The following is a 57,671-nucleotide window of genomic DNA, read 5'->3' on the forward strand; positions in this document are numbered from 1 at the left end:
AAGATAAAACTAAAGGGCATGAGTCCGGTTCAATACCGAACACATACCCTGCAGATTGCTTAAAACTTCGTGTCTAACTTTTTGGGTTCACTTCAACGAAGCAGGCTTTTGTGTATGTGCCTATAAAGTTTCCAATACGACTTTATCCAAAGATAAACGACTAGTAGGACGGGCAGGCTGGGCTGCTTTCCCGATCGTGATTAGCATTACAGGAACATAGCGATCTGGAATATTAAATTCTTTTACCAATGACTGGCTGTTAAACCCACCCATGGCACAAGTATCAAACCCTTTTGCTTTTGCTGCCAGCATTAACTGCATAGCGGAGAGGCTAGCATTTAGAAAAGCTGCATCACGAGCGTATTGTTTGTTTTGATAAGCACCGTCAATTTGTCCAAGCGTCCGATCATAAACCGCTTGTGTTATCTCTCCTTGCTTGAGGTCCTCGTCATAAACGAGGCGAGCTCCTTGGTTTGCCTCAACATCCCCTAAGATCGCGATCACAACAGATGATTCGGTCACCTGAATCTGATTATAGGCGATCGGAAGTAAACGTTGTTTAGCTTCTTCACTTTGAAACGCTAGGTAACGCCAATGCTGAATGTTCCAAGCGGATGGAGCACTTGCTGCAAGGATTAACAGCTCATCCAATTCTTCTTTTGGCATTTCGTATGTATCATATCGTTTTACACTACCACGAGATAGCATAACTTCTTTTACTGCTTGAAAGTTCGCATTCATTCATATTCCTCCTTAGTACCGTTGTTCTAGTCGTCGTCATATACCTAGAACTATGCTTTACAATCTTTACTTAGTATATAAAAATAAGTACCTAATAACAAGCGTATCTTTCCATATAGAAAGCAAAAAACAAGCTACAGGAACTCTCGCTCCTATAGCTTGTCTACAATCATTTCGCTTTCCTATTTCGTGGAACCTTTGCCAATCAATGAATGTCTGCGAGAGTATCCGAAGTAAACAACAAGTCCAATTACAAACCAGATACCAAATGCGATCCACGTAATCATTTTTAACTGTAAGATGAGGTATCCACAGAATAATATACCTAAGATTGGAACCAATGGCACAAATGGTGTTTTAAATTTACGTGGTAGGTTTGGCTCCGTTTTACGAAGAATTAGAACTCCGATACAAACAAGCATGAAGGCGAAAAGTGTACCAATATTCACCATTTCAGCCAAGTGTTCTAATTTAAATAGTCCACCAATTAGCGCGGCGATAATCCCAACTAACCAAGTTGCTTTATAAGGAGTCGAGTGTTTTTCATCTACATCAGAGAAGAATTTCGGTAATAGTCCATCACGAGACATAGCGTAGAAAATACGAGTTTGTCCATATAACATAACAAGAATAACGGTTGTAAGACCCAAAATAGCTCCTACATCGATAAAACCTGCAACCCAATTCTGTCCTACCTGATCCATTACAAAGGAAGCCGGATGAGCAATGTCTTTAAACTGAGCAAACGGAACCGCTCCGGTCATAATTGCTGAAACAATTACATATAGAAGAGTACAAATCCCAAGTGACCATAAAATCCCACGTGGTAAGTCGCGTTGTGGATTTTTCGTTTCTTCCGCTGCAGACGCTACCGCATCAAAGCCAATGTAGGCAAAGAATACCGTGGCTGCTGCGAGTGAAATCCCACTAAAACCAAATGGTGCATACGGTGACCAGTTACTTGGTTGTACATAGAACACACCAACCAAGATAAAGAGAAGAACAACCCCTACTTTTACAAGCACCATAATATTGTTTAATTTTTTTGAGGCTTGAATCCCAGTAGCTAATAAAAAGGTAATAAATAAAACAATTAGGACAGCAGGTAAGTTAAATAGTGTACCTGCTTGAGCATCATACGCTGCTGTTAATGCTTTTGGTAGATGAAGACCAAATCCAGATAGTAAGTTTTGAAAGTAGCCTGACCACCCTACGGCAACAGAACTAACGGCGAACAAATATTCTAACACTAAATCCCAACCGATCACCCAAGCAATCAGCTCACCTAGTGTGGCATAGCTATAGGTGTAAACTGATCCAGATGCTGGAACCAGTGCTGCAAACTCAGCATAACAAAGTGCTGCAAACGCACAAGCCAAACCAGCTAGTAAGAAAGAAATGGTAAGTGCTGGACCTGCTTGCAAGGCACCTGTACCGGTTAATACAAAAATCCCTGTACCGATAATGGCCCCGATTCCCAGCAAAGCCAAATCCCATGCAGTTAGGTTACGTTGTAACTTTGACTTTGTTTGCGCATCTTGCACAAAACTTTGAATACTTTTTTTACGGAAAAGCCCCGTAGATGATTTCAAGATAAATCCCCCTATTCCCTATAGAGCTAAAACACAACAATTTAAACAATTTAAACGATTAATATTCTATGAAATATTAATATGTGCTAGCTTTACGCCATTTTACATAAATGCTTTTATGTAGTCAAGTGATAATTAGGTGTAAGTTTAATAGGCAATTTATACTAATAGGTATAATCTCCAAACAAAAAGCCGCTTATTCAGCGACTTCTACTTCTACCTCTACTTTTCGGCGAAATGAACCAGGATAGTCTATGACGAGTCCATGTTCATCAATCCAAAACTCTTTGGTAAATCCTTTATATAGATTTTCAAAGCTATATTTCACTAGCGGGCCATTCCGTTTTAAATGCGTATAGCGTTGACATCCTCGTTCGAGAGACAAGCTTGGTACGTCAATATAAACAACAGGCATGGCGTTAGTGGGCCGAATGGGAAAGTGAAGTCGACGAATGGGTAGGATGTTGGTAAAGGGAGAGATGGAAAGGTCGATATCAATACATCCTTCTAGTTCTGCTATCGGATCTCCATCACGATAGCTCCAGTTCCCCTCTCCATCTGAAAGTAGGTGGAGAAACCTGGGCTGTTCTTCATGTGAAACTAGAAGAGAAACTTCTCGCGTCCTCCATTCTTTATCACAAATTAAGTGATATGAGATACAAATAGGATGAACTCCACTAGTTGCTGTGATAACAGAGTTCGCAATAATCTGTGTATCTTTGATATCAAAAGATAGGTGCTCTAGTGTTGATTCATCCCAAGAACGCCAAATTGCATCCATGTGCATGGCAGTCTCCTCATTTCGTTCATAACTCCTTTCTCTATACCCGTTTTTATATGATCCTAATCCGATAATTTATCAAAAAAACAGACCCACTCGATCGTTTTAGAAAAAAAGAGACGGCATAGAAACCGTCTCTTTTTTAATATCGAATTCAATTTTCCAAACGCTTCAAAAGTTGTTCTTGTTCATCCTCATAACCAGGTTTACCAAGCAAAGCAAACATATTGTTCTTATAAGCCTCTACCCCTGGCTGGTCAAACGGGTTCACTCCTAGTAGATAACCGCTAACTCCACAAGCTTTTTCAAAGAAGTAGATCAGATGCCCGACTGTTCGTGGGGTTAGTTCATCTATTCTCAAGACGAGGTTTGGAACACCCCCATCTGTATGAGCAAGCAAGGTTCCTTCAAATGCCTTTGCATTCACAAAGTCTAGGTCTTTCCCTGCTAGATAGTTTAACCCATCTAGATCGTCCTCTGCTTTCTCAATCACGATCTTTTGCGAAGAATGATTCACAAAGAGAACGGTTTCGAAAATCGTACGGAGCCCTTCTTGGATATATTGACCCATCGAATGAAGATCGGAAGTAAAGTTAACCGATGCTGGAAACAATCCTTTCTGGTCCTTCCCTTCACTTTCTCCAAACAACTGCTTCCACCATTCAGAGAAATATTGAAGCGCCGGATCGTAGTTTACCAATATTTCGGTCGTTTTTCCTTTGCGATACAAGGCATTTCTGGCAGCAACATATTGGTAGCATGGATTGGAAGCTAGATCCGGATTTGCGTATTGCTTCTCTGCTTCTTGTGCGCCTTCCATTAATTCTCGGATCGGAATTCCTGATACGGCAATCGGCAAAAGTCCAACTGCTGTAAGAACAGAATAACGTCCCCCCACATCATCAGGGATCACAAATGTTTCATAGCCCTCTGCCGTAGCAAGGGTCTTAAGCGCGCCTCTCTCCCGATCGGTAGTCGCAAAAATCCGTTTCCTTGCTTCTTCTAGCCCATATCGCTTTTCTAGATAATCACGGAATATACGGAAGGCGATAGCTGGCTCTGTCGTGGTTCCCGATTTGGAAATCACATTCACACTTACATCTTTTCCTTCTATCAATTGAAGGAGGTTTGCAACATAGTGAGAACTTATATGATGACCTACAAAGTAAACTTCTGGCGTTTTCCGCCTCTCTTTGGTTTGCATGTTGTAAAAAGAGTGGGACAACATCTCAATTACTGCACGCGCACCCAGGTAGGAACCACCAATTCCAATTACAATTAATACATCCGAATTCGCTTGGATTCGCTCTGCGGCGGCCTGAATTCGGGCAAACTCTTCTCGGTCATATTTAGATGGTAGCTCCACCCATCCTAAAAAATCAGAACCTGCGCCCGTTCCGTTATGTAATTGCTCATGTGCTAATTGAATCGCTGGAGCAAGTTGTGCTACTTCATGATCTCCTAAGAATGGCCTAGCTGTTTGGAATTGAAACTGAATATTACTCATAAATGCCCCCCGTATGATTTTCTCTTTGTGTTATATTGTCCATCTCAAAACATATAAACCCTGAAAGGGAGAGATTTCTTATGTCCTTCGTTCATAAAACCCAAATTTTCTTCATCGGACTATGTTGTAGTCTACTCCTAACGAGTTGTGCACAAGCCAATATCCATATGAATATAAATTGGGACTTATCCGGTACATATAAGTTTCAAATCGTCAATGATCCCAGGCTAAGTAAAATAACAAACTGGCTGTCTGATCATTATAAGCAAAAAGGCTATCTGATCACTCCCATCAAAACAATTGAAGCGGTCGGGTTCTCTGCGGAGAAAAAAGTAAAAAACATCCTAGATACTCCCATCCAGCAAGATTTTCCTGACTTCTCACAATTAATGAATTCATGGACCACGATCCTACAAAGCGATCTTCCTAGCTTACAATCACTAGACTCTACACCAAGTGAAAAAACCAAACCAAACAAGCACTTAACATGGAATTCGGATTTATTTACCACTCAGATCCGATATCGAAACACTGAGCTTGATTTAACCCGTCTACCTGTTAATAAAATATATGCTACCTATCAGCATTATTTTGGAAAAAAGAATGAAACTCCACCTTCTTTACAGTTTCAGATCACTCTGCCTATCGCGCCAGATAATAGCAATGCAAATCAGGCTAGCAATGATGGGAAGACCTTATGTTGGGATTTAAAATTTGGACAAAAAAATCCTATCTTCATGACAGTTGAAATCCCAAATCCTATTACAGTTGGCATCTTATCCTTGTTAGCCCTTCTATTCCTTGGTGTTATCCTCTTCACGACTATAAGAAAGCGAAAAGGGGCTGGGAAATAAAAAAGCCCCTCATCCAGTATACATCCTAGACGAGAGACTTTCGTGCCCATTCGGTTATCTTATGCTATGCACTCATCACAAAATCTATGCAAGATGAACAGGTTTCAGCAATTCCCAATCCCCGTCAAAGGAATAAGCGGCAGGTCCTGTCATATAGACATGATCATCTTCTACTCGCCATTCGATGAGCAGATCCCCACCTTTTAGATGAACAGTAGCCTTACGGTCAAGCCTTCCTTTACGAGCTGACGCTACCACCGTAGCACAAGCACCCGAACCGCAAGCATACGTCTCTCCCACTCCTCTCTCCCAGACCCGCATCTTGACAGAGTTAGCATCTTGGATCGAGATAAACTCTACATTGGTACGGTTGGGAAAGTTGGGATGACTTTCGATTAGCGGACCGTACTGATGAAGAGAAAACTCCGCCAAGTCCTCCACTTCAATCACAGCATGTGGATTCCCCATGGATACAGCACTGTATACAAATTCACGATCTTGCACCACCAATTGCTCTTCTTGGGCAATGGTTTGGGTTGAGATCACAGGAACTTGGCTCGCTTCCAAAATCGGCTGACCCATATCCACACGAACTTGGGTCACTTTCCCTTCTCTAACTGTAAGCCAAACTGGCTGGATGGCTCTTTTTGTTTCGATCGTAAGTTCTGCTTTTCCACTTGATATCCGCTCATAAAAATACTTTGCAACACAGCGAATCGCATTTCCGCATTGCTCTGATTCGCTACCATCTCCATTAAAAATGCGCATCTGACAATCGGCTACCTCAGACGGCAAGATGTATACCAAACCATCTGCCCCGATTCCTGTATGCCGATTGCAAACCGCGACAGCAAGTTGAGCTATATTTCCCGGCACACCTTCGCGATCTACTACGACCACGAAATCATTACCAAGACCATGCATTTTCGTAAAACGCATAAGGAAATCCCCTTTTATGAGAAAGATTAACTCACTCAACATATCAAAAAATATTTATCCTGAAAAGAGGATATAAAAAAATGAACAGACAGATGAACTCGATTGGTTCACATGTCTGTTCGTTATCCGGAATTAATTCATTCTTAACTTAAATACCTTGCGGACTGTGAGGGCCACCGAATCTAACAAACCCGCACAGAGTACAGGTAGTGAAGCCGTAACGGTAACGAGAATCCAGTCTCGAAGTCCAATAGGTACCGTATGGAAGATTGGTTGTAGGGGTGAATAGTAAATGACCGCTAACAACAAGAGTACCGACGAAGCTACTGCCAAGAGCAATGCCTTGTTATTAAATGGGTTTCTCTGAAAAATCGTTCCTTCTGAGCGACAGTCGAATACATAGATTAATTGGGCCATAACCAATGTAGCAAAAGCGACTGTTTGTGAGACGACGAGATTCTCAGGATATTGCATAAAAGTTACCCAAAAAGCGAGTAGCGAGCATGAACCGATTAGTAATCCGCGTGTGATAATCTTCCAACCTACTCCCCTAGCAAAAACACTTTCACGGCTGTTTCGAGGAACACGAGCCATCGTATTTTCCTCAGCAGGGTCTACACCCAGTGCCATCGCAGGTAAGCCATCTGTCACCAGGTTCACCCATAAAATCTGGATCGGTAACAGCGGTAAGGGAAGTCCTGCTAACATCGCAAAAAACATCACTAAAATCTCACCCACATTACTAGCTAACAAGTAGCTAATAAACTTACGAATGTTATCGTAGATATGCCTACCTTCTTCAATGGCAGAAACAATCGTTGCAAAGTTATCATCAGCTAATATGAGCGAGGAAGCTTCCTTACTCACATCCGTGCCAGCCACTCCCATGGCAATGCCGATATTGGCTGCTTTTATCGCTGGGGCATCGTTTACACCATCACCCGTCATCGCCACTACGTGACCAGCTTGTTGCAGAGCTTTTACAATCCGCAATTTGTGTTCAGGAGAGACTCGCGCATACACATCAATCTCGTTGACCCTATTTTGTAGTTGTTCATCACTCATCTCGCTTAGTTGTTGCCCGCTAATTGTTAACCCGGATGTTGATTTAATCCCCAATTCATACGCAATCGCCTCCGCTGTCGCTTGATGATCACCTGTAATCATAATCGTTTTAATGCCCGCATTTCGGCATATTTCAATCGCATCTTTTACTTCCGGGCGAGGTGGATCAATCATTCCAGCTAGTCCGACAAAGACCAATTTCTCCTCAAGAGCCATTTGAGAACTTTGTTGTTCCCCTTTTCCCACTTCTCGGTAAGCAAATGCTAGGTTACGCAGTGCCATACTTGCTAGGTTTTCATTTTGCTCTTGGATTTGCTGGCGAAGCTGGTCTGAAAGATGGGTAACCTTCCCTTGAACGAGAGCATACGTACAGCTTTCGAGTAACACATCGGGTGCTCCTTTTGCATAGAGGAAACATTGGCCCGATGGGCTGGTTAAAAGGACCGACATCCTTTTTCGTTTCGAATCAAACGGGAACTCTCTCATTCGTTTCCATGAATTTGTTAAAACATCTTGATATAAGCCTGCTTTTCCACCGGCAACTAGAAGAGCTCCCTCAGTTGGATCACCATCTATTTGCCAAGTATCCACCTGATCTGGCCCCGTACGCTCTAACACAGCGTTATTGCACAGTACCGATATTTCTAACAATCGGGTAATACCTAAGTCTTTTTGAGGGGAGATCACTTGATTTTGGATGCGAAAGAAGTCTTTATGAGCCGAAACATTGGGATCTACTTCCACTTCTTTTCCCAACGTCCATAGCCTGGTAACCGTCATCTTATTTTGAGTCAATGTGCCTGTTTTATCTGAGCAAATCACCGTTGCACAACCTAACGTCTCCACAGAAGGTAACTTGCGTACGATTGCTCTTCGCTTAATCATGCGCTGAACTCCCAACGCCAGAGCGACTGTTACAATCGCTGGTAACCCTTCTGGAATCGCGGCAACCGCCAAGCTCACACCGGCCAAAAACATTTTGTACATCTCTTGCCCGTGCCAAATCCCAGTTCCAACTACCACAGCGGTCAAAAAGATGGAAGCCACGATTAACACTTTCCCTAATTGTTCCAACCGTCGTTGCAAGGGTGTTTCTGTGGATTCTGTTGCTTGAATCAGATGCGCTATTTTCCCCATCTCAGTCTGCATACCTGTACCCACTACCAGACCCATGCCCGTTCCTTGAATCACTAGGGTCCCCATATATCCCATGTTTTTTCGATCACCTAATGGCACATCGGCACGGGGTAAGCGACTTGATATTTTTTCAACAGGTAGCGATTCTCCTGTCAACGCTGACTCTTCTACACGTAGCGAGATCGCCTTACAGAAGCGAACATCGGCTGGAATCCGATCTCCACTTTCGAGAAAAATAAGATCACCTGGAACTAATTCCTCAGCTGGAATTCGGACCCATTTCCCTTCTCGCATTACGCGAGCAGTAGGTGAAGAAAGCTTTTTAAGCGCTGCTAGCGATTTCTCCGCTTTTATCTCTTGAATAAATCCTAGAACCGCATTTAACGCCACAATCGCAATAATCGCGATCGCATCTGTATACTCACCCAGTAGCCCTGAGATCAAGGTGGCTGCCAGCAGGACCAGCACCATAAAATCTTTAAATTGATCTACAAAGACAGATAATAAGGAGGCTTTTTCACTTTCACTAATCTGGTTCGGCCCTATTTGTTTGAATCTTTTTTTAGCTTCATTTAGGGTAAGTCCCTTTTCTGAATCAACTCTCAGCTCTTGTGCGACTCGTTCTGGATCAAGATCAATCCACTGGTTTGTGTCCGACACACATCGTTCCCCCTTTGTCCCATTTTGCTCTATACATGCTATTCAGGGACAAGTCAGTTCATTCGGACGAGTTATGATTGATTTCATACATTCAAATAAATATTTGACTGATAAAAAATGAAAGAATATAATAACATTCAAACAGATACTTGAATATAAAGGATTGAGTATACATGAAACCATCCTCTCTCGAATCAACAGAACAATGCGAAGTAGTCTGTGTTGATGAGCCGAAAGTGGCACGAATTCAACAAGATTTGCAAGCGGAAGATTTTGAAGGCACTGCACAGCTGTTTAAAGCCTTGGCCGATCCAACGCGACTAAAAATCGCTTACGCCATCCATCAAGAAGGGGAATTATGTGTTTGTGATGTAGCCGAAATCATTTCATCCTCTATGGCGACCGCTTCCCACCATCTGCGACTGCTTAAAAAAATGGGGCTTGCGAAGATTCGAAAAGAAGGAAAACTCGTATACTACTCCTTAGACGATGACCATGTAAGCCAATTAATACAACTAGCTTTTGTCCATCAAAAAGAGGTGAGATAGAATGTCTCAACATGATATGACTCAAACAAAACAGGATGAAACTGTATATCGATTAGATAATCTAACTTGTGGCTCTTGTGCGGCCAAATTCGAAAAAAATGTAAAATCCCTTCCAAATGTACAGGATTGTCGGGTCAATTTTGGTGCTTCGAAAATGACAGTCTGCGGGAAAGCAACGATTTCTGAACTAGAAGAAGCAGGTGCTTTCGATCAAATTAAAGTTCGAGAAGACCAGCAATGGATTGCGGAAACGAAAAAGGTACCTTTTTGGAAGAATCGAGAAAATATTCAACTCCTTTTATCTGCGGTGTTGTTACTTCTAGGAGCTATCTCCTCTTCTACTTCTGGAGAAAAGGCGGTCCTAACGATTGCTCTCTATATTGGCTCCATCGTAATAGGTGGCTGGAGTCTTTTCTTAAGTGGATTGAGAAACCTAGTTCGCCTAGAATTTGATATGAAGGTTTTAATGACGATTGCGATACTCGGAGCCGCGGCGATCGGCGAGTGGAGTGAAGGCGCAACGGTTGTCATCCTCTTTGCCATAAGCGAATCATTGGAACGGTATTCGATGGAACGCGCGCGAAAATCGATTCGTTCTTTGATGGAAATCGCACCTAAGCAAGCAACCATTCGGCGGGATGGAAAGGAAATCACTCTCTCAGTCGATGAAATTCAGGTGGGCGACCTTATGCTTGTAAAACCTGGGCAAAAAATCCCGATGGATGGAAAGATAAATCTTGGTTCTTCCTACATCAATCAGGCACCGATCACGGGTGAGTCTATTCCAGTTAGCAAAGATGTAGGGGACGATGTCTTCGCCGGAACGATTAACCAAGAAGGCTATTTGGAAATCCAAGTAACCAAACGAGTAAAAGACACGACGCTTTCTAAAATTGTGCACCTTGTAGAAGAAGCGCAAGCAGAGCGGGCTCCTGCCCAAGCGTTTGTAGATCGTTTTGCTCGGTACTATACACCGGCGATCATGCTACTTGCCTTGCTGATCGCCGTCCTCCCCCCACTCTTTATCGGCGGGTGGTCCGAATGGATTTATCGGGCTTTAGCACTACTGGTCGTAGGTTGTCCTTGTGCTCTCGTGATTTCGACTCCTGTTGCCATCGTCACTGCAATTGGAAATGCGGCTCGTCATGGTGTGCTTATCAAAGGCGGAATCCATTTAGAAACAGCAGGATCGATTGACACCATCGCCTTTGATAAAACAGGAACTCTGACCAAAGGAACTCCAACTGTTACCCACTTTGAAATGTTATCTGAAGTAGAATCAAAAGAATCACTTCTCGATATTGCTTATGCTTTAGAAAGAAACTCCCAGCACCCTATTGCAGCCGCGATTTCACGCTATGCACAGGAACAAGGGAGTCAAACGGAAAAACAAGTAACTGCGTTCACGTCCGTCACAGGCAAAGGAGTCGAGGGTAAGATAGATGAAACACTCTATCGCTTAGGAAAACCTTCTTATATAGCAGAATCGCCCACAAACTCCCTTCCAGAATCGATTCAACAAGCAGTCGAAAGGCAGCAAGCAAAAGGGCAAACCGTTATGTTGCTAACAAATGAACAGCAAGTACTAGCATTGTTTGCTGTTCAAGATGAGATTCGCTCAAACAGTGCAGATGTGATTCAACAATTGCACCGTGTTGGGATGAAACAAACGGTTATGTTAACAGGCGACAATCAAGCAACGGCACAGGTTATTGGTGAGCAACTAGGCATCAGTCAAATCCAATCGGAGCTTTTACCAGAAGATAAGCTTGCTCAGATTCAAGCGTTGCGGAATCAAGGGGCTAAGGTTGCGATGGTAGGAGACGGGATTAATGATGCGCCTGCGCTTGCAACTGCTAATCTGGGAATTGCGATGGGGGGAGCTGGTACGGATACAGCCCTCGAGACAGCAGACATCGCTCTCATGGGAGATGATTTGCAGAAGATCCCGTTTACGATTCGGTTAAGTCGTAAAGCTCTTCGGGTGATTAAGCAGAATATCACGTTTGCATTTGGCTTAAAGTTGTTAGCTTTGTTGTTGATTATTCCGGGGTATTTGACTTTATGGATGGCTGTGTTTACGGATTTGGGTGGGACTTTGATTGTGACAGCTAATGCGTTGAGGCTTTTGAGGGTTAGAGAAAAGTAAGACGCATAGTTAAAGTAAAACCAAAATGATGGGCTTATTGAAAAAAGAAAGCCCGGGGCATGTATCTGTCTACAGCTCAAATAGTGAGCCAGCGAGGATGTCAAGAACAAGTCCGCTCCGCCCTTCTCCGCTTCGGGCAAGTGGCAAAACTCGCAAAGAACACTCAGACATTGCCACAAAACGCCCTTGCTTCGAAGGACTGCGCTAAGCAGGCTCACTAACATCACTATAGCCAGATACATTGCCCCTAGCCTATTCCATTTACTCGTTATTCAGCAGGCTTAACGTTATATAGAGCACTACAAAGATCAAAAGAAGCTAGTTGTAAAAAGCTAGCTTCTCCTTCTTTTATTAATAGAAGCCGCAATATTCGTGATAAAATAAGAAAACGCAGACTGCACAAGAATCGAGGTACATAGATGGAAGCATCTTCATTCTTTGAAAGAACGGATCGTCTGATTTTAAGGAGATTTAGTACAGGTGACATAGAACCTTTTCATCTCTATCGTTCGAATCCGGAAGTGGCTACTTTTCAGTCGTGGGAAGATTATCAATATCATGAGGCGCAAGTGTTTGTAAATCAACAGATCCAAAATCATCCTAATCAACCGGGGAGTTGGTTTCAGTTTGCTGTTGCTTTATCTGGTACAAACCAACTAATCGGCGATTGTGCTCTCCACACACCTTTAGTGGAACCTCGGATCGTAGAGATTGGATTTACTCTTTCTCCAGAGTATCAAGGGAATGGATACGCGACTGAGGCTGTTGGTGCGTTATTACGATATGTATTTCATTCACTAGGAAAACATAAGGTAATCGCCTTCTCCGATGTTCGAAATAGCAAATCGATTGCTGTTTTAGAACGAGTAGGTATGAGACGTGAAGGTCATTTATTACAAAACTATATGTCAAAAGGACAATGGATTGATGAGTATCAGTATTCGATATTGAAGTCTGAGTGGGAGAGATAAGAAAAAGATGAATTGAAGTTACTCATAAAAAAGAATGGATTCGATCACGACAGATCGATAACCCATTCTTTTCATAATCCTCTAATATTTTTTAGATGCTTATATCTTCGCAAAAGAAAAATTATTCCATCGGTGGATCGTTTACAAAATTAGTCATAATTTTTCCCCCTTCTTTGCGAACTAATGTTAGAACATCGACGAGAGTATCTGTGTAATTTGTGTATTCCGTTGATCTCAAGTGTTTGGATACACTAGACAATAGTAATAGGATGTCACATGCAGACTCATCAAGTGTGGATTTTTGTGCAATTTTCCATGCTTGCTCCAAAACAGGATAAGCTTTTTCATACTGCTCTCTTCGATAATACAGGTCTCCTAGTGCTGTCAGAGCTTTACATAGTCTGTACTCATCGTCATCCCCTATTTTAACAGCATGTTTTAAATTTGTCTCTGCCATCTTCCATTCCCCTTGACGTGAATAAACCTTTCCAAGCTGGGTATATGTTGTAATAGCTAACGATTTACGAGAGATTTTGGACTCTAATTCGTTTGCCTTTTGATAATAAAGCTTAGCAACCTGTAGCTTACCTATGCCTGCATTGGCTTCTCCTAAAGACGAAAGCAACTCAAAAATTCGATCTATATTTGAGTCAAGCTTCGCAAAGGTAAGTCCTTCCTTCGCTATCGGAATTGCTTTTTCATACAAGCCCATCTTGTTTAATAATTCCACTCGTATCTGAATCAGGTTTAGTAGTCCATTAGAAAACCAGACATAATTCCCTCTGTTTTCCCAAGTTTCCTCTACTAGTTGAAGTGCTTCTGCATTTCGATCCAATTTCTCCAGTACAGAGGCTTTCATAATCGTTAGCATATAGGCTAGATGACTTCGCTCTCCATCTGATTGAAACGATTTAAGCCCAATTTCAATAGCTTTGAGTGAGCTATGAAGCTCATTTTGTAGATGCAACATCCTACTCATACCGTAGTAACACGATGCTATTATATTCTGTTGCAACATATTTGGAGCAGAATATGCCTCCTTAGGTAATATTCAACTGAATCTTGATATTTTTCACTAGCTTCAGCTTGTTTAGCCTTCGCATAATAACGTAATACCGTTAATTCTGGATTACGTCCATGTAGATGAACTATTTTGGATTCATACTGCCGAAACATCTCCATCGCTTGGTCGGGATGAATGCGCATCTCTAAGTCAACTAGTTGAAAAAAATCATCTAAATCCACCATTTCCTCCAATACTTGTTGAGATTGATATTTTGAAATGTCTATTCCATAAAATCTACAGATCTTTTCAATGGTCTCGTACTTTACTCTCTTATAGCCCTTTTCGATCAGGTATAAATTAGATGCTGAACAACCTGTCAAGTCATCTACCTCTTCTTGTGTGAACCCCCTCTCCTTTCTTGCCTTTTCAATGGCTTGTCCCAATTCTTCGGTCACATAAAAAAATAACTCCAAAATTTTTCACTCCTTTCTGATTCATTTTGCCGATTTCCAATGGATTTTATAGTTAGAAGAGTATGGATGAACTGGAATGAAGCACTCGGAAAGTTATTCTAGATTTTTTTATATGTAATCGGCATTTAAATAAAAATATTCCAAATTTTATACTCTTTGATTGTACCATAGTAAGATAAAGTTGCAAAAACAAACTTATTGGAATCAACGGATAAGTACTTTTATTCAATCCATAAAATTTTCTGAACAAAAAGTTGTAAAGGTAGGGATTAGCCATGTTAGAGTTTCGAGTTACAGGCTCAAAAGAACAAATTCGATCCTTTATGTACGAGTTTTATCGCAATCCAAGCATTAAAGTACTGGAGCAAGAAACTGGATACAAAATCAAAGATGGGGAAGTTCAACCGAGTGTAAAGTGTTCCATCCATCACCTTCCCGAACGACGAATGAATCTGATCCAGATTATTACCACTGGTGGAGAGAAAATTGAATTTAAATTATTTGATATGGTACAAGCCAGAATTAGTGAAGGCGTAAAAGTATTTGCAGGAAGATCCGTTGACATATTCAGTGTAATTAAAGAAGAAAAAGAAGCCTTCGAGTTGTGGAAGAGGCTAAAAAAAACCTTTGATGAACAAAGTTAGCATCTACAAGTGAAAGGAGGGATTCACATATAGGGACAAATCAAACTAACTACTGCAGGATATCTTTGGAGAGAAGACAAATTTATACATGAGAGAAGGCGTTCTCGTTGAAAAAATCAAATAAAATGATTATTTCATTTGCGTGTACGGTTGCTCTGCTTCTACCGTTTGTACCAGCTCATGCACAAACTGACACCACTCCTACAAGAAAGCCACCAAGTGGTAATTTTTGTGGACCGGATGATAAGAATCCTAACGGAAATCAAGGGAGAGACATTAAATATTTTAAACCAGAAAAGGAAATCTCTTCTCCTCCATCCCGTTTCTTGACTCCCAATCTATTTGACAAGTACACATTCCAACGTGAAGCCCGTGCATGTTGGGTTCCGACTACTATTGAATCCTATTACAATTCTTTAAGCGTACCTGTAAACTACAAGTTTACAAGTAAAGCCACTAGGTCAACCACCTTTGATGTAGGCGTAAGCGCTAATTTCCATGAAGCATTCTCTGCATCTATGGGATACTCTGCTCAAAATACAGTAGAAAAAAGCTCTGAATTTTCCGTATCTGTCAAGCCTCATACTGGTGTGAAGCTTGAAGCATCTCCATCCGTTATGGTCATCACAGGAAAATGGTCTTACTTAACAGGTAGCCAGCAAGTTCAAGCCTATTATCCAACTCATATTACATGGCTAACATCTCGTAAGTGATGTCGAATGTCAGTTTAAATCAATGATGCCCCTCTCTCAGAGGGGACTTTTATTATGGAGAGTGGTCGAAATGAAAAAGGTGCAATATTTGTTACTCATTTTATTGTTGTGGAGTAGTGGTGGATGTAACCCCGAAGCAAAAGTAGATACTCAACAGAAAAACATATTCCAAGTTACAAAGAACGAAAGTAGTTATGAATCGTTCTGGAAAGTAGGGAATGAAAACAAATTTATTATGAATCTAGCAATAAACCATTCAGCTGACATGAACATACAAAAAGAAGACTTTAAGTCCATTGAACTTCTACCGGCAACCAATATCGTAAAAGTTGAAGGTTTCAACATGGAAAAAAATACTCCGTTACCCGATCTGCAACAAAAAGGTTTCTTCATCTATGCAATTACCCAAGCAACAGGCAAGCACACGTTTCATAAGATAGTTTTCCATTCAAAAGACGGGAACAAAAAAGAATTGGACATTGGGAATCTTACGATCAATGTACACGACGGCATCTATTCAGGAATACAGCCTTTAACTAAAGGGGCAGGTGTTTTCTCCAAAACCAGACCCTTGATCCTAAATGCTAGTAATGAGAATGATTACCCAGTAAAAGTAACAGGTGTTTTAATTAACAACCCCAACATAAAATTTACGGATAGCGATATCAAGGTGACACTCAATGGAAAAGAGCAACTTTTTTCGAAAGGTGGCTATATACTCAAGCCTAAAGAACAATTGCCCATCCAGATTAATTGGGAAGTCGTGCCTCCTCCTAATCAGATACTCAATATCGATGTAAGGCCACTCATCGTTAGCGAATACAAAGGAAAAGTGGAATATGCAGATATCCCTAACATGGTTTTTCGGAACGACTTTTCAGAGGATAAACCATAAAAAAGAATTCACACCTTCCTAGCCATCACCCTATTCATAGCATGCTTATGAGGAACACCTGACGAATCGCAATCAATGATGTCCTCGGAACTATCCTCTATCAACCAATCATGATAGTGCGATAATAGTTCTCCCGACTTCCAATCATGTGCATTAGGTTCGTTTTCGGGTGGAGGTGGAATGAAGGGCTTTTGTACGAATACGTTGAAGAAATGCATTCCGTCTGGGTTGGTATAGTCTTTATAGTTTTGAAATAGCTCTTTCCGATATTCAGGATTTACGTAATGGAGCACTCCACTTGAGAAGAAGATATCGAAGTGGGTGTTTAGTCGAAAGTCTAGTAGATCGGCTTTAAACACATTTACTTCTACTCCCACGTGATCGGCTAGTCTCTTCGTTTTTTCAATTCCGGCATCTGATATATCAAATGCAGTTACATCGTAGCCATTTCTAGCAAAAAAGACTGCATTTCTCCCCTCCCCACATCCGATATCTAATAGTTTCATCTTTCGAATAGGTGGTATATATTCGAGAACCTTATAGCAATCTGAATGGGGCTGGAATCCCCAGTAGTAATCCTGCGTAGCGTATGCTTTTTCGTATATGGTAATTTGTTTATCATGGGAAACGTAGCCTAATAATTTATCTATGCTTACTTCCAGTATCTTCGATATCTCAGGAAGTAATGTAATATCTGGCATTGCTTGTTCATTCTCCCATTTGGAGATCGCCTGATGGGTAATTCCTAATGAATGAGCAAGCTTTTCTTGTGTAAACCCTTTTTCTTTTCGATAGCGATAAATGTTTTTGGCAACCTGACTCATCATGATCGATCAACTCCTATATCGCTATTCTAATTTGATTGGGTAGAAGCAAACAATAACTTATCAATTGACTTTTTTCTTTCTGCAACAGGTAGTTGAATTCAGGTACAATAAGGAATACCACTATAAACTGAAAACTAGGCGTATTGATTAACCAAATGGCTAATCAATAGTCTTGATCTAGATAAAAGGACTGAACCTACTTATGTCATTTGATGGAATCGTAACTCGTGCGGTTACACATGAACTTACAACCAAGTTGATTGGGGGACGGATTAGCAAGGTCTACCAACCAAGTGATACGGAACTCTTGCTATATATTCGTTCGCAAGGGCAAAACCATAAACTATACATATCTGCCCACCCTGCTTATCCTCGTTTTCAATTTACCGAATCCCCTGCGGATCATCCAAAGGAACCGCCTATGTTTTGTATGCTTCTTCGCAAACATATTGAAGGCTCCTTGATTCAAGCTGTCCGTCAGGTGGGTATGGAGCGGATTGTGCAGATTGATATTCGAGGAGTAAACGAATTAGGAGATGAAGTGTTACGAAGGCTTTCGATTGAAATATTAGGTCGGACCAGCAACGTGATCCTACTCGACCTTGAGACAAATCGAATCATGGATGCACTTCGCCGCGTTCCTTATTCGGTAAGTAAAGTACGTCCGGTCTTACCTGGCAGGGATTATGAGTACCCACCTGCTCAAGAGAAGTTAGATCCATTTGAAGTGGATGAAACGACATTTCTCTCTGGATTTGACTATCTGGCGGGACGGCTCGATAAGCAGTTAGTCAATCGGTTTCTGGGGTTTGGTCCTTTACTTGCTAAAGAGATTCTCTTTCGGGCAGGAATTGGAGATCGAAAAAATCTATGGAATGCGTTTCATCAGCTGATCGAGGAATTCCGTACCCATCAGTATCAACCAACCCGTGTGGAAGTAGAGGGAAAGCATTATTTCTACGCGACGGAACTCACTCATCTGGCCGGGGAGCATCTTCCTTTTGAGTCAATGAGTGAATGCCTAGAATCCTTCTATTATGGAAAAGCAGATCGAGATCGGGTTCGTGGGCAGACGTTAGATCTCATTAAGCGGTTAACGAATGAACGGGAGAAAAACGAGAAAAAAATCGAGATATTACGCAAGGAAGTTGCTGAATCGGATTTAGTGGAAGAAGAACGTATCAAAGGAGAGCTACTAACAACATACATGCATGAAATCCAACGCGGAGACTCGTTTGTCCGTCTTGCTAACTACTATGATCCGGAAGAAAAACAGATCGAGATTCAGTTAGACCCTCTACTCTCTCCTTCTGAAAACGCACAACGTTATTATAAACGTTACAACAAACGGAAAGCGTCCAAGAAGTACAATCTAGAGCAGATCGCCATCGCGGGGGACGAGAATCAGTATCTGGAATCGGTGCTTGTGTTGCTAGAAAATAGCTCTTTAAAAGAAGTAGAGCAAATTCGAGAAGAATTGGAAGAAGAAGGCTGGGTACGTACACAACGTCGCCCGAACCGAAAGAAGAAAGAGAAGCCGAATCCAATCAGCATGTACGCGAAAGATGGAACGCTCATTTTAGTCGGCAAAAATAATAAGCAAAATGATTATCTCACTCATCAGCTTGCCCACAACTCGGATACGTGGCTTCATACCAAAGATATCCCTGGCTCACATGTCGTCATTCGTAGTAAAGAAATCAGTGAAGAAACGCTTTTAGAGGCTGCTACTCTAGCGGCTTATTACAGCAAAGCTCGTGAGTCGAGTCAGGTTCCAGTCGATTATGTCACAATCAAGCATGTGAAAAAGCCAGCAGGTGCTCGTCCCGGATTTGTGATTTATGAAAATCAACAAACTTTATATGTAACACCAGATGAAAACACCATTCGCGAGATGTTAAAGCGGACAAAACCTAAAGCACATTAATCCTGTACAGATAGGGTGTCTGAGGATGAAAGCTATATTGTTAACTGGGTTTGAACCATTTGGAGAGGAAGAAATCAATCCTTCTCTTGAGATTGCGAAAGCACTTGATGGGAGGGAAACGGACAAGTATAAGATCTATGCTCGTGAACTTCCTTGTGTTTTCGGAGAAGCAGTCGACCAATTAAGGCTAGCGATTCAAGAAGTAAAGCCTGATCTCATACTTTGTGTGGGACAGGCTGGAGGGCGACCTGACTTATCCATCGAACGGATCGCGATTAATGTAGATGATGCGAGAATTCCTGATAATAAAGGGAATCAGCCGATTGATGAACCGATTATCGTGGAAGGTCCTGTAGCGTACTGGTCCAGTCTACCAATTAAAGCAATTGTGAAGCATTTACGTGATGCTGGATTACCTGCCTCCGTCTCGCAAACAGCCGGCACCTATGTCTGCAACCACGTTTTCTACGGACTCATGCATGAAATTAGGCACAGTAGCATTCGTGGCGGGTTTATTCATATCCCCTTCCTACCCGAACAGATCCAAACGCGTACCCATATGGCATCATTGTCCTTGGATGAAATGGTACGCGGGATTGAAATAGCGATTCAAGTATCAGTGGATGTTGAACAAGATCTGCTTCTAGAAGGTGGACAAACACAGTGAACTACATCGCCATTGAAATGGCGAGCTTCTCGTTTCATTGAATCGACCAACGTCGTATTCTCCACGAAGGCACGTTCCGTGCCTCAGATTCGTTTAGGCTATAGCTCTTTTGAGAATGTTTCGTGCAGCATTGATATCGCGATCCTCTACATAGCCACAAGAACATTGGTGGGTTCTATCCTTTAGTGTTTTTTTCACGATCTGACCACATTCTGAGCAAGCTTGTGATGTATTGTGTGGATTCACTTGAATCACGTGCTTACCAGCATACCCTGCTTTGTAAGTAGTGAACTGTACAAGTTGATTCCAGCCAGCATCTACAATACTTTTTGCTAGATTGTGGTTCTGAACCATCCCTTGGATGTTCAGATCTTCAAATTCAATGAGGTCATAGTGATCTACTAAATGTCTGCTTATTTTATGGGCAGTATCCTTCCGTTGATTGGCTATGTACTCATGCATACGTGAGAGTAAGGAAACTGCCTTGCTTCTACGGTTAGATCCTTTCTTTCGTCTAGAGACAATACGTTGCAATCGTTTCAATTTATGCTCCGACTTTCTTAGATACTTTGGATGTTCAAAGAACTCACGTTCAGAAGTGATAGCTAGATGACGTACACCCAAATCAACTCCAACCTGTTTACCAGTGGAATAAGCTCTTATCTCCACTTCACAGGAAAAGCAAGCATAGTACCGACCATTCTTCCGAATGATCGAACAGGTTTTGATCTTTCCTTCTATTTGCCGATGACACTTGATGCGCACATTCCCAATTTTAGATAGCTTCAGATATTTATTTTCAAGAGAAAAACCGCTTTGTGGATAGGTGAAGCTATCATAACGACGTTTTCCTTGAAAACGTGGGTAACCTGCCTTCTGTCCCGCCTTGATCCTTCGAAAAAACGCTTTGAATGCTTTATCTAAACGGCGTAGAACATCTTGCAACACTTGTGATTGTACCTGCTTGAAATCCGGAAGCTCTTTCTTGAGTTGAGGCAATTCATTTTGTTGCATATTATAGCTGACCGAAATATTTCGATGCCGATAAGCAAACTTTCGTTGCTCCAATGCTGTATTGTACAACCATCTACACAAATTCAAGGTAGCTTCAATCTGTTCGATTTGAGTCTTCGTAGGTTCTATCTTGAATTTGTATGACTTTATCACAGATGGTTCACCCTTTCTTTTGCTGATTTTCAATATACTTCCGAATCGTCTCTTCTGAGATGGAACCAACGGTTTCAATATAGAAACTACTATTCCAAAGATGACCGCTCCATAGCTTGTTTTTTAGTTTAGGAAATTTCATAAATAACTTTCTAGCAGAGATTCCTTTCAACATTTTCACTATGTAAGATGGGGCGATCTTGGGATGAGCAGAAGCGAATACATGAACATGGTCCTGTTCACCCACTTCAGCCATAACAACCTCAAATCCCTTCTCTACTGCGATTTCTTGAAATAGTCCTTTCATATAGATTTCAACTTCATGGTCCAGTACAGCTCGGCGATACTTAACTGACCATACAATATGATAATTTACGTTGTATACGCATGTTCGAGCGTGCTTGATTGTATCCTTATTCATACATATAGTATAGATAATAATGCGATATATATCAATACTTATAATCAAAAATAGAACTACATATGGTATGGGAACAATGAAATGGGGAGAATTCCCGTTCACAGGTCTTAAAAAACAACTGAGCTACATGTCCAGCTCAGTTGTTTTTTTATTAGAATAAACATAATAATCTGTTATAATAATAATATTAACAACCCTTGTGCGAAAGTGAGTTGTCCCTCCATGAAGATGGAATTTCATTTCCGGGTTCCGAATGAAAAAAGTTTTGATATCATTAATCTGTAGAGACAGGGGTGTAGCGGCCAATGCATACAGATAAAACCGGCCCTTTCACATGGGTACAGCGAAGCATTGGATTATGTATCTATCTTATTATTACGATCGTCCTTCCATCTCCAGCATTCCTGTTTCTGCTGGCAACCCTGTATCTACTCTTTAGTACCGTCAAATATGAAATCCAGCAACAACGATCGGAATCGCTCATTCGATTTGCATTTCTCCTATTTAGCTTAGGAAGCTTGCATGATATCGGTCGAACGGAACACTTTGGAATAGCCAGTTTTTTAGGTGGCTTGATCGGCTGGACGATTCTCCTGTTTGTATATGGTAGACAGCTTCATAGCCATCTCTCTCGCTCTACTGATTCCCCTGTCGAAGTGATCCTTCATCCAGTTGTGATCGATTGGCTTCAACGGATTTGGGGGTTCCTCGTTTTTGTATTATGTGTGCTTTTTGACTCTTATCATATCGATACGCTTATCTTCGCAGGGAAGCTGTACTGTTTTATCTCCACGATCAAGTATCTCCTCCGGAAACAATATGAAAAAGGCTACATCCGCCTCAGCTTTGTCATTATCCCGATCGCAATGAACACCCCTATAGGGTTTCAAGGAATGTGGCAAGACTGGTTTCAACTTGTTTTTTGTCTCTTCTGTTTTGGGATCGTAGGATATCTGAATTGGGAAAAGTAAAAAAGTCGATCTCCTCATTCATATCGTTTGGGAGATCAACTTTTTGTATGTTATGGGGATTACTTTTTTGATATAGGTGTGCGACTACCTGGCTTAACGACGGGTGTTCCTTTTGCACAGAGAGGACAATTCTCTGCTTCCCAGCATTTGATTTCGATTGGCATGAGCGCACGATAAGGTACGGTGAAAGGAGTTTTCCCTTGGCTTCGATCGACAATGGAGCCAATTCCGACTACATCAGCCCCCATCCCCTCTAGAAGAGTGACCACTTCTTGCACAGAACCACCTGTGGTAACAACATCCTCTACGGCTAAAACGCGTTCCCCTTTTTCTACTTCAAATCCACGACGAAGCTCCATCACGCCTTCTTTTCGTTCGGCGAATAGACAACGAACTCCTAAAGCGCGAGCTACTTCATGAGCGATCACAACTCCGCCAAGTGCCGGCCCTACTACTACATCAATCTCCATATCACGGAACAGATTTGCAATAGCTTGTCCTGCTTGCTCAGCGTCTGCTGGATGCTGAAGTAACTGAGCACATTGCATATATTGCTGACTATGTCGCCCTGAAGAGAGAAGAAAATGCCCCTCTTTTACGACTCCCGTACGTATGAGTGCTTCAGACAAATTCCATTCTTGTTTCATCTCAGTTTCCCCCTGGCTTCTATGATTTCTTGTAGGATTTGGTGATACGCTTCTAGTGGATCTGGCGCATGTGTAATCGCACGTCCAACTACTAGATGATCGGCTCCTGCTTGAATCGCCGCAGTTGGAGTGACAACTCTTTTTTGATCATTTGCAGAAGCACCTATAGGCCGAATCCCAGGTGTTACAGCTAGGAAAGAAGGCTCTGTCGCCTCTTTTATCGCTCTCGCTTCCTGACCTGAACAAATCACTCCATCGGTTCCTGCTTGATGAGCAAGCTTCGCTGAGCGTAAAACCGCTTGCTCCATTGAGCTATTTATTCCAAGCTCGTCGTGTAGCATTTTTTCATGGGTACTCGTCAGTTGGGTAACTGCTAGGAGGCGAGTCCGGCATTCGGAAGAGGAAGCAAATTGCTCAGCAGATTCACGAGCACGCTTCATCATCTCAGAGCCACCCATGGCATGCAGGGTTAAGAAGTCTACACCTAGCTTGCTAATCGATTCTACTGCTTTAGCTACTGTATTTGGAATGTCATGTAGCTTTAAATCAAGAAAGATAGAGTATCCTTCTTGTTTCCGCTCATAGATCCAGCGCGGGCCTGTTGCGTAAAACAATTGATAACCTACTTTAATCCACGGTTTTTCCTCTCCCTGCCAATGAGAAAGAAACGTTTCTGCTTCTTCTCCAGATGGTAGGTCTAGAGCGATCATCAATTGGCGACGTGCTTGATCCATGGATCAAAACCCCTTCCTATAAGATGATATGAAATGCAGGTGCGGGTGTTTCAGAGCATCAAAATGTGCTTCTTGCCTTAGCTAGACAAGAAGCACTAGTAGACATATTCCATCTAACTGATATATCCGTGCCCTTGCCCGACTCTCTACTATCCAATAACCACAGCTTCTTGTTTTTTTGTCACCACTGGCGGATTCATCGGTTCCGCTGACATATGAATCGACTCCAGTGTGGTAAGAAGTGCTTCTACGGTATCCATGGATGTGAGACAAGCAATTCCATGTTCGACTGCTTCTCGGCGGATGCGGAATCCATCGCGAGCTGGAGCCTTGCCTCTGGTCCACGTGTTTACGACTAGATCAGCTTCCCCTTTGCGAATGAGATCGATGATGTTAGGAGAGCCTTCTGTTAATTTGCAGACACGTCTTACTGGAAGGCCTGCTTCTTCGAGTGCATCTGCGGTTCCAGCTGTGGATACAATCTGGAAACCGAGTTGATGGAAACGGTGCATGAGCGGAATCGCTTCATCCTTCTCTTTGTCTCCGATGGTGGCTACAATGGTTCCAAAGCGAGGCATATGAATCCCCGCGGCAATGAGTCCCTTATAGACAGCGCGGGCATAGTCACGATCTCGCCCCATCACTTCACCGGTTGATTTCATCTCTGGACCTAGTGTGACGTCTACCCTGCGGAGTTTCGCAAAAGAGAAGACGGGTACTTTTACTGCTACTTCTGAAGCCTCAGGCCATAAGCCACCCTCATACCCCTGGTCTTCTAGTGTTTGTCCAAGCATGATACGGGTGGCTACTTGCGCCATTGGGATTCCGGTTACTTTACTCAAGAACGGTACGGTACGAGAGGCACGTGGGTTTACTTCTAGCACATACATCTCATCTTTATAGAGAACAAACTGGATGTTGATTAGCCCTCTTGTTTGAAGTGACTTCGCAATATTCGTCGTGATCTCTACTAGCTGCTGCTTCTGACTCTCGGTGATAAATTGAGGTGGATAGACGGCAATCGAGTCACCTGAGTGAACACCTGCTCGTTCGATATGTTCCATAATCCCTGGGATGAGCACCGTTTCGCCATCACAGATTGCATCCACTTCCAGCTCTTTCCCTAGTAAATAACGGTCAATGAGAACAGGATGTTCCGGGTTTACTTTCACCGCTTGCACCATATATTGCCTTAGTTCAGCTTCGCCGTAGACGATTTCCATCGCCCGGCCCCCTAGTACATAAGAAGGGCGAACGAGCACGGGATAGCCTAGCTTGGTCGCTGTCTCTACAGCCGCTTCAATCGAGGTAACAGCCGCTCCAGGTGGTTGTGCGATTCCGGTTTCACTTAGAAGTTTCTCGAACTTCTTTCGATCCTCTGCTCGATCGATCTCTTCTAGGGATGTACCTAAAATCGGAATCCCTTCTTCTCGTAGGTCTCGAGCTAAGTTAAGTGCCGTTTGTCCACCAAACTGTACAATGATGCCAACTGGATTTTCTTTCTCGATAATGTGGAGTACATCTTCTCTATACAGTGGCTCAAAGTAAAGCCGATCGGATGTATTAAAGTCGGTCGAAACCGTTTCGGGGTTGTTGTTAATAATCACAGCTTCCATCCCTGCCTCGCGAATCGCCCAGATCGCGTGGACAGTGGCATAGTCAAACTCTACTCCTTGGCCGATGCGAATAGGACCTGATCCGAGTACAAGTACCGTCTTTTTATCACTTTTCTTTCCTTCATCTTCTTGTTCGTAGGTTGAGTAGTAGTAAGGAGTTGCGGCCTCAAACTCGGCAGCACATGTATCTACTATTTTATATACAGGCTTGATTTGTAATTCTTTCCGGATATCTCGCACATGACGCTCTGTTTCTTGACGAAGACGAGCAATGGTCGAATCCGTAAAGCCCATTTGTTTGGCTTCTAGCATTAGCTCATGCGATAACGTTTCCTCTTTTGCAATCTTTTCTTCTAAGTTGATAATGCGGCCAATTTTATAGAGGAAGAAACGATCAATCTTGGTAATCTCATATGCAGTTTCGAGCGGCAATCCTCTTCGGAACCATTCGCCTAGCAAGTAAAGTCGTTCATCATCCGCTTCGGCGAGTCGCTTCTCTAATTCTTCTTGGGTCAATTGCTTCGCTTCGGCGAGTTCAATATGATCTAGCCCGATCTCTAAGGAACGAACGGCTTTAAGCAGAGATTCTTCTAGCGTACGACCGATCGCCATTACTTCCCCTGTTGCCTTCATCTGAGTTCCAAGGCGACGATTGGCAGAGATAAATTTATCAAACGGCCAACGCGGGATCTTGCTAACTACATAATCAAGCGCAGGTTCAAAGCAAGCGTATGTTTGACCTGTTACAGGATTTTTTAATTCATCTAATGTGTAGCCAAGCGCTATTTTCGCCGCAATCCGTGCGATCGGATACCCCGTTGCTTTGGAAGCAAGCGCACTGGAGCGGCTTACCCGCGGATTTACTTCGATCACATAGTATTGGAAGCTATGCGGATCGAGGGCATACTGCACGTTACATCCCCCTTTAATATCAAGGGCGCGGATGATTTTTAGCGCAGAGCTACGAAGCATATGATATTCCCGATCGGATAAGGTTTGGCTTGGGGCAAATACGATACTGTCCCCTGTATGAACCCCTACTGGATCAAAGTTTTCCATATTACAAACCACGATGCAGTTATCGTTGGCATCGCGCATCACTTCGTACTCAATCTCTTTCATTCCCGCGATGCTTTGTTCAATGAGGCATTGGGTAATGGGGCTATATCGTAACCCATTATCTACAATCTCTCGAAGTTCCGTTTCATCATTTGCGATTCCGCCACCAGTGCCTCCTAAGGTATAAGCAGGTCGTACGATAACCGGATAGCCATTGCTGGTAGCGAAGGATACTGCTTCTCCAACCGTATTCACAATGACACTCGAAGGAACCGGTTCGTTAATCTCGTACATCAAGGTACGAAATTCATCTCGATCCTCCGCACAAGTAATTGCTCGTAAATCGGTACCCAGTAGCTTCACACCTTCTCGTTCAAGCACGCCTTGTCGTGCCAGCTCTACCGCTAAGTTTAGACCTGTCTGTCCGCCTAATGTGGGGAGCAATCCGTCTGGACGCTCTCTGCGAATGATTTGTGTGACAAACTCAGGGGTAAGGGGTTCGATGTAAACTCGATCCGCCATGTTGGTATCGGTCATAATCGTTGCTGGATTGGAGTTGATTAGGATGACTTCCACTCCCTCTTCCTTCAACGCTTGACAGGCTTGGGTTCCTGCATAATCGAACTCTGCTGCTTGGCCAATCACGATCGGACCTGAACCAATCACGAGGATTTTCTTTAGTGTAAGATCTTTAGGCACGAACCTTCTCCCCTTTCTTCTCGTAGGCATCTTTTCCATGTTCCATCATTTCCATAAAGTGGTCGAACAGATAGCCAGAATCAAGTGGGCCTGGAGCGGATTCCGGGTGATATTGCACACTAAATGCCGGGAAATCGAGATGCTCTACTCCCTCTATCGTCCCATCATTTAGTGCCACATGACTAATGCGCAATCTCGTATGATCAATCGATTCAGCGGTTACCGTGTAGCCGTGATTTTGTGCGGTCATCACCGTACGCCCAGAAGCTAATTCTTTGACCGGATGATTGCCTCCGCGATGTCCAAACTTCAACTTCTCTGTATCTGCCCCGCAAGCTAGAGAAAGGAGTTGGTGGCCGAGACAGATTCCAAAAACAGGCACTTTTCCGAGTAAAGCTCGCACTGTTTCGATCGCCTCAGGGACATCTTTCGGGTCCCCAGGTCCATTGGTTAACATAACTCCATCTGGACGATAACGGAGAATTTCTTCGGCTGTTGTAGAGTATGGAACCGAAATCACTTCACAATTTCGTTCCGATAACTCTCGCTGGATATTATGCTTACTGCCAAAATCCATCAACACTACTCGTTTTCCTATATTGGGACTGATATGAACGCTACGGGTGCTTACATTTTTCACTTGATCTGTGATCAAAGGAGTATTACGTAATACTTCCTGTAATTCTTCAACCGAAGCAGTACCTGTGGTCAAAATCCCTCTCATCGTTCCATGTAAACGAATTTTCCGAGTTAGCATGCGTGTATCAATCCCCGAGATCCCCACTATCTTGTGCATCTTCAACCACTCGTCAATCGAGTCTTCTTGCCGCCAATTACTCATGTATTCGGCATGCTCTCTCACAATCAAGCCAAATGCATACGGACGAATGGATTCATCATCATCTCGAGTAAATCCATAGTTTCCAATGAGTGGATAGGTAAGCGTAACCATCTGTCCATAATAAGATGGATCCGTTAAAATCTCCTGATATCCAGTCATACTCGTATTAAATACGACTTCTCCGACAGAAGTTCCTTCTGAACCGAAAGATTTTCCTACTAACAATGTGCCATCTTCTAACAACAACCGTGCCTGCTTCATATTGAAATCCTCCTTCTACCTCTCGTTTTCTTGATACGTAATCGTTCCATTAAGTAGAGTAAGTACGGGCCATCCTTGACACTTCCAACCTGTGAATGGCGTATTCTTTCCTTTTGAGTAGAAGTTCGCAGGATCGATCTCTTTTTCGCTCTCTAGATCGATCACGGTGATGTCGGCTCGTTTCCCCTCAGCTAGTTCTCCGTATGGTAGCCCAAAGATTTCTGCTGGTTTCCGCGTCATCTTCTCTACCAGCTCAGACAAGAGTAACTCACCCGTACGAACGAGGTGCGTATACATCAGTGGAAATGCGGTTTCAAGTCCGACGATGCCAAACGGTGCTTTTTCCATTCCCATCGCTTTTTCTTCCAGGGTATGAGGTGCATGATCCGTAGCGATGATTTCGATTGTACCGTCTTTCAAGCCGGCTATGAGTGCGGCGCGATCTTCGGCGGATCGAAGCGGTGGATTCATCTTATAAAGAGGATCGAGTCCTGGGATCTCTCCATCAGTCAAAAGCAAATGATGCGGAGTAACTTCCGCTGTTACCTTCTGTCCACGCGATTTTGCTTCTCGCACAAGGCGAACCGATTGTTCTGTACTGATGTGGCAAACATGATAATGAACCCCCACATCTTCCGCTAACAAGATGTCTCTGCCTACATGAATCGCTTCTGCTTCATTAGGAATTCCTTGCAATCCATGCTTTTTAGCAAACTCTCCATCATGGACACAACCATTTTTCGCAAGTGTATCATCTTCACAGTGCGCCACAATCGATAATCCTAATTCATGTGCTTTGCGCATCGCTTCTTTCATCATGTGACTACTCTGCACCCCAACTCCATCATCCGAAAGAGCGACGATTCCTGCTTGCTTAAGTGCTTCAAAATCCGTTAGCTCTTGCCCCAATTCTCGGATCGTAATCGCTCCAAGCGGTAAGACGCGAGCTTTTCCTACACGTTCTGCTTCTTGAATAATGTTCTCTACTGTTTTCGGTGTATCGATGACAGGCCTTGTATTTGGCATGCAAGCAATCGTCGTAAAACCACCGCGTGCCGCCGCTAAGCTCCCTGTCTCAATTGTTTCTTTCTTTTCAAATCCAGGCTCTCGAAGATGAACATGCATATCAATCAAACCCGGAATGACTAGCTTACCTGCAAGTGGGATCACTTGCATTCCATCTCCCACCTGAATCTCGGAAGCCATTTGTACTACTTTGCTTCCTTCAATTAAAATATCTTTTTTGACTAAGGTATTATCCTTGCTTAGTATTTGTCCATTTTGTAATAATAGTCGCATTTTTAGTGTCCCCCTCTTTCTACATAAGCCCGTTCTAGTACAGCCATCCGTGTCCAAACTCCATTATACATCTGAGTAAAAATCTTAGAACGCGGATGTTCCACTACTTCATCTGCAATCTCTACACCGCGATTCATCGGTGCCGGATGCATCAGGATAGCGTGCGATTTCATCTGGGCAAAGCGCTCTTGAGTCATGCCATAACTTTGCAGATACGCCTCTGAACCCTCAAACAAATTTTGTTCATGGCGCTCTAATTGCACTCTGAGCAACATCACTACATCCGAACTCCGAATCGCTTCCTCAAACTCCACATAAGGAGCTTGCTTCTCAATCTCTGCATCCCTCATCATAGGAGGGCCACTTACGACTACTTCTGCTCCAAATTTCTGGAGCGACCATATATTGGAGCGGACCACACGACTATGCTTTAAATCCCCAATAATCGCGACACGTAATCCCCTTATCTCATCGCCAAACTGTTGTTGAATCGTGTATAAGTCTAATAAAGCTTGTGTTGGATGCGCCCAAGACCCAGCACCGGCATTAATAAATGTACAACCTGTATCTTGTTTCGCTAATTCAGCAATCAATTTTTCATCTCGATGGCGAATGACAACCGTCTCTACTCCAATCGAAGAGAGTAGCTTCACCGTGTCATACATCGTTTCGCCTTTTGTCGTACTGGAGACTTCCTCGCTAAAATTAAGTACATTTAGACCAAGCCGCTTTTCTGCAACTTCAAAGGAGAAGCGGGTACGAGTGCTTGGTTCGAAGAAGAGATTGGCCACAAAGCGATTTTGAAACATGTTAGTGCCCTCTTCATGATGCTCTTCAAAAAAGCGAGCTCGACTTAGTAAACTCTGCATCTCTTCTTTACTGAGAAATTCAGTATCTAACAGATGTTGATATGGTTTCACCATGACAAAGGCCCTCCTTTGCTCGAATGATCATTTTATATAGAAAAAACTCTTTACCAGTTTGGCAAAGAGTTGGGTGTCTACACGGAATAAGCCTACTTAGTGTGGTTCATTTGGTCCGTTATATACGTCCATGAACCGATTCCGTGTAATCCTTTCCCTTTGCCAGTCTCTCGGGACTATCTTAAAAGGGTGTTCTATTTATTTGCAGGGTCATTACTATTTTCACGAAGTGTTACGGAATCTGTCAAACCATCCACTTCACTCACGACTACGGAGATAATCTCATTGCGGGAAGTAGGAACGTTTTTTCCAATAAAATCTGGACGAATTGGCAATTCTCTATGCCCACGATCAATTAAGACCGCTAGTTGGATCAACTGTGGGCGTCCTACGTCGATGAGTGCATCCATCGCCGCGCGAATCGTTCTACCTGTGAACAATACATCATCCACAAGGATCACTCTTTTTCCGATGATATCCGGGATCACGGTCTCACGGACATGGGGATGCTCGCTCTTCTCAGACAGATCATCGCGATACAAGGTAATATCTAACTCACCAATCGATAACTCTTTGCCTTCGATTTGCTTAATTCTCTCCGCAAGGCGCTCAGCTAGTGTTACACCGCGCGTCTTGATCCCGACTAATACCATATCTTCTACGCCTTTGTTTCGTTCTAAGATCTCATAAGCGATTCGTGTCAAGGCCCGACGGATAGCCGCCTCGTCTAAGATGACTTTTTCCACATTTATCCTCCTTTCGGGCAAAAAAAGTGCTTCTTGTCCTAGCTAGACAAGAAGCACAAGTGGACAAACGCCACCCATTTATATCCGTGCCCTTGCCAGCCTCTCGGGACTGGATTTAAAGGTTCTGATCTTCCTAACTCATTATGACGAAGTTTTGGCGACCTGTCAAACGAATTTTAGAAAGAATGCTTCAGAACCATTATTGGACACTCAAGCTCGTTTTTTTCACAAAGTTCACCTGCATCATATGCTTGATTACCTTCTCTAAATACGCTTCATCCAAAGTCGGATACATAAAGTGAATCTGTTGTAAGTAATGGCGAGTTAGAGATGAATCAACTTGAACCCATGTGTTTGGATCTGTGTTAGCATGTTGCCCGTATGCTACTAATCCAGCAAGAGCTTCACTTCTCTCGCTTTTCAAAATCTCCCTAATCAAGTTTTCCGCTTCCTCAGCGCCCGGAATCTGAACATCAATTCCAAGGTGATGAAACGCATTACATAACGTTTCGCAAGGTACGCGACGATGATTATAGATGTGGAACACTCGATTGACTGATTCCTTTGTCCGAGCAATATTTATAATCGCTCGAGCACAAATATCAACAGGTGTAAATTCAATCGTTTGACCCCCCACCATCTGTGGAATAATCGTTTTCATATCCATAAAAGACTTCATCGTGAGGTAAAACATATTTTCATTAATATTCTCTTGAAACACACCATCTGTCATTCTTCCTGTTAAGTTACCAACCCGGTAAATAGAAGCTCTCAGCCCTTTTTCCATGGCGTCAAAAATCACTTTTTCCGCTTCAAACTTGCTTTGCACATAGACATTATCTCGGTAGTCTTGTCCAATGTAAAAATCGCTTTCTGTGAATACAGGAGGCTTTTCACTACCTTCTACACTCAATCCCGAAACACTAACCGTCGAAACTTGATGGAACGAAATATCATGCTCTAGACAGAAGGCCACTGCATTTTCGACACTTTGTACATTTGTTCGTCTAAACTCCTCGTACTCTCCAAAATGCTTTACCAAGGCCGCTGAATTGACAACCGTATCAACTGTTTTGCATAGATTTTCATATTCCTTAGTGCCTAATCCAAATTTTTCCCTGGTCAGATCTCCTTTCAGAATATGAACCCGCTCCAAAATTCCTCGCTGCTCTTCTCTAAGCATTTCTGGGAAATAGAATCGAATCTTATCTTGGAATCGTTTCTCTGCTTCTTGTTCATCCACACCTCGTACCACACAATAAATGGTAGCAGAAGTCGTAACTAACAGCTCATGAAGGATATGCGCTCCTAAAAATCCGGTTGTGCCTAGTAATAAGATGGTTCGCATCACACGCTTATCGCCACTTAGTTCGATTTCAGATAAAGATACTCGTCGGTCAGTGGTTATTTCGTGTAAAGATGATTCGTGTTCTGATTGGACCTCCAGATCCCCTGCCACTTTGCGAGCCATTTCCTCAATGGTTTTCAGCGTGTAGAAATCTTTGATACTTAAATCCCAGCCGTATTCATAAACTCCACCCAAAACCTTGATCATCGAAAGCGAATGTCCACCTAGATCGAAGAAATTATCCTTGACCCCTACTCTCTCTATCCTTAGTACCTTTTGCCAGATGGTAGCTAGTTTCTCCTCGATTTCATTGGAAGGCGCTATATAGTTCACATTACCATCCATCGATAAATCAGGTGCAGGAAGAGCTCGGTAATCAATCTTCCCGTTGGCAGTAGTAGGCAGTTGATCCATTTTGACAAAGTAAGGGGGAACCATATAATCAGGAATCATTGTCTTCAGGAAATCACGAAGCTCATATATCAAATGCTCTTCTTCCAGCACGACATATCCACAAAGGTACGCTACATCCTTGTCATTTCTCGCTATGACCGTTGCATCCTTTACTGCAGGATGAGTAAGTAAACAATTCGTAATCTCACCCAATTCGATTCGATACCCTCGAATTTTTACTTGATCATCGATCCGTTCCATAAATTCAATCGTTCCATCATTCAACCATCTAGCACGATCCCCAGTACGATACATCTTCGTTCCAGGAATAAAGGGATTATCCAAGAACTTCTCTTCTGTCAGATCGGGTCTTTTCCAATAACCTCGTGCAATTCCTTCTCCACCAATGTAAATCTCACCCGGCACTCCAATTGGCTGAAGCACTTGATCTTCACTTAGAATATAAATCTGCTTATTCACAATCGGCTTCCCAATCGATGGTTTCATCTCTCTCGGTTTACATGCTCCAACCGATGCATCGACTGTCGTCTCAGAAGGGCCGTAAGCATTTAAGAATGTCCGATTTTCTCCCCACGTTTGAACCACATCACTTGTAAGGACTTCACCACCTGTACTAATCGTATGAAGGAGAGGTAATTCTACATAGGGTAATTGCTTTAAGAAGGATACTGGAACAAAATGAATAATGGTTATCTCTTTTCTCTTCAACCAATCAACTAATCCTAAACCAGAAAGCATAGTCTCCCTACTTGGGATAAAGAGGCTGGCACCCGTCAATAAGGTATAAAATATATCTCCTACTGAGGAGTCAAAGCTAATAGAAGCCAACTGCAATACTCGCTCCCCGGCTTTAATTCCGTAGGCTCTAGCATTCAATACTAGATTATGTACCGCCTGATGCTCGATCATAATTCCTTTAGGCTTACCCGTTGAACCCGATGTATAAATGATATACGCTAGGTCATTTGCTTGATTAACCGGCTCAAGGGTCCGTGACTCCCCATTATAAATCGTTGCTTCATCAATGAATAAAATCTCTCCACCATATGTGGTTGGCGTTTTGATCCCTTGCTGAACCAACAATAGTTCCACATCACAGTCATCTAACATATACTCAATCCGGTCTTCTGGATAACTAGGGTCAATCGGAAGATAGGCTCCACCTGCTTTTAAAATCCCAAACACCCCTACAATCATCTCTAAAGAACGATCTACCATCAGCCCCACAATTTTTTCACGATCCACACCGCGGGCACGAAGTTCGTATGCTAATTGATCGGCACGCCTGCTCAACTCCTGAAAGGTTAGCTCCTCATCTTCATAGACGACTGCAACCCGATCCGGATATTGATTCACCTTTTCTTCAAATATCTCCATAATCGTTTTCTCTTTGTCATAAGGTACCTTCGTATCATTGAAACTTTGTAGAATCGCTTCTTCCTGCTTTGGAAGCATATGCAACTTCCCGATTTTACTCGCTGGATCTTGACATACTTGACTCACAAGCTCCACCAAATGACTCGCCATTCGCTCAATCGTTTCTCGTTTAAATAGATTCACATCGTACTCCAAACGGAAACAGAGCCTTTCTCCTTCTTCTACGGCATCCAAGGTAAGATCAAATTTGGCTATATGGTACTCTTGCTCATAAGGGAAAAGTCTACTATCATCTAGCGCGATCTCCGGGATATCGATATCTTGCATCGAAAACATCGTATCAAAGAGCGGATTTCGGCTAAGATCCCTTGGCACATTTAACTTTTCAACCAATTCTTCAAACGGATAATCCTGATGCTTGTACGCCTTTAGTGCATTTTCTTTTACTTCTCCCATGAACTGAGCGAATGTTTTTTCACCGCTAGGATAGTTTCGAATCGCCAGTGTATTCACAAACATTCCAACCATATTCTCCACATCAGCATGAGGCCTTCCCGCAATCGGCGAGCCCACAATGATGTCTTCCTGCGCACTATACTTGTGAAGTAATGTAGTATAGATAGCTAGCAGCGTCATATACAACGTCGAATCTTGCTTGCGAGCTAACTGCTTCAACTTGTCTGTCGCTTCTTCACTTAACTGAATCTCCACCACGGAACCTTCAAAACCACGGATCAGCGGTCTCGAATAGTCGGTTGGTAGATTTAGCACAGGAAGTTCCCCCGCCAACGCCTCAAGCCAATACTTCTCTTGTTTCGATGACCAGTCGGTTTCTTGTAACCCCTGTTGCCACATCGCATAATCTTTATACTGAATCCGATGCTCAGGCAACTCTTCTCCTTTATACAGTTCCATCAGTTCGTGAAAGAGTATGCTCATCGAAATACCATCTGAAATAATATGATTCATATCCAATAAAAAGAGTGCTTCATCTGCCGAAAACGTAACCCATGAAGCCCTTAGCAACGGAGCCTGACTTAAATCAAATGGACGCAGGAATTCTTCTACCACTTGCTTCGCTTCTGACTCTGATGAATCGATCCGTATCATAGAGAAAGGTACTTCTGATGCAATTATTTGGTGCGGTTTTCCTCCTATCATTTCAAACGAAGTCCGGAGTGATTCGTGTCGCTTGATCAACTGATGTAGCGCCTCTTCCAAACGCCCTACATCCAGACTTCCTTTTACACGCATCATCATCGGCATATTATAGCTAACGGAGTCGGGGTCCATTTGCTGAACGAGATACATCCGTCTCTGGGCCGAAGAAACTGGGTAATACCCCCTACATTCAACCGCTGGGATCGAAGTGTACATAGATGGCGCCGTCACTTGAATCTGTTTTGCCATATCTTTCAGCGTAGGAGTTCCGAATACTTCTTGTAATGGGAAGGCCACTCCAAGTACTTTTTGAATCTGAGACACTAATCGCATTGCTTTTAGTGAGTGTCCGCCTAAATGAAAGAAGTTATCCTCCATTCCTACCTGCACCACCCCCAAGACCTCTTGCCAAATGTCGGCTAGTCTCGCCTCTGTTTCATTGGTTGGTGCCACATAGATATGGGACTGGCTCGTTTGATCTGGTTCTGGCAATGACCGTACATCAATCTTCCCATTTACAGTCAATGGAATTTTCTCCATCGCAACAAAAGCAGACGGAATCATATAGCCCGGTAAGCTTTGCGATAAATAAAGTTTGAGATCCTCCCAATTTTGATTTCCTACTATGTACGCACAAAGGTAGGGTTGCTTGTTTGAGTCACTTCGAGTGATTACAACCGCCTCTTTTACAGCTGGATGAGATAAAAGTTGAGAGGCAATTTCACCTAATTCAATTCGATAACCGCGAATTTTAACTTGGTTATCGGTGCGACCTAAATATTCGATTTCTCCATCCGGAAGCCATCTCACAAGATCCCCCGTCCGATACATTCTCTCCCCTGGTACAAACGGATGATCAATAAACGTCTTCGCTGTCAGCTCTGGATTATTTAGATACCCTCTCGCCAATCCATCCCCAGCGATGCACAGTTCTCCTGCTACTCCAATCGGTTGAAGCTGCTGACGGGAATCAAGCACATAAACACTTACATTATCAATCGGTTTCCCAATCGGTATATTTGCCATCTGTTCATTTACGGTGTAAGCCGTCGTAACGACTGTATTTTCAGTTGGACCATAGCTGTTTATCACTTTATAATCCTGCGGTATATGCTTAGTCAGCTTATCGCCACCGGTAAGAAGAATACGTAAAGACTGATTCTTCCATTCCATAAAATGCTCACAAAATTGTGTAGGTAAAAAACTAATCGTGATTTGATTTTGCTCGAAATATTGATTTAATTGATTTAGATCAAGGCGCATTTCATCTGGAAGCATATAAATTGCTGCTCCAGAGATTAGATAAGGAAAAATCTCCCACACAGAAGCATCAAAACCAAAACTAGCGAATTTAGCCGTCCGATCTACCTCGGTCACATCATACTCTCTAACATGCCAACACGATAGATTGACCAGAGAACGATGTTCGACCAACACACCCTTCGGTTTCCCAGTAGAGCCTGATGTATAGATCACATAAGCTACATTCTCAGATGTCACTCCACTCACAGGTGCAATCGTACTCTCGATCGAAATAATCCCTTGATCTCGATCCAAGCAGACTATATCTAGTTCTTCCGGCACCCATCCCAGTAACTCTTCCTTTGTAACCAGGACTTGAACGTCTGCATCCTCCGCCATATATAAAAGTCTACTTTCGGGATACGAAGGATCTAGCGGGACATACGCTCCTCCTGCTTTTAAAATCCCTAAGACACCCACAATCATCTCCAGAGATGGCTCCATACACAAACCGACTAGCGATTCTGCTCCAATTCCCTTCTTCTGCAAATAGTGAGCCAATTGATTCGCTTTTTTATCTAATTCGCGATATGTAAGCTGTTGTTTTTTATATACAACTGCTATATTCTCTGGTGTGTACTTTACCTGCTTTTCGAACAGTTCGTGAATCGTACTTTCTCGCGGATACTCTCTTTGGGTACTGTTCCAATCCTCCAATAGCTGCCTTTGTTCTGACTCAGGAACAAAACACGCTTCCGAAATAAGACCATCTGGATGATCCAAGAAAGAGCGAACCAATTGGTCAAAATAAGTAGTGAACCTCTTTACTGTATGTTCATCCAGCACGTCATGATTATATTCAAAGTGGCAACAAATGCGCTCTTCCTCTTCTTCAGCGTGAAGAGAAAGGATAAACTTTGGATTTTGTTTTTCTATTTTGATAGGTTCAAACGGTAGACCATGCACATCAAATAAATTAGTAGCATTTCCCAGAGCAATCGCTCCATTTTGTTTCCACGCTTTTTGTAATACAAAGACAGTCTGAAAAATAGGATGATGACTGTTATCTTGGGTTGATACACATTCCTCTACCATCTTAGAAAAAGGAAAGTCTTGGTGTTCTAGAGACTGATCCATTTCATCACGCACACGATGCAGTAGATCACGGAATGAATCTCCTGTGGAAAACCGAACTTGAATCGGTAGCATATTGACAAAATAACCAGCTGTCATCCGAAAGTCCTTCTTTTTTCGACCGAATCGTGGAGTCCCGATCACGATATGTTCTTGACCAGTTAATCTATATAGCAAAACGGAGTAAAGAGAAAACATGACGGTATTGACGGTGGTATGAACCTTTTGACAAAAATCACGTAACTGCTGTGTGGTGTCTTCCTGTAACGCAAATGAAAATTCACTACCTTGTTCGGGTGGCGTAGAATGAGCGTTTGGATTCGTTGGTAAGCTTAATACAGGGAGCTCATTTGAGAGTTTCATTTTCCAAAAGCGAGTCGCTGCTTCTCTCTGTTCACCTAGAACAACATTCTTTTGCCAAGTAACAAAATCGGAATATTGGGTTATTACAGGATCTAGATGTAACTCAGATCCTTCACAAAAATGTTTATAGAATAAACCAACTTCATCTAGCATAAGAGAAAGGGTCCAACCATCTATAATCATATGATGACAAACAAAGAGCAGAATATACTTCTCATCTGAAATACGAAGCACACGAACTCTACAAGCTATACCTTCTTCTAAAACAAATCGCCTACGAGCCTCTGACGAAAAATAATTTCGCAGAAGCACATCATCTGCCCCTTCCATATCCAAACACTCGAAATCGACAATGGGATCACGATAAACCTTTTGTACAGGTTCCTCATCTAAAACAAAAACAGATCGAAAAACCTCATGCCTCTTCATAAACTCAATGAAAGAACGGCGTAAGTTTTCGACATCCAATTTTGCATGTATATACCAAGCAACCGATTCGTTGTATGTAGAATGATCAGAGTTTACCTGATAATGAATAAAGATTAGCTTTTGACCTTCTGATAAAGGATATTCCTTTATAAAATCTTTATGAGACATCAACCATTCCCCCTTAATTTTATCAGATAACTGTAGATTTAATACTATAAAATGTTTATAACATTAGGGAATTTAATCCCCTTATCTACATTACCTATCGCAGAGTAACCACCGCTCCACTCCCTTTAATACAAAGAAGCGTCAGTCATTTGATTTTATCCACTTTAAACCCCATCAGATAGTAGCACATATAGAAACACTTTACAACCAATTCTATATTTTATTATATTATTTTTAATTTGAAACACCGAGGCAATTACACTGAGTGGTTTGCAGACTGTCAATTAAAAGGAAAATCCATTAATATAAAAACAGGAGTGATTTTCCATGAAAAAACCATTTTGGTTACTTTTTTCTGCAGACGTACTTGTAGTGTTAGGTGAAGCAATTGGGCTTTTTTGTATTGAAGTTCTTCTGTTCCAAAAAACGGGTTCAACAGGTCTAATGGGGAGTCTCGTTTTCTGCTTTGTACTTCCTGAAACAGTCATTCGGTTACTTGGGACAGGCTTTATTGATCGTTTTAATCGGATTAAGCTAATGAGTACATTAAACATTATACGTGGCGTGGTGATCGGTGGGCTGTGTATCTCTCTATTCATGGGAACCTTTCACATCTGGCTATTCTTTATTGCTGCTATGATCTTAGGTTCTTGTGCTGCCCTATTTTTACCGACTGGGATGGCACTAATCCCTAATTTAGTTGAAAAAGATCAGCTAGTACGGGGGTATTCGTTGCTAGAGTCATTTTCCTCCTCCGCTCGCGTATCGGGCCCCTTAGTTGCTTCCTTTTTTATTGCATGGTCAGGTGCAGAATCCGGAATGTGGATTTTTGCAGGAAGTGTATTTTTAGGAAGTATTTTAATTAGATTCATTAAAAATCCATCACAAGAATCTCTAGAAAAACCAACTAATAATTCTACAATTTCTTTCTCACAAATCAAAAAAGACATCGGGGAAGGATTTTCATTCTTCCGCCAGATCCCTGCTTTAACTGTGGTTATGCTTTTAGCGGCCATTACTACCATGGGCATGGCCATGTGGTTTATGTTACTCGTCCCCTACGGACAAAAAGTTTTACATATTAACTACACACAGATTAGTTTATTAAGCTCCTTGTTTTTTGTAGGAATTATCTGTGCAGCTATCATAACTGGATGGATTGGGAATGTGCACTCTCGAAGTAAATTTATGATGGGAAGTTTGATTTCCACGGGTATTTTTACCTGCCTCATCTCTTTTACGACCAACTATTATCTTGCCTTATCTCTCTTTTTCTTACTAGGAATGACCATGCCTTTCTTTAATACTCATAGCCAGTCTATTTTCGCTCAATTAATTCCTGATAGCCACCTAGGTCGGGTGATGTCTGTTCGACTTCTACTCGGACAAGGCTCTATTCCGCTCGGAAGTTTAACAGGTGGATGGATTTCAGAATGGTTCGGTACTCCGTCTATTTTCTTTACAGCAGGTGCTCTTTCCATCCTAGCAGGTATAATCGGTTTATTGATTCCTTGGTTAAATCAGATTGATGGGAATTTAGATGAGTTAGCTAGTGAGATTAAGGAGAAGTTTGCGCCTATGCCTGTTCGGGAGAAGGAAAGTGCGTAGATGACGAAACAAAAAAAGCACGATCTGAGTGGAAGTTTTCCATTCGGATCGTGCTTTTTTCAACCTACACCAATCGAACATCTTGATTCGGGAGTAGTTGAATCCATTCGCTACCAATCCAGACGATGCCTGTGATCCCTAGTAGAAATAAGAGAAATAAGAAATCCCATTTTCCAATCGAAAGCTGGTAGTAGTAAGTCCGTTTCTGATTTCCCTTGAAACGTTTGGCTTCCATGGCTACTGCGATTCGGTAGGCACGGCGGATGCTTTGGGCGAGAAGGGGAACGGCGTAGGCAGAGAGCTTGCTCTTGAAGCCTTTCCAGCCCTTTCCTGGCGAAAATCCACGCACTTGGTGGGCCATGCGAATGGTTTGAAACTCGTCCCAAATAATCGGCAAGAGACGAATGGAAGCCATAAAACTATAGGCAAACTTAGGTGGAAAACGGAGCTGTTGCATTAAAGAATAAAACAAGCGAACTGGATGAGTCGTACATACAAAGATCAGCCCGATCAACCCAAACGTAAGCGCGCGGAAACCAAGATGAACCCCTCGATAGAAGCTTTCTTCAGATACTCGAAAGATTCCCCACTCCCACCAGAAGGTACTTCCTTTTCCGTATAACGCCATGGTCAACACAGAACTGCAAAAGAGCAGGAAGAAAGGAAGAAAAAATAAGAGCGCAATCTTCCTCGAAACGCCTGTTCCAAAAGCAAAGCAAATGATAATCACAATTGTAAGCAGTAGCATGACATTTAGATTATGGATAAATAAAAGCGAAATCAAAACTCCTAATGATAGCAGGAGCTTGATACTAGGATTTACTCGATGAAGCCACGTCTCTTTCGCGATTCCCTCCATCTGCAAGCTCCTTTCCATCCACTCCATTGGAGCTTACTTTCTGCAAACGACCTTCCTCAATCCACCAAACTCGATCCGCATAATGATCGGCGATCTCTTCACTGTGCGTTACCATCACGATGGTCGTGCCGCTTTGGCTGAATTGCTCTAGCCAGTCTAATAACGAAAACGTGTTTTGAGCATCTAATCCAAAAGTCGGCTCATCTAGTAGTAAAATTTGATGACGTTCATGAATGGTCGCACAAACGCTCAGTCTTCGCTTCTGTCCGACAGATAGCTGATAAGGGTGTTTATGGTGATGCTCCCATAGCGCAAACCTCTCTAAGCGTTCCCGTACAACTTGATCGATCTCTTCTTCGGAAGGATTTTTTAATGCCTGTCGAACGCTATAAGCTACTTCATCCTTTACCGTACTCGCAACAAATTGTAATTCTGGATTTTGAAAGACAAAGCCAATCTCCTGCAAATCACCTCGTTTGATGGGTGATCCTTGATAAAGTAGTGTTCCTTTGGTTTTCAGTAGTTGACGAATTCCCTGGAGCATGGTGCTTTTGCCCGCCCCATTCTTACCCATCACTGCAATCCATTCACCCTTGTACAAATCAGCATGGCTAACGTGTAGCTTTACATTTCCCGAGTGAAGAACTTGAAAGTCTCTTAATGCGAGTAATGGGGAATCGGCTTGATTGGTGATAGGCACCTCTGAACAATCAATCAATCGATCTTCCCAGATTCCTGGATACCAGATACCATATTCTCGTAGCTGCTCTTGGTAATTTGCTAAAACTTCCTCTTTCTTCCCATCTGCTAAAATCGTTCCATCGGGACGAAATAAGACGATGCGATCAACTACATCCAGCATTTGCTCGATTTTATGTTCCACGATTAATAACGTTTGATCCTCTGGGAGCTGACGAATCGTTTCCCATACTTGATTCGTTCCTTCTGAATCCAATAAAGCAGTTGGTTCATCTAAAAACAGCACCTCTGGCTGAAGAGCCATTGCAGAGGCTATCGCCAAGCGTTGCTTCATCCCACCCGAAAGCTTATGGATAGACGTTTGCACATCTTCCAGATGAAGGCCAACAGCAGATAAAAATTTTTTGATTTGTGCCGGCATTTCCTCTCTCGGAATCTGCAAATTCTCTAATACAAACGCGATTTCTTCATCCACATGAGTCATACAAAATTGACTATCTGGATCTTGAAATACCATCGCCGTTGATTCAGGCACCACCACTTGCTCCGCTTTCATCGGAACATCTACCGCGTGTGGAATTAACCCTGCTAACACTTGAAGCAGGGTCGATTTCCCACAACCGGATGGTCCTAAAAATAAAATTTTCTCTCCTTTTTCGTATTGAAAATGACAATCCCGAAAAAGGAGGCTTTCATCACCTGGAAATTTTAGACGAAGCTTATGAACTCCGTAACCTTTGTTAATCGTCAAGTGATCGCACATCTTCCTCTGTACTTCCTCTCACAAGGCCCGTAACCCCTGTCTTTTCTAGTGCTTTTGCAAGCCCATACGCTATCACACCTGCAATCAGCACCGACCCCACAAAACGAGCGATGAAGAATAGTCCTAGATTCCACCATACTAACGCATCGATATAACCCTGGAAATAATCAAACACAATCGATCCAGCACAAGAAGCAATAGCTGCTAAACTAACAACCAGCACATTTGCCTTTTTATAACGGAATAAAGCAAGAATGAGTTCTGCAAGTAAACCTTGAATCAAGCCATATATTAACGTTGATAATCCCCATTCACTTCCCATGAGAAGCTCACCTGAAGAGGCCGCAGTCTCGGCAAGTAAAGCAACGCCTGGCTTTCGAATGATGAGAAAAGCGAGCGGTCCTGCCAGAAACCACATTCCATACAACAATTGATCTACGTGTAGTCCAATTGGTTTTACAGCTGAGTATACAGGACTCCAAAGCTTATAAATGACACCAAATACAAGTGAAATGACGATGGTTACTAGGATATCGGTAAGTTTTAATCCTTTTTTCATGAGTGTCTCCTCTTTCTGTGTTCTTAGGGTTTGTTGATGAAAGTATTGTTAGGAGTCTAGCCCGGGTCATGTATCTGACCACAGCTCAATAGTGAGCCTACTCCATATCTGCCATTTTCCTCATTCGAATGGCCGCAGACTTCGGATCAGGAGCCGAAAGTATAGATGATATAATTGCAAATCCATTTACCGCATCAGCAGGAATCCGTTTTATATTTTCTTCTGTAATGCCACCGATCCCCACAATAGGAATCTCGATCGCTTTTCGGATGGATCGTAAGGTATCGAGATGAAGCGGGATCGTATCTGGCTTAGACGATGTGGGGAACAAAGCACCTACTCCTACATAATCGGCACCTGATCTCTCCGCCTCGATTGCCTCTTCGACACTATGGACTGATACACCAATCTTGGTATTTGACCCCACGATTGCCCTTGCATATAGAATTCCCTTATCCTCTTGACCAATATGTAACCAATCTGCTTCCACTTCACGAGCGATCTCCACACGGTCATTGATGGCAAAGGGAATTTGATACTGACGACATAACTGCTTCACTTGCAAAGCCTCTTCGATAAATTGATCGTCTGTTATCTTTTTTCGTCGAAGCTGAACGCAAGTTACGCCTCCTTGAATTGCCTGTTCTATACGTGGCAAAAGATCGGGTCGTTCATCGGTAACTAGATAAAGACGGAGATCATGTACTAATCCCATGCCTTTCTCCCTCCCTGATCCCACTGATAAAAATGGTGAATAGGACTGTGACCCTTTCCAATCGGGAAAGCATGACAAATCGCTTGAAATACATACTCTTTCGCTTTTGCGATTGCTATCTCTATCGGCTCACCTAAAGCAAGATAAGCCGCAATCGCAGAAGAAAGGCTACAACCTGTACCATGCGTATGTGGGGTATCAATACGCGGACTACTAAATTCCCTACCTGTGGAAAGAATATCAACGGCATCTCCATCCAGATGCCCACCTTTGAGCAGCACTTGTGTATTCATTTTTCCGGCGAGTTCTTTAACTGCTTGCCGCATCTCTAAAATAGAAGTGATTTTGCATCCAAGTAACACTTCCGCCTCAGGCAAATTGGGCGTAATGATGGTTGCCATTGGAAGTAAGGCATTTTGCAACGCAGCAATGGAGTCCTCCTGTAATAGGGAGTCCCCAGACTTAGCAATCATGACTGGATCAATCACCACATGTGGCGGCTGATATCGCTGTATGCTCTGTGCAATGACATCCATAATCCCATGATTCGAAACCATTCCAATTTTTACAGCATCGACTCGGATATCTGAAAATACTGCGTCTAATTGTAATTGTACTACTTGTGAATCGATCTCTTGAATCGCTGTAACCCCAAGCGTATTTTGGGCGGTAACGGCTGTAATGACACTCATGCCGTATGTACCCAGTGCAGAAAAAACTTTCAGATCTGCCTGTATCCCTGCTCCACCCCCACTATCACTTCCAGCAATGGTCAGAACATGCTTCCTCTCCACATCTCATCCTTCCCTTCACATAACAAAAAAGCCGCACCTAGACGAGGAGCGACTATCATGTACAAGTCTACTCCACTTCCCTACGCTAGTATCAACTAGATCAGGTTCAAAGGGTCCGGGTTTCTCCCGTCTCAATCGCCTTGATTCCCCTAGTGGCTCGATCCATATGTTATTGGAATGAAACAAGTTCAAAATACCATATTTTCATTTTATCGTCAAATTTTAGATGTAGATAAAACCAATCCCCATGGTATTCCATAAAAATAACAAGTAAACTGAAATAAATCATTTGATAGCTTCGATTTGAGGTGACTTCTTGGCACAAACAATACTAGAGTTTTTCTCTTCCCTTGGTTTATGGGCCATCCCACTTAGCTTTTTATTTACGGTCCTATTAAATGTACTAGGTGTCATCCCTTCCATCTTTGTAACCGGAATCAACATCGTTCTTTGGGGTCCTTGGTGGGGTTTCTTATTATCATGGCTAAGTGAATTAGTTGGATCTTCACTCGCCTTTTGGTTATATCGAAAAGGCATCCAACAGTGGAAAGGGGGCAGTAAAGGCGACTGGAGTTGGATACAAAAGTTAAACTCCCTTCCTAGACGCAAACAACAGCTTACCCTCGTAACGGTTCGATTAGCCCCCTTTTTCCCATCAGGAGTTATAAACGTAGCGGGCGCATTTACCAATGTCCAATTGATTGATTTCATCTGGACAACGGGCATAGGCAAAATTCCTTCGATCACACTGGAAGTAGTTACATTCCTCGGGTTTCAACAACTTGGTCAAGCTTTGCAATGGCTCATTCTAGCCCTAGTCATCATTGGGATTCTTTTGTGGTGGTATTCAAAGAGGAGGCAAGCTGTTAAGTAACCAATTGTCCATGGAGCTTGCAAGGTTTGGGAAGACCAGATCTTCGATTAAAATGTGCTTGCAAACGCCTCTCAAAAGGAAGACACTTAATCTGTATACTAAGATCATACATCAATTGGTATGTTATGAAACAAACATTCGATATTTCTGTGTAAAAGGGGGTATAACATGTCAAAATATGCCGCAATCTTACATATGGAAAAGCCTGAGTTAAACCTAGAATTTCGCGCAGCGCACTTGGATTATCTTCAAAACTTAGAACAGCAGGGAAAAATCTTTGCCAAAGGGCCTTTTACTGATGGTGCAGGTGGTATGGTGATCTATCTAGCTGATTCTCTAGAGGAAGCTCAAGAATTAGCTGGACAAGATCCTTATGTATTACAAGGAGTAAGAAGGTTAGAATTACACGAATGGAAGGCATGACCCATTCAAAAAAGCACCTCCCATTGTTAGATTGTATCTAACAATGGGAGGTGCCGTTCTAGAAAGAATGATTCCCTGTCATTTTATGAAAAGGTTGGCTCCGAGGCTTTTTTTCAATAACTAAAATAGAGTCATAACAGCTCATTGACCAGATAGAATTGGTAAATACATCTATATTTTGCGGCCTTTGATGCCAGCCATTTAAGGAGTCGATTATATTTTTAGAATAGCTAATAAAACTATTACTTGCATGTAAACCTCCACCTATTTCACTCCAGTAGTTTGTGTGAAGATCTTCTACAAGATACACCCCGTTATTTAAAAGAGCAGGGAACATTTCCTCAAATGTTATGATTTGTTGGTGAATCAAATGACCACCATCATCGATGATAATATCAAATTCAGGGAGTTCAGGCTTGATTGCTCGCCAAAAATTCCTATCTCCTTGATCACCTATAATCACTTTTATTTGATCTTCTTCTACACATTTACATCTCTGATCAATATCTATACCATATATGGTGGCTTGTGGTCCAAAATAATTTTTCCACATTTGTAGAGAACCACCATGGGACACACCAACCTCTAGAATATTCACTTTTTGATTAACAAAACGTTGAAAATGATGTTCATATATCTCAAAATAATGATCCCATTTATGAATTAACCGTTTATTATTTGATTCAAAATACTCTCTCAATCGTCCCATACTATTCCCCTTCCCCTAAGTCATAGTATCGATCTCCATATTCTATGAAAATATGAATAAAAGGTTCCTACTAATTTTTCTTTTAATAGATTACACAACAAACCCTTCTGAAAAACACAATCAGAAGGGTTTAAAGGTTTTTTCTACATTTGATTTCGTAACTTCCGTAACAATGCCTGAAAATCACCTGGTGGCTCTACTTCAAATCGCATAAACTCACCTGTCCTCGGATGTTCAAATCCAAGCACTTGCGCATGCAAAGCTTGCCCACCTTCAAAGCGTATCTGGCTTTTTGAAGGACCATATACAGGATCACCCACAAGTGGAAAGTTAATATATTTCATGTGAACCCGAATTTGATGGGTACGCCCTGTTTCCAGCCTGCACTCAATAAGAGAGGTGTCTTTCAAGTGTTCTTTGACTCGAAAATGGGTCACAGCATCTTTCCCATTGTTGTGATTGATCGCCATGCGTTGGCGATGGATTGGATCACGACCGATTGGGGCATCCACTGTTCCATGCTCATGGGGAATGAGTCCATGGACAATCGCTGCATAAACCCGTTCTACTGATTTCGCTTTTAATTGATCCACCAAAGAATGATGGGCATGATCGTTTTTGGCTAACATCAATAGTCCAGAAGTATCTTTATCAATACGGTGTACGACACCTGGCCTAGCCACTCCACCAATTCCGGATAAGCTATCCTTGCAATGGTATAACACCGCATTTACCAAGGTTCCTGTGTTATTACCAGCTCCAGGATGCACCACCATACCTCGTGGTTTATTCACGACAATGACATCTTCATCCTCATACACGATATCAAGTGGGATGTTTTCCGCTTCTACTTGTAACTCTTCCACAGGTGGAACGGAAATCTCCACCGTCTCACCTGTACGAACTTTATAGTTGGACTTCTTCGGTTTCCCATCTACCGTGATGAGACCCTCACTAATCCACTCTTGTACCCGCACACGAGACCAATCTGGATCATAGGTACTCACCCATTTATCCAATCGTTCTCCAGAACGGTCTTCCTCCACTTGCAACGTAACTACTTCCATTTGTTCACTCATTTTTTTATGCTTCCTTCGTATGATTGGACTCTAGTTTTTCTGGGACAGGATTTCCTGGTTCTAATAATATACCAAGAAATAAGATTGCTACTCCTACACAAACCGCACTATCTGCTACATTGAAAATCGCAAAGTCATAGGAACCAAACTGAAAATGTAGAAAATCTACAACTTCACCCATTCGAACACGATCGATATAGTTCCCGAGCGCTCCTCCTAATACAATCGCATATCCCCACTTCATGAGTGGATGTTCCTTACGACTTTTCCATAGGAAATAAATTAAAGCACAAATCACAATAGACGTAACCGTAATAAAAAACCATCTTTGATTTTGTAAAATGCCAAAAGCCGCTCCACGATTCCGGTGGGAAGTAAGATGAAAGAATCCATCGATTACCGCAATCGACTCTCCAAGTGTCATCTTAGAAGCGACTAGCCATTTTGTCCACTGATCTACCAAAATGACAGTCAATGCTGTAAGCCAATATCTCAAGTGGGTACCTCCCTGTATTAGCGCTATAAGCGAGCATACATCGCTGTATACTCGCCTCCTTACCAAATCACTATTCCGCTTCTACCTCAAAATCAGGATACTCTTTTTCCACAATACTTGCACAACGCTCACATAGCTCTTGATGCTTACTGTATGAATGCGTTCCAACAGTAGGAGAAATAGTCCAGCAACGGTTACATTTCTCTCCTTCGGCTACATGAACAATCACTTCTACCATTTGCTCGGCAGGAACTTCAGAAGAAGCAGGAAGAACCTCTACTCCTGAGACGATAAAGAGCTGGTGAAGGTTATCTAAGTTTGCTAGCAACTGCGCACTCTCTAGGTTTGGTACGATTTCAATTGTAGCTCCGAGCGAGTTTCCGATCAACTTCTCTGCACGTGCTTGTTCGAGTGCTTTTAACACGCTACTTCGGATATCGAGGAATCGATCCCACTTATCCTCTAGTGTTTGATCACACAAAGTACCGTCCATCACTGGGAAATCAGCAAGTTGGACACTCTGCTCACTAGCACCTGGGATATACTTCCACACTTCCTCTGCTGTATGAGGGATAATCGGGCTGATCATCACATCTAAGGCCCGTAAGATCTCATACATCACCGTTTGAGCCGAACGACGTTGTAGGGAGTCTGTCTCTTCTACATAAAGAATATCCTTTAATACATCTAGATAGAATTGGCTTAAGAACACGGTACAAAACGTATGGATACTACCATATACTTGGTGGAAATCGTACGTATCATACCCCTGGGTAACGGTTTCGATCAGGCCTTGTAGCTTCGATAGTACATAACGATCCAGTTCTGTTAGCTGATCATAGCGCACACGGTTTTCTGCTGGATCAAAGTCTGCCAAGTTGCCTAAAAGAAAGCGGAATGTGTTACGCAGTTTCCGATATACCTCAGCTACTTGTTTGATCAGCGGATCCGAGATTCTTACATCCGATTGATAATCAACAGAAGAAACCCATAGACGCAGGATATCAGCACCGTATTGATTGGCAACTTTATTTGGATCCACCACGTTCCCAATCGACTTGGACATCTTACGCCCTTCACCGTCTAGCACATACCCATGGGAAACAACTTGTTTATAAGGCGCATTTCCAGTTGTAGCGACAGAAGTAGAAAGGGAAGAGTTAAACCAACCACGGTACTGGTCAGATCCCTCGATATACAAGTCTGCAGGGAAGCTTAGGTCATCTCGCTGTGCGAGTACAGCAAAGTGGCTGCTTCCAGAATCAAACCACACATCCATAATATCAGTCTCTTTACGGAAGCTGGTACATCCACATTTGCTACATTTCTGATCAGCGGGCATTAAATCGCTTACGTCCTTTGCATACCAAGAGGTAGAGCCTTCTTTTGCAAACAGATTCGCGATAAAATCAATCGTCTCATCATTGATGTGAGGCTCTGTACAATCTTGACAGTAGAAAATAGGAATCGGCACACCCCATGTACGCTGACGGGAGATACACCAGTCTCCGCGGTCGGCAATCATATTTCCTAAGCGAACTTCTCCCCATGTTGGCATCCACTCTACATCCTTGATCTCATCTAGCATCTGCTGTCTAAATCCATCAATCGAAGCAAACCATTGTTCCGTCGCACGATAGATGATCGGCTTCTTGGTTCTCCAGTCATGTGGATACTGATGCTTGATAAAGCTCAGTTTAAGCAATAAGCCCTGTTCCTGTAATAACTCAGAAACTTTTTTATTACCATCTTCATAGAACATACCTTCAAAACCTGGAGCTTGTGCAGTAAATACCCCACGTCCGTCGACTGGGCAAAGCACCTCTAAGCCATATCGCTGTCCAACGGCAAAGTCTTCCTCACCATGTCCAGGAGCTGTATGAACACAACCCGTACCTGCTTCGAGCGTGACATGATCTCCAAATACCAATGGAGATGGACGGTCATAAAATGGATGTCGGCATGTAACTCCATTCAACTCACGGCCTGCCCAAGTAGAAACGACTTCATACTCCTCCACTTCAGTTGTCTTCATAACCGCCTCTATCAATTCAGTGGCCATGATGAATTTCTCATTCCCTACTTGAACAGCACTGTACTCAAACTCAGGATTTAAAGAGATAGCTAGGTTAGCAGGGATTGTCCATGGAGTTGTAGTCCAGATGACGACAAACGTATTTTCCTCGTCCACGATCCCATTTCCATTTTGCACTGGAAATTTCACATATACGGATGCCGAACGTTTCTCTTGATACTCGATTTCTGCCTCTGCAAGCGCAGATTCCGAAGTCGGAGACCAATAAACTGTACGCATTCCACGGTAGATGTGGCCCTTACGAGCCATATCGCCAAATAGACGAATCTGGGCTGACTCATACTCTGGTTGTAAGGTGATATATGGATTTTCATAGTCACCACGAATCGCCATACGCTTAAATTGATCAGCTTGTTTTTCTACAAAAGAGAGAGCATATTCGGTACATAGATTACGGAAATCGACCACACTTACTGACCTGCGATCCACTTTCTTTTTCGTTACAACAGCGTGTTCAATAGGCAAACCATGTGTATCCCATCCCGGTACATAAGGCGCGTCAAACCCACTTAAACTTTTATAACGAACGACAAAATCCTTCAGTGATTTATTTAATACATGACCCACGTGGATATCACCGTTCGCATAAGGAGGTCCATCATGCAAAATGAACTGAGGCGATCCTTTACGCTTCTCCTGAACCAAACGATAAATATCGATCTCGTTCCACCATTTTTGCATCTCTGGCTCTCGGTTAGGAAGATTTCCCTTCATCGGGAAATCCGTCACAGGTAAATGAATCGTACTACGATAATCAGCCATCTACTACACATCCTTCATCTCAGAATCACCATATACAAAATACAACACAAAAAACCTTCATCATCCTCTAGGGACGAGAAGGTTTCCCGCGGTACCACCCTAATGGCTTTGATCGTCGAAACAACGAAACGATCAAATCCGCTCTACCATTCGTAACGTGAATGACACGGTCCATCCTACTCTCTAACAATTTCGGACGACAGTTCACGGGTGATCTTCGAGCGAAGATTTGACTGAGCTCACACCAACCCCCAGTTCGCTTAACAAATCTTATCGCTCTACTTGTCCCGATCAAAACCATTACGGCTATGAGAATATGTTATTCATCATTATACACAGATGTTAGGTATTTGTTAACATCCGTAAGGCTATTTCTTCTTAAAACATTGCTTTTTTACGCATCTTGCGGGTTCTGCGAAGATTTGGCTCTTGGTCGTCTTCCATGTATGTAGAAGCTACCTCGCCAAGCATATGGTTTTCACCCATTTGTTGGAATTCATTTGCTAATTCGTTAGGGAACTCATTTGGAAACTCATCATATTCATTTCCAAAGCCGTTTGGTCCTTCAATTAGATACTCTTGTTGGTTCTGTGGTTGTTCGAGTGAAGGCGTCACAGGTTGCTCAGCATAGGCATCCAGCTGCTTACCTGTCTCCTCTAGGTTCTCTTCTAATTCTTCCAAAGACTCCCAAGAAGAGTTGTCCAAAACATCCAAGTGAGATTGTACTAAGGTACGGAAACGAGCACGGTAGATCGTTGATTTTTGTTTCAAATCAAGCAACTCGCTGTGAACCGCACGAGCTTTTTGTAGAGCTTCATTGATAATTCGATCGGCATTCTTCTCTGCTTCTTGAACAATCAATTCTGCTTCTTTCTTCGCATTCAAGCGCACTTCCTCTGCCACTTCTTGTGCCACACGAATGGACTTATGAATGCTTTGCTCCATAGAAGCAAGCGCATTGGTGTTTGGTTGCATAGCTTGCAACTGGTTCTGCATCTGCTGTTGCATTTGTTGCATTTGTTGTTGCATCTGCATTTGGTTCTGTGGTGTTGGATATTGATTTTGTTGTTGTTGCTGTTGCTGTTGCTGCTGCGTCATCATCGGTTGAACTGGATCTACTTGATATTGCGGTTGAGGCCTTGTCTGACTAAACGCTTCTCCGTCCATAATTCGCTCTAGTTCAGCTTGTAAATCTTCAACCTGTTGTTCCATCTCTAATTTTTCACGGGTCAACAACTCAAAATCTTTAATAATCTGATCTAAAAAGTCATTAACCTCGTCAACATCATATCCACGGAATGATCGTTTGAACTCCTTATTATGAATATCATAAGGTGTTAATTTCATTACCGCACCTCCTGAGTCTATTTGCTTGCCTTTTCTATTCGACAATATTATCAGATATCCTTCTGTTTGACCACCCAATAACCAAAATTAGGTGGATTCTTTCAAGAAAAGGATAAAATCTGCACGACACTTCTTCCTTTTTTTGTCGTTTTCTCGACACCAACTACACAAATCCTCCCTGATCCTCGTACAGAGATCGTATCACCTGGTTCTACCAATTTATCACTTTGATCGACAAGCTGCCAATTTATTTTACATTTCTTGCCTTTAATCATCAACTGTGATTTGGAACGAGATAGATGAAATGCCTCTGAGACAATCGCATCTAGTCGAAGCGATGCGACGATGATATTTTTCGTGATCCGATCTGGTTCGGAATAAAAAAATTGGTTTCGCACGATCGTCTGTACGGTGACCTTTTTACGGCCTACTGAAGACAGATGGAGTGGGAGAAAATCACTCATCTCACGCGCGACAACCAAATCACAACCATGATTATGAGGTTGTATATCACCAATCATCTCTCGCTTGATCCCAAGACCTAAAACCGCCCCTAGCACATCAGGATGTTCAAGTGGCCCGCGATCGGATGTCTCAATCCGTAAAAAAGCTACATCAGACCAAGATTCGTCTATGGAAAAGTAGTCAGGTGCCATGATCACCCTTTTTCGCTCAGCAACCGGATATCCACCGTCTAGCAGGCAAACTAAATCTGCTTCCCGATTACAGATCGTCTGGTAGATAAACTGTTCTCTGGGGTCCAGAAAGGGAGTTGTAACAATCATACTTCGCTCATTGGAGAGTGTTATCCAATCAAAGCAACGCTCCACGAAAGGGCGCTCTTCAGGGCGAAAATGCATAAAGACCTTAGAATTGTTCATTGTTTATGCCTCAACTAATTAAACTAAAAATGAAACCTATCACTACGTATAATCCCTGTTGTACAAACTGTAATGCAATCAGCGCAACGATCGGCGATATATCAATCATTCCGATCGGTGGAATGAATCGACGGAACACCGCCAAATAAGGTTCACAAATACGAGCCATAAAAGCACCGATCGGCGATTGACGCACCTGTGGAAGCCAAGACATCAAAATGTAGATCGTAAGCGCAATCGAATACCCGTAGAAAGCATAATTTAGAATTTGAATGGTTGTTATGATAGACACGTGACAAAAGTCACCTCACTTGCAGCTTAGAGTGCATCATCTTGTAGAATTTCAGTAATCGTTCCCTGCACATCTACATTAGATGGCGTGCAGATAAAAATATGAGCGCCTACTCGTTGGATACTCCCACCTAGAGCATAGACGGTTCCACTTAAAAAATCAATCACGCGAGTTGCCTGATCCCGGCGAACCCGATGAAGATTCACGACAACAGGTCGATGGCTTTTTAAGTTATCAGCAATCTCCTGAGTCTCTTCAAAAACTCGCGGCTCAATCAGCATGAGACGGACATTTTTCTGAGAATGTAACGACACGATATTACTCTTTCCTTTAGTAGGGGATGGATGAGTTTCGCCGGATTCATTCTCCTCCATTAATTGTTCCTCATCTTCATTGACGCCAAAAAAATTCATGACCCGATTCATAATGGTCAATTCATTCTCCTCCTTCTAACATTCCCTTATTCCCCCATCAGAATCGAACCTAGACGAATCCATGTTGCTCCTTCTTCAATGGCTATTTCGAAGTCTTGCGACATACCCATTGACAACTCTGTCATGGGAACATGAGGAATTTGCTTCTTTTGTAATCGGTGCTGGCATTCTTTTAGCTCACGAAAAACCGATCGGATTTCTTCACGATTTTCGATATGGGGCGCCATCGTCATTAAGCCAACAACTTCGATACTAGAGAAATTCGCCATCTCTATCGTAAAATCTTCTAATTCTTTCCGAGAAATTCCAAATTTCGTCTCTTCACCCGAAATATTCACTTGAATAAAGCATTTCATCGTTGCTTGAATAGACTTCGCCCGTCTCTCAATTTCTTTCGCCAGTTCAATACTTTCAAGGGAATGGAGGTAGGAAAATCGACCCACTACTTCTTTCGCCTTATTTCGTTGAAGATGGCCAATCATATGCCAAGTACCACGATTATGTAACTCTTGCCATTTCGGAATCGCATCCTGTACTCGGCTCTCACCTATATGAAGACAACCTGCATCTAGAACTTGCCTCGTTTTATCAAGATCTACATACTTGGTTACCGCTACCACATTCACTTCATCTGGATTTCGTCCTACTCGCCGACAAGCTTGTCCAATCCTTTGCTGAACTTCACTTAAACGGTTTTCTAACTCTTGCATGAAGAATTTAACTCCTTACTCGCTTTCCAATAAAAGCAACCATACGACCTGTATCGCCTTTATCTCTGCGATGAGAATGGAAGTGTTCATTTGAACAACTTGTACAATAGTTAGATTTCACAATTTGATCATCCCGTAAACCAACCTGCTTGCATAACTGTGCATTTGCCTCTTTCAAATCTAGCATTGCTTTGTAATTAGTCGTTGGAAGAGCAATGGATGAAGGCAACTCATGACATTCTAGCGCATCCTTCATCGGACGTAACACATGTTCGTCCACTTCATAACAACACGCACCGATTGAAGGACCAATTGCCACTCGAATTTTCGAACGATCTGCACCTTTGGCAACCATCTCGGCAATCATGTTAGGACCGATTTTTTGGACTGTTCCTTTCCAGCCAGCATGAGCCACTCCAATCACATCAATATCCGGAGCATAGAAAAAGAGTGGCACACAATCAGCATAGAAGGAAGCAAGGAGAATATCTTCTTCACTCGAAAAAAGGCCATCTGTATTGGAAAATGCAGACTCTCGATCTCGATTGCCTTTCCCTCGGTCTACGCGAGTCACATAAGCGATATCTACTCCATGAACTTGTTCACCACAAGTAAAAGAACCCAAAGAGAAAGAAAGATCTCGCATCAAACTCTCCCTGTTTTCCACTACGCGTGATGGTTGATCTTCCACGTGTAAGGCATAATTATGACACATAGAGGAAGAATCCTCCTCCCTAGCAGAAAACCCCACTGTCAGATGGGGGTACTCTTCCTGCCAAAGCGCGAGAACAAAATAGGGAACACGTGATTTCTTTTGCATTTGAAATGGTTCCATGTAGTCCCCTCCCTGTATTATCTTACCATAGTTTGAGGGATTGACATAGATTAGTGAGGGGATTCATTCTGGTTCGACCATGGAAGTTGACCATATGGTGACACAATTTCTTGAAAGCGATGATCAAGACGAACCAAGATCACATCCGAACCAATCTTCACAATTTGTTTCCAAGGTATTACCCATTCTTGCCCTCCTGCAAACCATCCAAAAAACTTTGTCTCACCTGGTACGATAATGGCTCGCACCACTCCCCCGCGTAAATCCAGATCCAAGTCGTGAATTTGCCCCAACTTTCGTCCATCTGCTATATTTACTACTTCTTTACTTTGAAGATCAGAGATTTTGATCATCAAGGTGATCCCCCTGTCATCCTATCTATCGTAAATGTAATTTATGTATATGTGTGGGGTATATAAATCTGTACTATTGATTGAAAAAGGTTTAGCAAAATAAAAAGAATCTCAAATATGATACATTCCCCATAAGGCAATCCTACGGAGAACGTATCATATTTGAGATTCAGCTCTGTTCTACACGATGATTTGAGTCACTTTTTTCACTACCTCTTGACTCGACTTGCACTCCAATTTACGCATGATACTAGAAACATGTTTTTTTACCGTGCCAACCGATATAAAAAGTTCCTCTGCTATTTCTTTTTGGGAGCATTCTTTTACCATTAACTTTAAAATATTGATCTCAGTTGGGGTTAACAGGGATTGTATTTTATCCATTTCAAGTTGGCTTTTCTCGAATCGAACAAGTCTGCGAAACTCCTTCAGAATCTTATTAGCAAATCGGGGCTGCGGATTATGGTAATAAGTAGAACGAATCATATTAGGAATCTCCTCGAAGTTCGATTTCACAATATAATTAACTGCCCCTGCCCCATAAGAGTCCAAAATAAAGTGATCATCCTCTAGCGAAGTAAGCATAATAACTTTTGCTTGGTGAAACTGGCAGATCTCTAAAGTTGCCTCAATCCCGCTGGCTGACCCTGCTAAACAAATATCCATCAAGATAATATCTACTTTTTCCATTCCACTAGCAAATTGAATCGCTTCTTCCTTCGTCGCGCAGTGCCCCACTACACATAAATCTGTTTGTCTCATCAAGTATTCGGTAAGTCCTCGTTGCCACCGCGGATCGTCTTCGACCAATAGGACGCAAATTGGTTCCACATTGACCCCTCCTTTGTCAGCGGAAAGGACATCAACACCGTTGTCCCCTCTCCTAGTTGACTATGAAATTCCAATGAACCACCATGCTTATTGAGGACACTATAACAGTATGTAAGACCAAGACCCATATTGTGTTCTAGATTTTGTTTGGTTGAAAAGAAAGGCTCTATAATACGATGTACATGTTTTTCAGGAATTCCTATACCTGTATCTCTTATTACGACTCTTGCTTGCTTAGAAGTATAGTCAATTCGAATAAATAGTTCCCCACCACTAGGCATCGCATCGATTCCGTTGATTAGGATATTATTAATGGCTTCTTCAATTTGAAGTTGGTCGCACATCCATCTAGATTCTATCTCAGGAAATGCCCGATGAACCGTAATCCCACTCTTCTCTAATAAAGGCCTCAATCTTTGTAGACTATTTTCTACCAT

General features: G+C 42.5%; 50 protein-coding genes, 1 riboswitch and 1 other annotated feature (1 of these 52 running past the window's edge). Of the genes, 13 read left to right on the forward strand and 37 right to left on the reverse strand.

Translation table 11 applies throughout. The annotated features are described in order from the left end of the window. Nucleotides 1–120 precede the first annotated feature (120 nt). From EDD57_RS00880 to EDD57_RS00895, 4 genes are all read right to left on the reverse strand, one after another. A complete protein-coding gene (locus tag EDD57_RS00880; RefSeq protein ID WP_131847414.1) occupies nt 121–741 on the reverse strand; it encodes a nitroreductase family protein in 621 nt (206 codons plus the stop codon). A 182-nt stretch (nt 742–923) separates the two neighbouring features. Next, complete coding sequence (gene bcaP / locus EDD57_RS00885) at nt 924–2,336, reverse strand: branched-chain amino acid transporter BcaP (RefSeq protein WP_424205058.1); 1,413 nt, start codon at nt 2,334–2,336, stop codon at nt 924–926. A 193-nt stretch (nt 2,337–2,529) separates the two neighbouring features. Next, a complete protein-coding gene (locus EDD57_RS00890; RefSeq protein ID WP_165873618.1) occupies nt 2,530–3,114 on the reverse strand; it encodes a putative glycolipid-binding domain-containing protein in 585 nt (194 codons plus the stop codon). Between the two features lie 154 nt (nt 3,115–3,268). Then, nucleotides 3,269–4,621 (reverse strand): glucose-6-phosphate isomerase, encoded by a 1,353-nt coding sequence (locus tag EDD57_RS00895; RefSeq protein ID WP_131847420.1) that lies wholly within the window; start codon nt 4,619–4,621, stop codon nt 3,269–3,271. An 80-nt stretch (nt 4,622–4,701) separates the two neighbouring features. On the opposite strand from EDD57_RS00895, the gene EDD57_RS00900 reads away from it, so the two are divergent. After that, nucleotides 4,702–5,475 (forward strand): DUF3153 domain-containing protein, encoded by a 774-nt coding sequence (locus EDD57_RS00900; RefSeq protein ID WP_131847422.1) that lies wholly within the window; start codon nt 4,702–4,704, stop codon nt 5,473–5,475. An 84-nt stretch (nt 5,476–5,559) separates the two neighbouring features. On the opposite strand, the gene dapF is transcribed toward EDD57_RS00900, so the two are convergent. Together dapF and EDD57_RS00910 are read right to left on the reverse strand one after the other, a co-directional pair. Then, nucleotides 5,560–6,414, reverse strand: a complete 855-nt coding sequence (gene dapF / locus EDD57_RS00905) for a diaminopimelate epimerase (protein WP_131847424.1) — start codon at nt 6,412–6,414, stop codon at nt 5,560–5,562. A 132-nt stretch (nt 6,415–6,546) separates the two neighbouring features. Continuing rightward, nucleotides 6,547–9,276 (reverse strand): calcium-transporting P-type ATPase, PMR1-type, encoded by a 2,730-nt coding sequence (locus EDD57_RS00910; RefSeq protein ID WP_131847426.1) that lies wholly within the window; start codon nt 9,274–9,276, stop codon nt 6,547–6,549. Between the two features lie 173 nt (nt 9,277–9,449). Here EDD57_RS00910 and EDD57_RS00915 point away from each other — a divergent pair, with 173 nt between their 5' ends. The 3 genes from EDD57_RS00915 to EDD57_RS00925 all read left to right on the forward strand — a co-directional run bounded on the left by EDD57_RS00915 (nt 9,450) and on the right by EDD57_RS00925 (nt 12,944). After that, nucleotides 9,450–9,824 (forward strand): ArsR/SmtB family transcription factor, encoded by a 375-nt coding sequence (locus EDD57_RS00915; protein ID WP_131847428.1) that lies wholly within the window; start codon nt 9,450–9,452, stop codon nt 9,822–9,824. Nucleotide 9,825: 1 nt separating this feature from the next. Further along, nucleotides 9,826–11,973, forward strand: coding sequence for a heavy metal translocating P-type ATPase (locus tag EDD57_RS00920; RefSeq protein ID WP_131847430.1), 2,148 nt, complete (start codon nt 9,826–9,828; stop codon nt 11,971–11,973). A 419-nt stretch (nt 11,974–12,392) separates the two neighbouring features. Continuing rightward, on the forward strand, nt 12,393–12,944 hold the full coding sequence (locus EDD57_RS00925; protein WP_131847432.1) for a GNAT family N-acetyltransferase: 552 nt from the start codon (nt 12,393–12,395) through the stop codon (nt 12,942–12,944). A 121-nt stretch (nt 12,945–13,065) separates the two neighbouring features. Here the strand turns inward: EDD57_RS00925 and EDD57_RS00930 are convergent, their stop codons facing one another. Both EDD57_RS00930 and EDD57_RS00935 read right to left on the reverse strand, forming a co-directional pair. After that, entirely contained in the window at nt 13,066–13,911 is an 846-nt protein-coding gene (locus EDD57_RS00930; protein ID WP_165873619.1) for a tetratricopeptide repeat protein, read from the reverse strand. 32 nt (nt 13,912–13,943) lie between these two features. After that, a complete protein-coding gene (locus EDD57_RS00935; RefSeq protein WP_165873620.1) occupies nt 13,944–14,423 on the reverse strand; it encodes a helix-turn-helix domain-containing protein in 480 nt (159 codons plus the stop codon). Between the two features lie 275 nt (nt 14,424–14,698). Between EDD57_RS00935 and EDD57_RS00940 the strand changes: the two genes are divergently transcribed. The 3 genes from EDD57_RS00940 to EDD57_RS00950 all read left to right on the forward strand — a co-directional run bounded on the left by EDD57_RS00940 (nt 14,699) and on the right by EDD57_RS00950 (nt 16,675). Further along, nucleotides 14,699–15,067, forward strand: a complete 369-nt coding sequence (locus tag EDD57_RS00940) for a hypothetical protein (protein WP_131847438.1) — start codon at nt 14,699–14,701, stop codon at nt 15,065–15,067. Nucleotides 15,068–15,174: 107 nt separating this feature from the next. Then, nucleotides 15,175–15,780 carry a hypothetical protein gene (locus EDD57_RS00945; protein WP_131847440.1) on the forward strand — a complete coding sequence of 202 codons (606 nt, stop codon included), beginning with the start codon at nt 15,175–15,177 and terminating at the stop codon, nt 15,778–15,780. A gap of 70 nt (nt 15,781–15,850) precedes the next feature. Beyond that, nucleotides 15,851–16,675 carry a hypothetical protein gene (locus EDD57_RS00950; RefSeq protein ID WP_131847442.1) on the forward strand — a complete coding sequence of 275 codons (825 nt, stop codon included), beginning with the start codon at nt 15,851–15,853 and terminating at the stop codon, nt 16,673–16,675. Between the two features lie 8 nt (nt 16,676–16,683). On the opposite strand, the gene EDD57_RS00955 is transcribed toward EDD57_RS00950, so the two are convergent. Next, nucleotides 16,684–17,502 (reverse strand): methyltransferase domain-containing protein, encoded by an 819-nt coding sequence (locus tag EDD57_RS00955; protein ID WP_131847444.1) that lies wholly within the window; start codon nt 17,500–17,502, stop codon nt 16,684–16,686. Nucleotides 17,503–17,704: 202 nt separating this feature from the next. Between EDD57_RS00955 and EDD57_RS00960 the strand changes: the two genes are divergently transcribed. Both EDD57_RS00960 and pcp read left to right on the forward strand, forming a co-directional pair. Beyond that, on the forward strand, nt 17,705–19,429 hold the full coding sequence (locus EDD57_RS00960) for an Rqc2 family fibronectin-binding protein (RefSeq protein ID WP_131847446.1): 1,725 nt from the start codon (nt 17,705–17,707) through the stop codon (nt 19,427–19,429). 25 nt (nt 19,430–19,454) lie between these two features. After that, nucleotides 19,455–20,096, forward strand: a complete 642-nt coding sequence (pcp, locus tag EDD57_RS00965) for a pyroglutamyl-peptidase I (protein ID WP_131847448.1) — start codon at nt 19,455–19,457, stop codon at nt 20,094–20,096. 93 nt (nt 20,097–20,189) lie between these two features. On the opposite strand, the gene EDD57_RS00970 is transcribed toward pcp, so the two are convergent. Then, complete coding sequence (locus EDD57_RS00970; protein ID WP_131847450.1) at nt 20,190–21,263, reverse strand: RNA-guided endonuclease InsQ/TnpB family protein; 1,074 nt, start codon at nt 21,261–21,263, stop codon at nt 20,190–20,192. A 7-nt stretch (nt 21,264–21,270) separates the two neighbouring features. Then, nucleotides 21,271–21,684 (reverse strand): IS200/IS605 family transposase, encoded by a 414-nt coding sequence (gene tnpA, locus EDD57_RS00975; RefSeq protein WP_131847638.1) that lies wholly within the window; start codon nt 21,682–21,684, stop codon nt 21,271–21,273. A 305-nt stretch (nt 21,685–21,989) separates the two neighbouring features. Here tnpA and EDD57_RS00980 point away from each other — a divergent pair, with 305 nt between their 5' ends. Next, nucleotides 21,990–22,655: a hypothetical protein gene (locus tag EDD57_RS00980; protein ID WP_131847452.1), complete on the forward strand. Its 666-nt coding sequence runs from the start codon at nt 21,990–21,992 to the stop codon at nt 22,653–22,655. Between the two features lie 59 nt (nt 22,656–22,714). Here the strand turns inward: EDD57_RS00980 and pyrE are convergent, their stop codons facing one another. From pyrE to EDD57_RS01020, 8 genes are all read right to left on the reverse strand, one after another. Continuing rightward, a complete protein-coding gene (gene pyrE / locus EDD57_RS00985; RefSeq protein ID WP_131847454.1) occupies nt 22,715–23,302 on the reverse strand; it encodes an orotate phosphoribosyltransferase in 588 nt (195 codons plus the stop codon). Next, entirely contained in the window at nt 23,299–24,036 is a 738-nt protein-coding gene (gene pyrF / locus EDD57_RS00990) for an orotidine-5'-phosphate decarboxylase (RefSeq protein ID WP_131847456.1), read from the reverse strand. The genes pyrE and pyrF overlap by 4 nt, the downstream gene beginning before the upstream one ends. 149 nt (nt 24,037–24,185) lie before the next feature. Beyond that, complete coding sequence (gene carB, locus EDD57_RS00995) at nt 24,186–27,410, reverse strand: carbamoyl-phosphate synthase large subunit (protein WP_131847458.1); 3,225 nt, start codon at nt 27,408–27,410, stop codon at nt 24,186–24,188. After that, a complete protein-coding gene (carA, locus tag EDD57_RS01000) occupies nt 27,403–28,512 on the reverse strand; it encodes a glutamine-hydrolyzing carbamoyl-phosphate synthase small subunit (RefSeq protein WP_131847460.1) in 1,110 nt (369 codons plus the stop codon). The genes carB and carA overlap by 8 nt, the downstream gene beginning before the upstream one ends. A 15-nt stretch (nt 28,513–28,527) precedes the next feature. Then, nucleotides 28,528–29,811, reverse strand: coding sequence for a dihydroorotase (locus EDD57_RS01005; RefSeq protein WP_131847462.1), 1,284 nt, complete (start codon nt 29,809–29,811; stop codon nt 28,528–28,530). Nucleotides 29,812–29,813: 2 nt separating this feature from the next. After that, complete coding sequence (locus tag EDD57_RS01010; protein ID WP_131847464.1) at nt 29,814–30,734, reverse strand: aspartate carbamoyltransferase catalytic subunit; 921 nt, start codon at nt 30,732–30,734, stop codon at nt 29,814–29,816. Between the two features lie 194 nt (nt 30,735–30,928). After that, a complete protein-coding gene (gene pyrR / locus EDD57_RS01015; protein ID WP_207896779.1) occupies nt 30,929–31,480 on the reverse strand; it encodes a bifunctional pyr operon transcriptional regulator/uracil phosphoribosyltransferase PyrR in 552 nt (183 codons plus the stop codon). Between the two features lie 199 nt (nt 31,481–31,679). Then, nucleotides 31,680–39,116 (reverse strand): non-ribosomal peptide synthetase, encoded by a 7,437-nt coding sequence (locus EDD57_RS01020; RefSeq protein WP_131847466.1) that lies wholly within the window; start codon nt 39,114–39,116, stop codon nt 31,680–31,682. Nucleotides 39,117–39,443: 327 nt separating this feature from the next. Here EDD57_RS01020 and EDD57_RS01025 point away from each other — a divergent pair, with 327 nt between their 5' ends. Continuing rightward, nucleotides 39,444–40,724 (forward strand): MFS transporter, encoded by a 1,281-nt coding sequence (locus tag EDD57_RS01025; protein ID WP_131847468.1) that lies wholly within the window; start codon nt 39,444–39,446, stop codon nt 40,722–40,724. Nucleotides 40,725–40,788: 64 nt separating this feature from the next. Here EDD57_RS01025 and EDD57_RS01030 read toward each other — a convergent pair whose 3' ends face one another. The 5 genes from EDD57_RS01030 to thiD form a co-directional block, all read right to left on the reverse strand. Further along, entirely contained in the window at nt 40,789–41,583 is a 795-nt protein-coding gene (locus tag EDD57_RS01030) for an energy-coupling factor transporter transmembrane component T family protein (RefSeq protein ID WP_131847470.1), read from the reverse strand. Further along, a complete protein-coding gene (locus EDD57_RS01035; RefSeq protein ID WP_131847472.1) occupies nt 41,537–43,045 on the reverse strand; it encodes an ABC transporter ATP-binding protein in 1,509 nt (502 codons plus the stop codon). The genes EDD57_RS01030 and EDD57_RS01035 overlap by 47 nt, the downstream gene beginning before the upstream one ends. Then, on the reverse strand, nt 43,023–43,604 hold the full coding sequence (locus EDD57_RS01040) for an ECF transporter S component (RefSeq protein ID WP_131847474.1): 582 nt from the start codon (nt 43,602–43,604) through the stop codon (nt 43,023–43,025). Before EDD57_RS01040 ends, EDD57_RS01035 begins: the two co-directional genes overlap by 23 nt. A 97-nt stretch (nt 43,605–43,701) precedes the next feature. Beyond that, nucleotides 43,702–44,319: a thiamine phosphate synthase gene (gene thiE, locus EDD57_RS01045; RefSeq protein ID WP_131847476.1), complete on the reverse strand. Its 618-nt coding sequence runs from the start codon at nt 44,317–44,319 to the stop codon at nt 43,702–43,704. Next, nucleotides 44,310–45,113 (reverse strand): bifunctional hydroxymethylpyrimidine kinase/phosphomethylpyrimidine kinase, encoded by an 804-nt coding sequence (thiD, locus tag EDD57_RS01050; protein WP_131847478.1) that lies wholly within the window; start codon nt 45,111–45,113, stop codon nt 44,310–44,312. Before thiD ends, thiE begins: the two co-directional genes overlap by 10 nt. Nucleotides 45,114–45,173: 60 nt before the next feature. Then, nucleotides 45,174–45,274, reverse strand: a riboswitch (TPP riboswitch). Nucleotides 45,275–45,429: 155 nt separating this feature from the next. On the opposite strand from thiD, the gene EDD57_RS01055 reads away from it, so the two are divergent. Next, nucleotides 45,430–45,987 carry a TVP38/TMEM64 family protein gene (locus EDD57_RS01055; RefSeq protein WP_131847480.1) on the forward strand — a complete coding sequence of 186 codons (558 nt, stop codon included), beginning with the start codon at nt 45,430–45,432 and terminating at the stop codon, nt 45,985–45,987. A gap of 168 nt (nt 45,988–46,155) precedes the next feature. Next, nucleotides 46,156–46,410 carry a YciI family protein gene (locus EDD57_RS01060; RefSeq protein ID WP_131847482.1) on the forward strand — a complete coding sequence of 85 codons (255 nt, stop codon included), beginning with the start codon at nt 46,156–46,158 and terminating at the stop codon, nt 46,408–46,410. A gap of 58 nt (nt 46,411–46,468) precedes the next feature. On the opposite strand, the gene EDD57_RS01065 is transcribed toward EDD57_RS01060, so the two are convergent. The 13 genes from EDD57_RS01065 to EDD57_RS01125 all read right to left on the reverse strand — a co-directional run. After that, nucleotides 46,469–47,119, reverse strand: coding sequence for a class I SAM-dependent methyltransferase (locus tag EDD57_RS01065; RefSeq protein ID WP_131847484.1), 651 nt, complete (start codon nt 47,117–47,119; stop codon nt 46,469–46,471). A gap of 143 nt (nt 47,120–47,262) precedes the next feature. Next, nucleotides 47,263–48,186 carry an RluA family pseudouridine synthase gene (locus EDD57_RS01070; protein WP_131847642.1) on the reverse strand — a complete coding sequence of 308 codons (924 nt, stop codon included), beginning with the start codon at nt 48,184–48,186 and terminating at the stop codon, nt 47,263–47,265. 16 nt (nt 48,187–48,202) lie between these two features. Next, entirely contained in the window at nt 48,203–48,694 is a 492-nt protein-coding gene (gene lspA, locus EDD57_RS01075; protein ID WP_131847486.1) for a signal peptidase II, read from the reverse strand. Between the two features lie 70 nt (nt 48,695–48,764). After that, nucleotides 48,765–51,551, reverse strand: a complete 2,787-nt coding sequence (gene ileS / locus EDD57_RS01080; RefSeq protein ID WP_131847488.1) for an isoleucine--tRNA ligase — start codon at nt 51,549–51,551, stop codon at nt 48,765–48,767. Between the two features lie 66 nt (nt 51,552–51,617). After that, nucleotides 51,618–51,855: a binding site (T-box leader), on the reverse strand. A gap of 74 nt (nt 51,856–51,929) precedes the next feature. Continuing rightward, nucleotides 51,930–52,898 carry a DivIVA domain-containing protein gene (locus EDD57_RS14890; protein WP_131847490.1) on the reverse strand — a complete coding sequence of 323 codons (969 nt, stop codon included), beginning with the start codon at nt 52,896–52,898 and terminating at the stop codon, nt 51,930–51,932. A 101-nt stretch (nt 52,899–52,999) separates the two neighbouring features. After that, nucleotides 53,000–53,779, reverse strand: coding sequence for a YlmH family RNA-binding protein (locus EDD57_RS01090; protein ID WP_131847492.1), 780 nt, complete (start codon nt 53,777–53,779; stop codon nt 53,000–53,002). Between the two features lie 10 nt (nt 53,780–53,789). Beyond that, nucleotides 53,790–54,065, reverse strand: coding sequence for a YggT family protein (locus EDD57_RS01095; protein ID WP_131847644.1), 276 nt, complete (start codon nt 54,063–54,065; stop codon nt 53,790–53,792). Nucleotides 54,066–54,097: 32 nt separating this feature from the next. After that, nucleotides 54,098–54,496, reverse strand: coding sequence for a cell division protein SepF (locus EDD57_RS01100; RefSeq protein ID WP_207896782.1), 399 nt, complete (start codon nt 54,494–54,496; stop codon nt 54,098–54,100). 35 nt (nt 54,497–54,531) lie between these two features. After that, on the reverse strand, nt 54,532–55,215 hold the full coding sequence (locus tag EDD57_RS01105) for a YggS family pyridoxal phosphate-dependent enzyme (protein ID WP_131847496.1): 684 nt from the start codon (nt 55,213–55,215) through the stop codon (nt 54,532–54,534). A gap of 7 nt (nt 55,216–55,222) precedes the next feature. Next, the gene (gene pgeF, locus EDD57_RS01110; protein WP_131847498.1) at nt 55,223–56,050 is read right to left on the reverse strand and encodes a peptidoglycan editing factor PgeF; all 828 of its coding nucleotides are present in this window, start codon (nt 56,048–56,050) and stop codon (nt 55,223–55,225) included. 50 nt (nt 56,051–56,100) lie between these two features. Beyond that, nucleotides 56,101–56,403 (reverse strand): YlmC/YmxH family sporulation protein, encoded by a 303-nt coding sequence (locus EDD57_RS01115; RefSeq protein WP_131847500.1) that lies wholly within the window; start codon nt 56,401–56,403, stop codon nt 56,101–56,103. 180 nt (nt 56,404–56,583) lie between these two features. Next, the gene (locus EDD57_RS01120) at nt 56,584–57,234 is read right to left on the reverse strand and encodes a response regulator transcription factor (protein ID WP_131847502.1); all 651 of its coding nucleotides are present in this window, start codon (nt 57,232–57,234) and stop codon (nt 56,584–56,586) included. Then, on the reverse strand, nt 57,165–57,671 hold the final stretch of the coding sequence (locus tag EDD57_RS01125; protein ID WP_131847504.1) for a sensor histidine kinase. 921 nt of this gene lie beyond the right edge of the window; the window shows 507 of its 1,428 coding nt (coding positions 922–1,428); its start codon lies beyond the right edge, outside the window; its stop codon occupies nt 57,165–57,167. The genes EDD57_RS01120 and EDD57_RS01125 overlap by 70 nt, the downstream gene beginning before the upstream one ends.

This window comes from Baia soyae (assembly GCF_004341445.1).
Taxonomy (GTDB): Bacteria; Bacillota; Bacilli; order Thermoactinomycetales; family Thermoactinomycetaceae; genus Baia; species Baia soyae.

Bases quoted from the DNA above. Each gene is read 5' to 3' on its own strand.
- EDD57_RS01010 (WP_131847464.1), bottom strand. From the start codon at position 30,734: ATGGTGAAACCATATCAACATCTGTTAGATACTGAATTTCTCAGTAAA.
- EDD57_RS00950 (WP_131847442.1), top strand. From the start codon at position 15,851: ATGAAAAAGGTGCAATATTTGTTACTCATTTTATTGTTGTGGAGTAGT.
- EDD57_RS01005 (WP_131847462.1), bottom strand. From the start codon at position 29,811: ATGCGACTATTATTACAAAATGGACAAATACTAAGCAAGGATAATACC.
- EDD57_RS00880 (WP_131847414.1), bottom strand. From the start codon at position 741: ATGAATGCGAACTTTCAAGCAGTAAAAGAAGTTATGCTATCTCGTGGT.
- EDD57_RS01090 (WP_131847492.1), bottom strand. From the start codon at position 53,779: ATGAACAATTCTAAGGTCTTTATGCATTTTCGCCCTGAAGAGCGCCCT.
- EDD57_RS00940 (WP_131847438.1), top strand. From the start codon at position 14,699: ATGTTAGAGTTTCGAGTTACAGGCTCAAAAGAACAAATTCGATCCTTT.
- carA (WP_131847460.1), bottom strand. From the start codon at position 28,512: ATGAAGCAGGCACGGTTGTTGTTAGAAGATGGCACATTGTTAGTAGGA.
- pyrF (WP_131847456.1), bottom strand. From the start codon at position 24,036: ATGGATCAAGCACGTCGCCAATTGATGATCGCTCTAGACCTACCATCT.
- EDD57_RS00955 (WP_131847444.1), bottom strand. From the start codon at position 17,502: ATGATGAGTCAGGTTGCCAAAAACATTTATCGCTATCGAAAAGAAAAA.
- EDD57_RS01070 (WP_131847642.1), bottom strand. From the start codon at position 48,186: ATGGAAGTAGTTACGTTGCAAGTGGAGGAAGACCGTTCTGGAGAACGA.
- EDD57_RS00980 (WP_131847452.1), top strand. From the start codon at position 21,990: ATGCATACAGATAAAACCGGCCCTTTCACATGGGTACAGCGAAGCATT.
- EDD57_RS00900 (WP_131847422.1), top strand. From the start codon at position 4,702: ATGTCCTTCGTTCATAAAACCCAAATTTTCTTCATCGGACTATGTTGT.
- EDD57_RS01105 (WP_131847496.1), bottom strand. From the start codon at position 55,215: ATGCAAGAGTTAGAAAACCGTTTAAGTGAAGTTCAGCAAAGGATTGGA.
- EDD57_RS01025 (WP_131847468.1), top strand. From the start codon at position 39,444: ATGAAAAAACCATTTTGGTTACTTTTTTCTGCAGACGTACTTGTAGTG.
- EDD57_RS01065 (WP_131847484.1), bottom strand. From the start codon at position 47,119: ATGGGACGATTGAGAGAGTATTTTGAATCAAATAATAAACGGTTAATT.
- ileS (WP_131847488.1), bottom strand. From the start codon at position 51,551: ATGGCTGATTATCGTAGTACGATTCATTTACCTGTGACGGATTTCCCG.
- EDD57_RS00915 (WP_131847428.1), top strand. From the start codon at position 9,450: ATGAAACCATCCTCTCTCGAATCAACAGAACAATGCGAAGTAGTCTGT.
- thiE (WP_131847476.1), bottom strand. From the start codon at position 44,319: ATGGGATTAGTACATGATCTCCGTCTTTATCTAGTTACCGATGAACGA.
- EDD57_RS00925 (WP_131847432.1), top strand. From the start codon at position 12,393: ATGGAAGCATCTTCATTCTTTGAAAGAACGGATCGTCTGATTTTAAGG.
- EDD57_RS14890 (WP_131847490.1), bottom strand. From the start codon at position 52,898: ATGAAATTAACACCTTATGATATTCATAATAAGGAGTTCAAACGATCA.
- EDD57_RS00920 (WP_131847430.1), top strand. From the start codon at position 9,826: ATGTCTCAACATGATATGACTCAAACAAAACAGGATGAAACTGTATAT.
- EDD57_RS01100 (WP_207896782.1), bottom strand. From the start codon at position 54,496: ATGAATCGGGTCATGAATTTTTTTGGCGTCAATGAAGATGAGGAACAA.
- EDD57_RS01035 (WP_131847472.1), bottom strand. From the start codon at position 43,045: ATGTGCGATCACTTGACGATTAACAAAGGTTACGGAGTTCATAAGCTT.
- pyrE (WP_131847454.1), bottom strand. From the start codon at position 23,302: ATGAAACAAGAATGGAATTTGTCTGAAGCACTCATACGTACGGGAGTC.
- pcp (WP_131847448.1), top strand. From the start codon at position 19,455: ATGAAAGCTATATTGTTAACTGGGTTTGAACCATTTGGAGAGGAAGAA.
- EDD57_RS00895 (WP_131847420.1), bottom strand. From the start codon at position 4,621: ATGAGTAATATTCAGTTTCAATTCCAAACAGCTAGGCCATTCTTAGGA.
- EDD57_RS01020 (WP_131847466.1), bottom strand. From the start codon at position 39,116: ATGTCTCATAAAGATTTTATAAAGGAATATCCTTTATCAGAAGGTCAA.
- EDD57_RS01040 (WP_131847474.1), bottom strand. From the start codon at position 43,604: ATGAAAAAAGGATTAAAACTTACCGATATCCTAGTAACCATCGTCATT.
- EDD57_RS01115 (WP_131847500.1), bottom strand. From the start codon at position 56,403: ATGATCAAAATCTCTGATCTTCAAAGTAAAGAAGTAGTAAATATAGCA.
- pgeF (WP_131847498.1), bottom strand. From the start codon at position 56,050: ATGGAACCATTTCAAATGCAAAAGAAATCACGTGTTCCCTATTTTGTT.
- EDD57_RS00960 (WP_131847446.1), top strand. From the start codon at position 17,705: ATGTCATTTGATGGAATCGTAACTCGTGCGGTTACACATGAACTTACA.
- EDD57_RS01030 (WP_131847470.1), bottom strand. From the start codon at position 41,583: ATGGAGGGAATCGCGAAAGAGACGTGGCTTCATCGAGTAAATCCTAGT.
- EDD57_RS01060 (WP_131847482.1), top strand. From the start codon at position 46,156: ATGTCAAAATATGCCGCAATCTTACATATGGAAAAGCCTGAGTTAAAC.
- EDD57_RS00890 (WP_165873618.1), bottom strand. From the start codon at position 3,114: ATGGATGCAATTTGGCGTTCTTGGGATGAATCAACACTAGAGCACCTA.
- tnpA (WP_131847638.1), bottom strand. From the start codon at position 21,684: ATGAATAAGGATACAATCAAGCACGCTCGAACATGCGTATACAACGTA.
- dapF (WP_131847424.1), bottom strand. From the start codon at position 6,414: ATGCGTTTTACGAAAATGCATGGTCTTGGTAATGATTTCGTGGTCGTA.